At 73.2% G+C, this 44,866-nt stretch carries 39 protein-coding genes; 23 read left to right on the top strand and 16 right to left on the bottom strand.

Annotation, left to right across the window (positions count from 1 at the left end; all coding sequences use genetic code 11):
• From ACLU3S_RS15000 to ACLU3S_RS14990, 3 genes are all read left to right on the top strand, one after another.
• Nucleotides 1-1,504, top strand: a 1,504-nt coding sequence (locus ACLU3S_RS15000) for an FUSC family protein (RefSeq protein WP_413952328.1), incomplete at its 5' end; no start/stop codon positions are given.
• 306 nt (nucleotides 1,505-1,810) lie between these two features.
• Nucleotides 1,811-3,925, top strand: a complete 2,115-nt coding sequence (locus ACLU3S_RS14995; RefSeq protein WP_413952327.1) for a SpoIIE family protein phosphatase — start codon at nucleotides 1,811-1,813, stop codon at nucleotides 3,923-3,925.
• 32 nt (nucleotides 3,926-3,957) lie between these two features.
• A complete protein-coding gene (locus ACLU3S_RS14990) occupies nucleotides 3,958-4,893 on the top strand; it encodes a LysR family transcriptional regulator (RefSeq protein WP_413952326.1) in 936 nt (311 codons plus the stop codon).
• Nucleotides 4,894-5,132: 239 nt separating this feature from the next.
• On the opposite strand, the gene ACLU3S_RS14985 is transcribed toward ACLU3S_RS14990, so the two are convergent.
• On the bottom strand, nucleotides 5,133-5,885 hold the full coding sequence (locus ACLU3S_RS14985) for an SDR family NAD(P)-dependent oxidoreductase (RefSeq protein ID WP_413952325.1): 753 nt from the start codon (nucleotides 5,883-5,885) through the stop codon (nucleotides 5,133-5,135).
• Between the two features lie 671 nt (nucleotides 5,886-6,556).
• Between ACLU3S_RS14985 and ACLU3S_RS14980 the strand changes: the two genes are divergently transcribed.
• The 3 genes from ACLU3S_RS14980 (at nucleotide 6,557) to ACLU3S_RS14970 (ending at nucleotide 9,362) form a co-directional block, all read left to right on the top strand.
• The gene (locus tag ACLU3S_RS14980) at nucleotides 6,557-7,660 is read left to right on the top strand and encodes a lectin (RefSeq protein WP_413952324.1); all 1,104 of its coding nucleotides are present in this window, start codon (nucleotides 6,557-6,559) and stop codon (nucleotides 7,658-7,660) included.
• Nucleotides 7,661-7,828: 168 nt separating this feature from the next.
• On the top strand, nucleotides 7,829-8,530 hold the full coding sequence (locus ACLU3S_RS14975) for an NPP1 family protein (protein ID WP_413952330.1): 702 nt from the start codon (nucleotides 7,829-7,831) through the stop codon (nucleotides 8,528-8,530).
• Nucleotides 8,531-8,696: 166 nt separating this feature from the next.
• On the top strand, nucleotides 8,697-9,362 hold the full coding sequence (locus tag ACLU3S_RS14970; protein WP_413952323.1) for a hemerythrin domain-containing protein: 666 nt from the start codon (nucleotides 8,697-8,699) through the stop codon (nucleotides 9,360-9,362).
• Nucleotides 9,363-9,449: 87 nt separating this feature from the next.
• On the opposite strand, the gene ACLU3S_RS14965 is transcribed toward ACLU3S_RS14970, so the two are convergent.
• The 8 genes from ACLU3S_RS14965 to ACLU3S_RS14930 form a co-directional block, all read right to left on the bottom strand.
• On the bottom strand, nucleotides 9,450-10,094 hold the full coding sequence (locus tag ACLU3S_RS14965; RefSeq protein WP_413952322.1) for a nitroreductase family protein: 645 nt from the start codon (nucleotides 10,092-10,094) through the stop codon (nucleotides 9,450-9,452).
• Complete coding sequence (locus tag ACLU3S_RS14960) at nucleotides 10,091-10,990, bottom strand: hypothetical protein (RefSeq protein ID WP_413952321.1); 900 nt, start codon at nucleotides 10,988-10,990, stop codon at nucleotides 10,091-10,093. Before ACLU3S_RS14960 ends, ACLU3S_RS14965 begins: the two co-directional genes overlap by 4 nt.
• Before the next feature lie 35 nt (nucleotides 10,991-11,025).
• Complete coding sequence (locus ACLU3S_RS14955) at nucleotides 11,026-12,009, bottom strand: ScbA/BarX family gamma-butyrolactone biosynthesis protein (RefSeq protein WP_413952320.1); 984 nt, start codon at nucleotides 12,007-12,009, stop codon at nucleotides 11,026-11,028.
• A 10-nt stretch (nucleotides 12,010-12,019) separates the two neighbouring features.
• The gene (locus ACLU3S_RS14950; RefSeq protein WP_413952319.1) at nucleotides 12,020-12,955 is read right to left on the bottom strand and encodes a nucleoside-diphosphate kinase; all 936 of its coding nucleotides are present in this window, start codon (nucleotides 12,953-12,955) and stop codon (nucleotides 12,020-12,022) included.
• The gene (locus tag ACLU3S_RS14945) at nucleotides 12,952-14,043 is read right to left on the bottom strand and encodes an SDR family oxidoreductase (RefSeq protein ID WP_413952318.1); all 1,092 of its coding nucleotides are present in this window, start codon (nucleotides 14,041-14,043) and stop codon (nucleotides 12,952-12,954) included. Before ACLU3S_RS14945 ends, ACLU3S_RS14950 begins: the two co-directional genes overlap by 4 nt.
• A gap of 77 nt (nucleotides 14,044-14,120) precedes the next feature.
• The gene (locus ACLU3S_RS14940) at nucleotides 14,121-15,773 is read right to left on the bottom strand and encodes a hypothetical protein (RefSeq protein ID WP_413952317.1); all 1,653 of its coding nucleotides are present in this window, start codon (nucleotides 15,771-15,773) and stop codon (nucleotides 14,121-14,123) included.
• Complete coding sequence (locus ACLU3S_RS14935) at nucleotides 15,770-18,523, bottom strand: phosphoenolpyruvate synthase (protein ID WP_413952316.1); 2,754 nt, start codon at nucleotides 18,521-18,523, stop codon at nucleotides 15,770-15,772. The genes ACLU3S_RS14940 and ACLU3S_RS14935 overlap by 4 nt, the downstream gene beginning before the upstream one ends.
• A 124-nt stretch (nucleotides 18,524-18,647) precedes the next feature.
• The gene (locus tag ACLU3S_RS14930) at nucleotides 18,648-18,842 is read right to left on the bottom strand and encodes a hypothetical protein (protein WP_413952315.1); all 195 of its coding nucleotides are present in this window, start codon (nucleotides 18,840-18,842) and stop codon (nucleotides 18,648-18,650) included.
• 147 nt (nucleotides 18,843-18,989) lie between these two features.
• On the opposite strand from ACLU3S_RS14930, the gene ACLU3S_RS14925 reads away from it, so the two are divergent.
• A complete protein-coding gene (locus ACLU3S_RS14925) occupies nucleotides 18,990-19,520 on the top strand; it encodes a DUF488 family protein (protein WP_413952314.1) in 531 nt (176 codons plus the stop codon).
• 372 nt (nucleotides 19,521-19,892) lie between these two features.
• Here the strand turns inward: ACLU3S_RS14925 and ACLU3S_RS14920 are convergent, their stop codons facing one another.
• Nucleotides 19,893-20,423, bottom strand: coding sequence for a MarR family winged helix-turn-helix transcriptional regulator (locus tag ACLU3S_RS14920; protein ID WP_413952313.1), 531 nt, complete (start codon nucleotides 20,421-20,423; stop codon nucleotides 19,893-19,895).
• Nucleotides 20,424-20,860: 437 nt separating this feature from the next.
• On the opposite strand from ACLU3S_RS14920, the gene ACLU3S_RS14915 reads away from it, so the two are divergent.
• Both ACLU3S_RS14915 and ACLU3S_RS14910 read left to right on the top strand, forming a co-directional pair.
• On the top strand, nucleotides 20,861-21,172 hold the full coding sequence (locus ACLU3S_RS14915; protein ID WP_413952312.1) for a DUF6424 family protein: 312 nt from the start codon (nucleotides 20,861-20,863) through the stop codon (nucleotides 21,170-21,172).
• Nucleotides 21,169-21,420 (top strand): hypothetical protein, encoded by a 252-nt coding sequence (locus ACLU3S_RS14910; protein WP_413952311.1) that lies wholly within the window; start codon nucleotides 21,169-21,171, stop codon nucleotides 21,418-21,420. The genes ACLU3S_RS14915 and ACLU3S_RS14910 overlap by 4 nt, the downstream gene beginning before the upstream one ends.
• 13 nt (nucleotides 21,421-21,433) lie before the next feature.
• Here the strand turns inward: ACLU3S_RS14910 and ACLU3S_RS14905 are convergent, their stop codons facing one another.
• On the bottom strand, nucleotides 21,434-22,864 hold the full coding sequence (locus ACLU3S_RS14905) for a hypothetical protein (protein ID WP_413952310.1): 1,431 nt from the start codon (nucleotides 22,862-22,864) through the stop codon (nucleotides 21,434-21,436).
• Between the two features lie 437 nt (nucleotides 22,865-23,301).
• Between ACLU3S_RS14905 and ACLU3S_RS14900 the strand changes: the two genes are divergently transcribed.
• The 14 genes from ACLU3S_RS14900 (at nucleotide 23,302) to pqqE (ending at nucleotide 38,680) form a co-directional block, all read left to right on the top strand.
• Nucleotides 23,302-24,318 carry a GlxA family transcriptional regulator gene (locus tag ACLU3S_RS14900; RefSeq protein WP_413952309.1) on the top strand — a complete coding sequence of 339 codons (1,017 nt, stop codon included), beginning with the start codon at nucleotides 23,302-23,304 and terminating at the stop codon, nucleotides 24,316-24,318.
• Nucleotides 24,315-26,066, top strand: coding sequence for a thiamine pyrophosphate-binding protein (locus tag ACLU3S_RS14895; RefSeq protein ID WP_413952308.1), 1,752 nt, complete (start codon nucleotides 24,315-24,317; stop codon nucleotides 26,064-26,066). The genes ACLU3S_RS14900 and ACLU3S_RS14895 overlap by 4 nt, the downstream gene beginning before the upstream one ends.
• Nucleotides 26,038-26,691, top strand: coding sequence for an SRPBCC family protein (locus ACLU3S_RS14890; RefSeq protein ID WP_413952307.1), 654 nt, complete (start codon nucleotides 26,038-26,040; stop codon nucleotides 26,689-26,691). Before ACLU3S_RS14895 ends, ACLU3S_RS14890 begins: the two co-directional genes overlap by 29 nt.
• Nucleotides 26,688-27,707, top strand: a complete 1,020-nt coding sequence (locus ACLU3S_RS14885; RefSeq protein ID WP_413952306.1) for a 3-oxoacyl-ACP synthase III family protein — start codon at nucleotides 26,688-26,690, stop codon at nucleotides 27,705-27,707. Before ACLU3S_RS14890 ends, ACLU3S_RS14885 begins: the two co-directional genes overlap by 4 nt.
• Nucleotides 27,708-27,710: 3 nt before the next feature.
• Complete coding sequence (locus tag ACLU3S_RS14880; RefSeq protein ID WP_413952305.1) at nucleotides 27,711-28,730, top strand: histidinol-phosphate transaminase; 1,020 nt, start codon at nucleotides 27,711-27,713, stop codon at nucleotides 28,728-28,730.
• A gap of 421 nt (nucleotides 28,731-29,151) precedes the next feature.
• A complete protein-coding gene (locus ACLU3S_RS14875; protein WP_413952304.1) occupies nucleotides 29,152-30,546 on the top strand; it encodes a LytTR family transcriptional regulator DNA-binding domain-containing protein in 1,395 nt (464 codons plus the stop codon).
• 80 nt (nucleotides 30,547-30,626) lie between these two features.
• Nucleotides 30,627-32,825, top strand: a complete 2,199-nt coding sequence (gene katG, locus ACLU3S_RS14870; protein WP_413952329.1) for a catalase/peroxidase HPI — start codon at nucleotides 30,627-30,629, stop codon at nucleotides 32,823-32,825.
• A gap of 336 nt (nucleotides 32,826-33,161) precedes the next feature.
• Nucleotides 33,162-33,623, top strand: a complete 462-nt coding sequence (locus tag ACLU3S_RS14865; protein WP_413952303.1) for an MSMEG_3727 family PQQ-associated protein — start codon at nucleotides 33,162-33,164, stop codon at nucleotides 33,621-33,623.
• 13 nt (nucleotides 33,624-33,636) lie between these two features.
• Complete coding sequence (locus ACLU3S_RS14860) at nucleotides 33,637-35,337, top strand: PQQ-dependent dehydrogenase, methanol/ethanol family (RefSeq protein ID WP_413952302.1); 1,701 nt, start codon at nucleotides 33,637-33,639, stop codon at nucleotides 35,335-35,337.
• Between the two features lie 46 nt (nucleotides 35,338-35,383).
• Entirely contained in the window at nucleotides 35,384-35,479 is a 96-nt protein-coding gene (pqqA, locus tag ACLU3S_RS14855) for a pyrroloquinoline quinone precursor peptide PqqA (protein ID WP_413952301.1), read from the top strand.
• A gap of 110 nt (nucleotides 35,480-35,589) precedes the next feature.
• On the top strand, nucleotides 35,590-36,477 hold the full coding sequence (pqqB, locus tag ACLU3S_RS14850; RefSeq protein ID WP_413952300.1) for a pyrroloquinoline quinone biosynthesis protein PqqB: 888 nt from the start codon (nucleotides 35,590-35,592) through the stop codon (nucleotides 36,475-36,477).
• A 4-nt stretch (nucleotides 36,478-36,481) separates the two neighbouring features.
• Entirely contained in the window at nucleotides 36,482-37,216 is a 735-nt protein-coding gene (gene pqqC / locus ACLU3S_RS14845) for a pyrroloquinoline-quinone synthase PqqC (RefSeq protein WP_413952299.1), read from the top strand.
• 5 nt (nucleotides 37,217-37,221) lie between these two features.
• Complete coding sequence (pqqD, locus tag ACLU3S_RS14840) at nucleotides 37,222-37,551, top strand: pyrroloquinoline quinone biosynthesis peptide chaperone PqqD (RefSeq protein ID WP_413952298.1); 330 nt, start codon at nucleotides 37,222-37,224, stop codon at nucleotides 37,549-37,551.
• The gene (gene pqqE / locus ACLU3S_RS14835; protein ID WP_413952297.1) at nucleotides 37,544-38,680 is read left to right on the top strand and encodes a pyrroloquinoline quinone biosynthesis protein PqqE; all 1,137 of its coding nucleotides are present in this window, start codon (nucleotides 37,544-37,546) and stop codon (nucleotides 38,678-38,680) included. Before pqqD ends, pqqE begins: the two co-directional genes overlap by 8 nt.
• 6 nt (nucleotides 38,681-38,686) lie before the next feature.
• Here the strand turns inward: pqqE and ACLU3S_RS14830 are convergent, their stop codons facing one another.
• The 5 genes from ACLU3S_RS14830 to lnt form a co-directional block, all read right to left on the bottom strand.
• Complete coding sequence (locus tag ACLU3S_RS14830) at nucleotides 38,687-39,226, bottom strand: manganese efflux pump MntP family protein (RefSeq protein WP_413952296.1); 540 nt, start codon at nucleotides 39,224-39,226, stop codon at nucleotides 38,687-38,689.
• Nucleotides 39,227-39,328: 102 nt separating this feature from the next.
• On the bottom strand, nucleotides 39,329-41,284 hold the full coding sequence (locus ACLU3S_RS14825) for a helix-turn-helix domain-containing protein (RefSeq protein ID WP_413952295.1): 1,956 nt from the start codon (nucleotides 41,282-41,284) through the stop codon (nucleotides 39,329-39,331).
• Nucleotides 41,285-41,360: 76 nt separating this feature from the next.
• Nucleotides 41,361-42,188, bottom strand: a complete 828-nt coding sequence (locus ACLU3S_RS14820) for a 3-hydroxybutyrate dehydrogenase (RefSeq protein WP_413952294.1) — start codon at nucleotides 42,186-42,188, stop codon at nucleotides 41,361-41,363.
• Between the two features lie 54 nt (nucleotides 42,189-42,242).
• Nucleotides 42,243-42,722 carry an NUDIX hydrolase gene (locus ACLU3S_RS14815; protein ID WP_413952293.1) on the bottom strand — a complete coding sequence of 160 codons (480 nt, stop codon included), beginning with the start codon at nucleotides 42,720-42,722 and terminating at the stop codon, nucleotides 42,243-42,245.
• Between the two features lie 61 nt (nucleotides 42,723-42,783).
• Nucleotides 42,784-44,400, bottom strand: a complete 1,617-nt coding sequence (gene lnt / locus ACLU3S_RS14810; RefSeq protein WP_413952292.1) for an apolipoprotein N-acyltransferase — start codon at nucleotides 44,398-44,400, stop codon at nucleotides 42,784-42,786.
• Nucleotides 44,401-44,866: the final 466 nt, after the last annotated feature.

Genomic DNA, 44,866 nt, shown 5'->3' with positions numbered 1-44,866 from the left:
GGGCCTGGCCACCCGCGCCCTGCTCACCCGGCTGGCCGGGCTGCCGGCCGCACCCGGCGGCGGTCCGGGCATCGCCGTGACGGCCGTACTCCTCGCGGTGGCACGGCTGAGCGCGGCGACCGCGGCCTGCCTGAGAACGGGCGCGTCGCCCCAGGCGCGCTACGACGACCTCGTCGCGGCGCGCAAAGATCTGTCCACCCGCTCCACGGTCGCCGTCACCGGCTCGACGTCCACCCCCGAGACCGCCGGACGCGATCCGTGCCTCCCTCCGGCCGTCCTGCGCCGGTACGTGGCCGTGCTGGAGGTCGCCGATACCGCTCTCGCCATGTGCACGGCGGCCGCGTTGGCGGTGCACGGCCGGCGGGCCCCGGCGGGGCTGCCGACGGGCCGCTTCTGGTACGCGGCGAAGCGGACCCCGGCGCTGTGGTGGCACCGGTGGCGCGGACACGCCGGACGCCGGTCGGTGTGCTTCCAGAACGCGGTGCGCATCGCCATGGCCCTGACCGCGGCACGGCTCGTGGCCGGCGTGGACACGCTGCCCCACGGGTTCTGGGCCACACTGGCGGCGCTCACCCTCACCCGCACCACGATGGACGAGACGTGGAGCACCATTCGCAAGGCGCTCGCCGGCACACTGGCCGGCGCCCTGGTGACGGCCGGGACGCTGGCCCTGGCGGGACCCCACACCGCGGTCTACGCCGTCGTACTGCCCCTGTGGATGCTGTTCGCCTTCACGGTCGGACCGGTCAGGGGAGTCGGCTGGGCGCAGGGCCTGTTCACCGTGCTCGTGGCGCTCGTCTTCGCCCAGCTGGCGCCGCCGACGTGGTGGCTGGCGGAGGAGCGGCTCCTGGACGTGCTGGTCGGCAGCGCGATCGGGGCGGTGTTCGGGCTGGTGGCCTGGCCCCGCGGCGCCCACGACGAGATGCGCTTCGCGGCGGCCGAGCTGCTGCGCAGGGCGGCCGAGATCGTCGTGGCGACCAGTGCCCTGGTGGCCCGCGACGGCTCGGTGCCCACGCCTCCGGGGGTGTCCGTCCACCGCTCGCTGCGGCGCGCCGTCATGCTCGCGGAGTCCGCGTATGTCCAGTTCCAGAGCGAGCCCACACCGTTCGGCGGCCGGCGGCGCGGGGTGGCACTGCCCGCGGTGGACTGGCAGGCGACGCTGATGGCCGGTCACCACACCCTGTGGGGGTCGGACCGGCTGCTGGATCCGCCGCGCACCGGGCTGAGCGGGGCGGCGGCCGAGTGCGTCGGCGGGCTCGGGGACCGGGTCGCCGGGCGGATGCTGCTCGTCTCGGCAGCGCTGGACCCGGGCGGCGACACCCCGGCCGCGCCGGTTCCGCTGATCGACCGGGCCCTGCCGGGGCTCGCCGCGGAGCCGCCCTGCGCGCCGGCGCTGTACTACGCGACCGTGTCCTGGCTGGGCTCCCTCATGGCCGACCTGAGCCGGATCGCACGCGGCGGGCCCGAACCCGACGAGGGCGCACCGGCCACCACCGCGCACTGAGACGGCCGCCCGCGCCGTATCCCGGCACGGCGCCGGACGCACCGCCCCGGGCGTCACGCTGCGGTCCGTCGGCAGCGGGGACAGGGTAGTAGTGGAGTGACGACCGCACCCTCGACGCGAGCAGACCATGGATCTTGTCCTGGTTGACCCAGATGCGGGACCGGCGTCGGGCGGCGCCCACCACGGCGGTTCCACCGGCCGCCGGACGTCGCGTGCCGCACCGCGGACCGGCCCGCCGACCTGCCGGAGAACCGCCGCACCTGCCCGGCGTGCCGGCGGACTCGGCGGGTGGAAGGAGCGAGTGGGATGAGCCGAGGCAAGCAGCACCCGCAGCAGACGGATCCTTCCCAGGACCAGGCGGCGGGCCCGACCGGGCTGATGGATCTGCTGGGTGTCGCCGCGGTGCTCCTGGAGGCCGACGGCCGGGTCGACATGTGGAGTCCGCAGGCCGAGGCACTGTTCGGCTACTCCCGCGCCGAGGCGGTCGGGCAGTACGCGGCGCCGCTGCTCCTGCGCCCCGAACACCGGGACGCCGCGATCATGCTGTTCGCGCAGGTGATGGAGACCGGCCGGGGCTGGGCCGGGGCGTTCCCCATCCGACACAAGGACGGCAGCACGCGGATGGTCGAGTTCCGCAACATGCGGCTGACGGACAGCCTCGGCGACCACTACGCACTCGGGCTGGCCACCGACCGCGCCACCCTGCGCCAGGTCGAGCGCAACGTGGCCCTCTCCTCCCGGCTGGTCACCCAGGCCCCGATCGGGCTGTCCGTCCTGGACACCGACCTGCGGTTCGTGGCCGTCAACCCGGCCCTGGCGGCGATGCACGGCATCCCCGAGGCCGACCACGTCGGCCGGCGCTTCCGCGAGATCCTGCCGATGCTGCCGTACCTGACCGTCGAGTCCTCGATGCACAAGGTCCTCGCCTCCGGCGCCCCGTTGGTGAACAAGCAGGTGGTGGGCCGCACGTCGGCCGACCCGGACACCGACCACGCCTGGATGGTGTCGTTCTACCGGCTGGAGGACCACCAGGGGAGCGTGCTGGGCCTGGCCTGCGTGGTGGTCGACGTCACCGACCGGTACCGGGCCGCCCGAGCGGCGGACCAGGCCCAGCGGCGCCTGCGTCTGATGGCCGAGGGCTCCGCCCGCATCGGCACCACCCTGGGGGTGGAGCGGACCGCGCAGGAACTGGCCGACGTCCTCGTCCCGGACCTGGCCGACATGGCCGCGGTGGACCTCCTGGACTCCGTGCTGCGGACCGGCCGGACCGACGTCGGCGAGAGCCCGCCGCTGTTCCGTGCCCTGGCGGTGAAGACGGCGTACTCCACCGACGCCGCCCGGGCGCTCGTCCCGCCCGGCAGCCTCACCACCTACCACGAAGACCATCCGGCGGCCCACTGCATCCGCAGCCGCAGTCCCCTGCTCATGACCCACCTGGACCGCGGCGGCCTGACCCGCATCGCCGCCGACTCCGAGGCCGCCCGCCTGCTCGAAGAGGCCGGCGTGCACAGCGACATGGCCATCCCGCTCATCGCCCGCGAGCAGATCATCGGCGTCATGGGCCTGGCACGCGCACGCAACCCGGTGCCCTTCACCAGGGACGACCTCACCCTCGCCTGCGAGCTCGCCTCGCGCGCCGCCCTGAGCATCGACAACGCCGTCCTGCACCATCACGTCCGCCGCGCCGCCGAGACCCTCCAGCGCAGTCTGCTGCCGCAGCTCTCCCCCTGCCACCCCGGCCTCGAGGTCGCCGCCCGGTACCGGCCCTCGCAGGCGTTCAGCGAGGTCGGCGGCGACTGGTACGACGTCATCCCGCTCCCCGGCGACCGCACCGCGCTCGCGGTCGGCGACGTCATGGGCAGCGGCATCCCGGCCGCCACCACCATGGGGCGCCTGCGCACCGCCACGTCCACCCTCGCCGATCTCGACCTCGACCCGGCGCGGATCCTCACCCACCTCGACAAGATCACGCTCGGCCTGGACCCGTACATCGCGACCTGCGTCTACGCCATCCACGACCCGCACCGCGTCCGGCTGCAGGTGGCCTCCGCCGGTCATCTGCCGCCCGTGCTCATCCGCGACGGCAGACCACCCGAGCTCCTCGACCTGCCCACCGGCACCCCGCTGGGCGTCGGCGGCGTCCCCTTCGAGACCGTCACACTGGAGCTCCAGCTCGGGGACCAACTCGTCCTGTACACCGACGGACTGGTCGAAACGCGCAACGACCCCATCGACGAACGCCTGGACGACCTTCTGCGCATGCTGTCCCAGCCGTACCGCTCCGTGGACGACACCTGCGACCGGCTCCTGGGACAGCTCCGGGACCCGGCGGGCCACGACGACGTCGCCATCCTCATCGCCCGCGTGCAACCCCTGGTGCGGGGCTCCGGACGCGAGCCCCGTGGCCCGGCCCGCCCCTGACCGCGGCACCGCCCCGGCGGGGAGCGCCGGATGTGACACGCTCACGACGGGCGTGGTGGCATGAGGGCATGGAGTTGCGGGAGCTGCGGGCGTTCGTGGCGGTGGTGGAGGAAGGCGGGCTGTCCGCCGCGGCGCGGCGGCTGCACGTGAGCCAGCCGGCCCTGTCCCAGACGGTCGGCGGACTCGAGCGCCGGCTGGGCGTGAAGCTGCTGGTGCGCGGGAGCACCGGGGCACACGCCACCGAAGCGGGCACCGCCCTGCTGGCGGAGGCGCGGGCCGTGCTCGCCCGGCACGATCAGGCCCTGCGGGTGATGGCGCGCTACGCCGGCCCGGGTGGCGGGGCGCTGCGGATCGGGATCCCGCTCGAACTGCCGTCGGGACTGCTCGATCCGGCGCTGGCCGAGCTGTCCGAGGCGCACCCGGACACCCGGGTGCAGGCCCGGCACCTGTCCACGGCGGAGCAGCTGGCCGCGCTGCGCTCCGGTGACCTGGACCTCGGCTTCCTGCGCGAGCGTCCGCCGGGCCAGGAGTTCGACGCCTTGCTCGTCGTACGGGAGGAGCTGGGTGTGCTGCTGTCCGCGGAGCAGGCGGCGGAACTCGGCGGCCCCGGCGGCATCGCGCTGGACGCGCTCGGCGACCTGCAGTGGGTCGGATTCCCCCGCTCCGGGAGCCCCGCCTGGTACGACGAGCTGACCGCGGTCCTGCGCGGCCACGGCCTGGACCTCGGCCCGGAGGCCCCGCACGGGCAGGAGCTGATCGCCGACGTGAAGCTGGCGGCGGTCGCGTCCGGACGGGCCTTCGCCCTGGCCCCGCCCGACTGGCAGCAGCCCCTGCCCGACCACGTGACCTGGTCCCCGCTGGCCGGCCACCCGCTGGTGCGCCGCACCTGGGCGGTCTGGCCGGCCGACTCCCACCGTCGCGACCTCGCCCGGTTCGTCGCCGCGCTCGACCGACCACCGGGCACCTGACCCCGCCCTCACGGGCGGGGCACCGGGCACCTGCGGCAGCCGCCGAGAGTGCGGCCGACTCGTTCCGGCCGTTCGAGCCGCGTCGCGCACGCCCACCCGAGCGGACGCCGGACAGGCCGCACCCCGCCCACACGGCCCCGCGCCCGCAACAGCAGCCGGCGAACCAGGCACACCCGGCGTCTGCACGCGCTCCGGCAGAGAGTCGTACTCGCGGTGCGGCCTGCCGCAGGCCCGGCGGGTCAGACCGCCGTGCGGCCGCCGTCGACCGGCAGGATCGCGCCCTGGACGAAGCTTGCCTCGTCGCCGACCAGGTAGGCGATCGCCTCGGCGATCTCCCGGGGCTCCGCGGGCCGGCCGGCCGGGGCCTGGGCGGCGAGGCCGTCGAGGTTCTCGCCCATGACGGCCGTGCCCTCCGTGCGGGTGGGGCCCGGCTCGACGGCGTTCACGCGCACCCCGTGGGGACCGAACTCGGCGGCCCACGCCTTGGTCAGCAGGTTCACCGCCGCCTTGCTGGAGCCGTACAGCGCCATGCCGGCGACGCCGTACTCGGCGACCATGGTGCTGACGTTGACGATCGCACCCCGCCCCCGCTCGGCCATCGCCGGGGCGAGCTGCGCCACCAGGTGGAAGGGCGCCTTGACGTTGAGGTCGTAGACGGCGTCCACGTCGTCGGGCGACGTCTGTGCCGTCGGGCCGAACGGGAAGATGCCCGCGCTGTTGACCAGGATGTCCACCCGGCCTGCACCCAGGTCGGTGGCCTTCCGCGCCAACTGCCGGGCCGACGCCGCGTCGCGCAGGTCGGCCGCGAGGAAGTCCGCCTTGCCGCCGGCCGCCCGGATGCCGTCGACGACACGCTCGCCGCGGGAGACGCTGCGTCCCGCGACGAGCACGTGTGCGCCGCGCTCGGCGAGCAGCGCCGCGGTCGCGGCGCCGATGCCGCTGGTCGCTCCGGTCACCAGAGCCACGCGCCCGGCCAGATCAACAGAACCCATGAGGGCCGTCCTTCGTATCGAAAAAGGGAGGGCCGACCGGGGATGCGGCGGACCGCGTCCCGTCGCCCCGTCACCCCGTCCGTGAGGTGACGGGAGTCCAAAGCGCCCGGGCCGCGAGGGGATTCCACCCGTGCCATAGGCGAATCCGATGGCCGCCATCAGGGCGGGGCCCGCCTCGCCCATCCTGCCCGCCGCCCGCGCGTCCGTGCGGGGCCGCAGGCACCGGCCGGAGCCGGGTGCGAGGGTCATAGGGGGTGCTTATGGCCGCTCTCGGTGAGGCGTATGGCCGAGGGTCCGATGCCCCCGCGCCCGTCCCGGGTCGGGTGCCCCGCACGGCGCACGGGCGCACCCTTGGCCGCCTCCCACGCGTCCCGTCCCAGGCCTCGGTGGGTCGATCGCCCTGCTGACGGTGTCCGAAGCAGTCCCCGCACCCGCCGGACCCAGCGGTCGCGCCCTGAGCCCTGGCGGGGACCGAGGCACCAGCATCCCGCCCGAGCCGCCACAAACGGTGAAGTATATCAACTCCCGTTGACCATGGCTTACTTCACACCTTGACGGAACTGGTCTGGACCTTTAGGTTCACGGGTCAGCCGAGCACCGTCCGGCGCGCTCACCCTTCGCGAGGTGAACGCGCCGGATGCCACCCCCCACCTGAAAGGCCACGCCCCTTCATGGCGAGATCCGTCTCCGCAGCCGTCGTCACCGCCGCGCTGGGCATCTCCGCATGTCTGCTCACGGCCTCCCCCGCCCAGGCCGCGACCGGCGCCGTCACCGGCCTGGCCGGCAAGTGCCTCGACGTCGCCGGGGCCGACCCGGCCGACGGCACACCCGTCCAGCTCTACGACTGCAACGGCACCGGCGCCCAGCAGTGGACGGTCGGCAGCGACGGCACGATCCGCGCCCTGGGCAAGTGCCTGGACGTGACCGGCAATTCGACCACCGACGGCGCCAAGGTGCAGCTGTGGTCGTGCACCGGCGGCGCGAACCAGAAGTGGACCGTCACCGCCGCCCACGACATCGTCAACCCACAGGCGAACAAGTGCCTGGACGTCACCGACAACAACTCCGCCAACGGCAGCCGGATACAGATCTGGAGCTGCAGCGGCGGCGCCAACCAGAAGTGGAACGCCCCCACCGGCAACGACGGAACCCCGTCCGGATTCGTGGTGAGCGAGGCGCAGTTCAACCAGATGTTCCCGAACCGGAACCCGTTCTACACCTACAGCGGACTCACCGCGGCCCTCAGCGCCTACCCCGGCTTCGCCAACACCGGCAGCGACACGGTCAGGAAGCAGGAGGCCGCCGCCTTCCTCGCCAATGTCAGCCATGAGACCGGCGGGTTGGTGTACGTCGTCGAGCAGAACACCGCCAACTACCCCACCTACTGCGACTGGAGCCAGCCGTACGGCTGCCCCGCCGGACAGTCCGCGTACTACGGGCGCGGCCCGCTGCAGCTCAGCTGGAACTTCAACTACAAGGCCGCGGGCGACGCGCTCGGCATCGACCTGCTCGGCAATCCCTGGCAGGTGGAGAACAACGCCTCCGTCGCCTGGAAGACGGGCCTTTGGTACTGGAACACCCAGCGCGGCCCGGGCAGCATGACGGCGCACGCCGCGATGGTCAACGGCGCCGGGTTCGGCCAGACCATCCGCAGCATCAACGGATCCCTCGAATGCGACGGCAGGAACCCGGCTCAGGTGCAGAGCCGGGTCGACGCCTACCAGCGCTTCACGCAGATCCTCGGGGTCTCCCCCGGCAGCAACCTGTACTGCTGACCCGCCCTTTCACGTCCGCTCTTCCGCCCCCCCACACGAGGAGTCGAGGTGCGCCCTCCCCTGTCCCGCACAAGAGACCCCGGCGGCACGGCGTTCGCCGGCCGGCGTGCCCGGCGCCTGCGCCGGTCGGCCCCGGTCGCCGCCGTCGCCGCGCTGGCCCTGGCACTCATGCTGCCGGGCCGTGCCGACGCGGCGGTCCTGCGGCTCCTGCCGCAGAACGCCGACGGGCTGGAACAGACCTTCTCCCCCGCCTACGACTACGACGGGGACGGCTGCTACGCCACCGCCGCGATCGGCGCCGACGGCACCCTCAATCCGGGCCTGAAGCTGGGCGGAGACGTCAACGGCCACTGCCACGACTACGCACAGCTGGCGAACGCCAACACCTACTCGCGCGAGAAGTGCGACAACGGCTGGTGTGCCGTCGTGTACGCCAGCTACTTCGAGAAGGACCAGGCCACCCTGGGCCCGGCGGCCATCGGCCACACCCACGACTGGGAACACGTCGTGGTGTGGATCAACGACAACGAGGTCCAGTACGTCTCGGTGTCCCAGCACTCCGGCTACCAGGTCGCTCCCCGTTCCGCGGTCCGCTTCGACGGCACGCACCCGAAGGTCGTCTACCACAAGGACGGCGTCTCCACCCACGACTTCCGGTTCGCCAACGCCAACGACGAACCGCCGGAGAACGTGACCGGCGGCTGGTTCTACCCCCGCCTGGTGGGCTGGAACGGCTATCCGCCCGGCTTCCGCGAAAAGCTCATGAGCGCGGACTTCGGCGCCGCCACCATCAAGATCAAAGACGGTGATTTCGTGTACGCGCTGGCGCACTCCATGCCGTCGGGCATCCCCTTCGACCCCAACGGCTGACCTCGCGGGAGGCGCCGCCGCACCGGCCGTCGGCGCACCGGGGACGGCAGCAGCTTCCCCGGTGCGCCGGGCATTCCCGCCCCCTCCGCGACGCGCGCGTACGGGCGGCACGGCAGGGGTACCCGCGAGCGCGGAGAGCGATGTGAGCCGAAGTGAGGAGGGACCCATGGCCACCATGACCATGCCGACGGCGCTGAAAGCGGCGGCCAAGCCGCTGACGGCCGGAAAGTCCACGGCCAAGGCCGCGTCGACCGCTCCCACCTGGTCCCTGCGGGTGGTTCGCAAGCTCGGCGGCGAGAACGTCGTCGACGTGCTCACCCGCCAGCACCGGCAGATCAGGCTCGGCTTTCTGCGGGCCGCGCTGCCCGGCCCGTGGCGCCGCCGGAACTTCGACCGGCTGATGCGGCTGCTCGCCGTGCACGAGGCCGCCGAGGAGGCGCACGTCCACCCCGTCGCGCGCCGTGCGCTGCAGCACGGCCGCGAGCTGGCCGCCCGCCGCCGCAACGAGGAGAAGGAGGCCAAGGAGCTGCTGGTCGCGCTGTGGCACACCGGCCCGGACGGGACCGGATACCTACGACGTCTGAACGAGGTCCGGCGCGCGGTCACGCGGCACGCCGCCCGTGAGGAGCGGGAGGAGTTCAGGGCGCTGCGGCAGGCCGTCAGCGCGCCCCGGCTCCGCATGCTCGGGGCCGAGGTCAAGCTCACCCAGGCCTACGCGCCGACCCGGCCGCACCGCTGGGTCAACAACGAGGCCGCCAACAAGCTGGCCGCGCCGGTCCTGGGGCCCGTCGACCGTGCGCTGGACGCCGTACGCCGTCGCAGGGGCTCCTGACGGTGCTGGCTCGCTCGCCGCGGCGCGGCACATCCGGCCGTGTCCGCCGCCGCTCCGGGCGGCCCGGCGCCCTCGGCTCGGGCTGAGTCAGGCTCCCTGCCAGCCGTCGAGGTGCAGCACGTGCTCCAGCGGCAGCCGCGGTCCCGGGCGGAACGAGGCGCGCAGCGGGTAGGCCGTCGGCAGCAGTGCGCCCTGGCGGACGGTGGGCGGCAGGCCCAGCAGGTCGGCCACCTCCCGCTCACGGTCCAGATGGACGGCCGTCCACGCGGTGACCAGGCCACGGCTGCGGGCGGCCAGCGCATAGTTCCAGGCGGCGGGCAGCAGTGACCCCCACAGACCGGCCTGGTTGCCCGGGGGCAGCCGCCCGTCGGGCAGTTCGAGGCACGGGATGACCAGGACGGGCACCCGGTGCAGCCGGTCGGCCAGCGACCGTGCCGAGGCGAGCACGGCGCGGGCCGGTTCGGGCAGCTGCCCCGGCCGCTTCAGCGCGGCGGCGTTGCGGTCGTGGAAGGCCGCCCGGTACACCTCGGCGATCTGCGCGCGCCGGTGCGGGTCCGTGACCAGGATCCAACGCCAGTTCTGCCGGTTGTTGCCGTTCGGGGCCTGCAGCGCGATGCGCAGGCAGTCCTTGACGAGCTCCGGGTCCACCGCCCGGTCCAGGTCCAGGCCGCGCCGCACGCAGCGCGTCGTGGTCAGCAACTCCTCGCAGGTCAGCGTGGGTTCGTCGATCACGGCAGCAGCACCGCCCGGACGATGAGCGCGAGGTAGGTGGTCACGACGAAGCCCGTCGCGGCCGGCGTGGGCCAACCGTCGCGTCGCGCGCCGAGGAACCGCCGGGTGCCCCAGGCGGGCAGGGCCGCCGCCAGGCAGGGCAGCAGGCCGAGCGGGCCGTCCGGCGCGAACAGCAGCACCTCGCAGCCCACCGCGCCGGCGGCGAAGCCCGCGGTGACCGCCGCGCTGCGGCGCGGGCCGAGGTCCGCCGAGTACAGGCGAGCACCGGGCCGCGCCTCCCAGGCCGTCTTGCGGGCGAACTCGAAGTGCAGGAACACGCACGCGCTCAGGGCGAGCAGCGCCGCGCCGCGCCAGTCGGCCGTGACCGTTCCGGCGGCGACGAGGGAGCCGTACACGTAGGCGCCGAGCAGCACCTGGACCGGGTAGGTGACCGTCAGACCGAGCAGCTGCCGTTCGCGCACGGCGCGGGACAGGCGCTCCAGGACGGCGAGGGCCAGCGCGTACCCGTGGGCCGCGAGGAGCAGCAGGGCCGCCCCGACCGAGAGGACGGCGTTCAGGGCCGTCGTCACGACGGTGATCGCCGCCATCGCGCCGCGCAGTTCGGCAGCGGTGATCGCGCCGGTGACGAGCGGCCGGTCCGGGTGGTGCACGCGGTCGTGGGCGAGGTCCTTCTGCTCGTCCAGCATCCGCAGGAACAGCAGCGCCAGGACGACGCTCACGACCCGCAGCCAGGTGGCGCCGGTGGGCCGCCAGGCCGTGCCCGTGGCGGTGACCGCCGAACTCTCCAGGGCGAGAACCCACAGCAGTCCGTAGGTCACATAGACGTGCGGCGGGAACATGCGCAGCACGAAGCGGCCCAGTCTGGCGGCCACTTGGGCGGCGGGGACGGGGGTCACCGAGGGGCTCTCCGGGTGCGGGCGTGGGGCCGGCCTCATGCGGCCCCGTGGGCGGCCGGGGCCGCGAGAGCGCCCGCGAGGGCGTCCGGGTCCGGGTCGGCGAGCCTGATCCGGGCCTCGGCGGCGACCGCGCCGGCCTGGTGCAGGGTGCACTCGATGTCGGCGCCGGGCAGGACCTCGGCGGTGCTGCACCGCAGCGGGAGGTCCATCTCGGCGAAGCGGCGGAACCGCGCGGACAGCCCGACGGGCAGCGCCGTGGGGGCGCGGACGGTGCCGGCGGCCACGGCCGCGGTGAGCGCGAGCTGGCGGAAGGCCTCCAGCTCCAGCATGCCGGGCACGTGGTCGACCCAGTGGTCGTACAGGGCCGGGTGCGTGGTGTCGGCGACCACGTGCGCGGTGCGGGTGCCGTCGTCGGCGGTGCGCGGCGGGGAGATGACCGTGTTGGCCGGGTCGCGGCGGCCGACGAGGGCGGGGTCGACGCGGGCTCCGGGCAGGGCGACGGGCACGTCGGGCAGGCCGAACGCGCGGCGCAGGTCGGCCCGCAGCCGCTGCCAGTCGTCGGGGGGCATCCACGAGTAGGCGATGCGGGCCAGCAGGGCCTCCCGGGCGCCGATGGCCAGGGTGAAGCGCAGGCGCAGGCCGGTCACCGCGGCCCGCGAGCGGAACCGCTGCTCGACCCGCGTGGTGATCACGGCTTCGGTGGGACGGTCGCCGCAGCTCAGGGCCGCGGGGTCCGGCACCTCGAACTCGACCGCGCGCAGCAGGAACTTGTGTCCCTGCGGCACGTCCAGGTAGCGGTGGGCCACCACGAAGATGCCCTGCCTGCACGCCTCCAGCAGGAGCAGCGGATCGTGGCGGCCGCGGGGGCCGAGGGTGTCGTGGTAGAAGGCGTGGCGGCGCGGAAGCTGTGCGGCCAGCCGGAGTTCGTCCTCGCCGTGGCGCTCCGCGTCGGTCAGGAAGACCTCGGCGACGGCGGCGCGGTGCACCAGCTCCTTCGGGAGTGTACGGGTGAACTGCATGGGCCGCTCCTCAGCCGCGCCTCGCGCGGACGGTGTCCAGGTGGCGGCGCCAGGTGCCGGCGTCGGCCCCGTCGAGCACGGGGGCGCGGCCGGGGTGCCGCATGGGGAGCACGCTGGAGCCGACGATGACGGTGTCCCAGGGATCGAGGGCGATGCCCCGCGCCCACGCGGTCTCCAGCAGGGCGCGCGGGGTGGCCGCCGCTTCGGTGCCGGCGTGCCGGGACACGGCGTCGCGCACCCGGTCCACGGCAGGCTCGAAGTCGAGGTCGCGGGGCTTGGTCGCCGCGTACAGCCGGCCCGTCAGCTCCAGGGCCTGCGCGGTGCGGTCCTCGCCGGCCAGGGCGGAGCGCACCAGGCGCTCGCGTGCGGCGTCGTCGAAGTGGACGGCCAGTTCCCGGAGCACGTCGGCGGGTTCGTCGGGTGTGTGCACCAGGTTCAGCAGGTAGCTGTAGCGGCCGAGGGCGTGGCGCAGCTGTCCCGGCCGGCGGGCCTCGGGGTCCGTGGGTCCCTTGAGCCGGGTGAGTTCGACCGATGCGGGGATGTCGAGGTCGTGGTCGGGGCGGACGAGCAGCACGAGGGCGTCGGCGTCCTCCAGGAAGAGCGCGGCGAGCCTCCTGCGGTAGGGGGTGGCGAGGTTCCACTGGAAGTACCACAGTGCGCGGATCATGGTGCGGGTCAGCCGGGTGACGTCCGCCGCGACGATCCTGAAGCCCTGTCCGGCCAGCCAGTCCACGGCGGCGTCCAGCCGGCGGGCGACCACGGCGTCCGGCTTGAGCAGCAGCGCGGCGTGTTGCTGGGCGAAACCGGTGACGTCGCCGGTGAGGGCGGAGAGTTGTTCGTGGCTCTCCTGGAAGTAGGTGTCCGCGCCGTACAGCCGCTGTTTGCCGGGGTGGCAGGTCAGCAGGGGGGACACGGGTATGCCGTGCGGGGGGCGGGCGTGGGTCATCGGTGGGTGCTCCCGTCGGATCGGGCGGCGGCCGGCCCGCGGCTCGGTGCCGGGCCGAGATAGCCGGTGGTGAGGCAGTGGTCGAGGAGGCGGCGCAGGTACGGCCGTGCGCCCGCCGGCGCCGGACGGCGCGCGAAGGCGGCGGCCTCGGCGTCGTCGAAGTGGACGCGCCGCCGGAAGTAGGGGTCGTACAGGGAGACGACCCGCTCGTGGTACGGGCGTTCGCGGTCGGACAGGGCCGACGCGGAGAACGCGGACGGCGGGACGAACCGCGGTACGTGGAGGGAGGGGTACTCGGCGAGGACGTCGGAGAAGTCGCGCAGGGTCAGCTCGTGGCCGACGGCGTGCAGGGTGCGGCCCTCGGCGTCCCGGAAGCGGCCGGCGGCCTCGGTCACCAGGTCGGCGACGCGGTCGACCGGAACCAGGTCGAGGACGGCGTCGTAGTGGCCGGGCACGGTGCGCACCAGGCCTCTGGTGAGGACCCGGAGGACGGGATAGATGGTCTTGAAGTCGCGGACGCGGCCGGTGCGGGCGGCGCCGGTCACGATGCTCGGGCGCACCACGGTCACCGGCAGGCCGTCCGACGCCGCCTTGCGGACCAGGGTCTCGGCGGTGAGTTTGCTCTGCTCGTAGCCGTTGGCCAGGCGCTGGCCGACGTCGAGTTCGTCCTCGCGGGCGGTGCCGTCGCGCTCCCCGCACACGTAGGCGGTGCTGAGGTGCACCAGCGGGGTGCGGCGGGCGAGGGCGAGGCCCAGGACGTGCCGGGTGCCGGTGACGTTGATGCGCTCGTACCGCTCCTGCGGCAGTCCGAAGTCGGTGACGGCGGCGCAGTGCACGATCCGGTCGGCGGTTTCGGCGAGGCGCCGGTCGTCGTCGCTCAGACCGAGGCCGGGGCGGGTGACGTCGCCGTGCAGCCTGATCAACGTGCCCGGGCCGGGGCTGAGTTGTCGGCCGTTGTTGCGGACGATGTCGGGCGTGCGGTGCAGCAGCGCCAGCACGCTGTGGCCGGCGGCGGTGAGCCGGGCGGCCACCTCCGCGCCCACGAAGCCGCCGGCGCCGGTCATCAGCACCGTCATCGGGTCGGGCATCGGTGGGTCCTCCGGTCGGAAGGTCGGTCGGAAGGTGGGTCGGAAGGCCGGTCGCGGTGGGCGCGGGGCCCGGGCCGTCACAGGGCCCGGTGCGGCTCGGCGCCGTTGCCGGCCAGCAGGTCGCGAGCCTCCTCGATGGGCAGTTCCGCATCCAGGTGGGCGCCGATGCGCAGCCAGTCGTAGCCGAGCTGCAGCGTGGCCCGCCAGGTGTCCGCGGATTCGAAGGAGAGCGGGAAGGAGCCGGCGCCCATGGTGGTGCGCACCAGGGCGATGCACGCGCGCAGCTCGGTGAAGAGCGCCTCGCCGTCCGCCGCCGAGTCGACGGTGCGCCGCAGCAGCTCGCCGGCGCGCCGCCCGATCGGCCGGGTGGCGGGCGGCAGCAGGTCCAGGCGGCGCACGAGGTCGGGGTCGGCGGGCAGCGGATGGACGCCGTGGGCGCTGAACAGCCCGCGCAGCGCGGCCTGCACGGCCCGCCGCGCGGTGAGTTCGGCGACCCGCCACTGTTCGCGCCGCAGGGCGCCGGTCAGGTCCTCGACGGCGTTCTCGACGACCACGTTGGCCCACACCAGGGCCATGGCCGCGGCGGCGAACCGGTCGGCGGGCAGCGGTATCAGGTCGACGGCGCGCGGGCCGGTGACGGCGGCGCCGCGCACCGACAGCAGCGGTTGCGCGGTGGAGGGCGGCGGGGTGACGGGGCCGGGCGGGGCGGCGAGCGGCAGCGACGGGGTGACCGTGCCGCCGCCCTTCCACGCGAGGCGGATCAGCCCGTGGCGCAGGAAGGCGGCCAGCAGCGGGCCGGGGTCGGCGACGCCGGTGTCCGCGGCCGTCTCCAGGACGCGGGGCAGCGGCCGGCCCAGCACGAGGGAGCGCCAGACGGCACCCGCGTCGTCGCCCAGGGCGAACACCTCGCGCCGGCCGCGGATGACGTGGACCCGTTCGCCGGTCTGCCAGGTGGTCACCCCGGCCACCCGTTCGACGGTGAGCCGTTCGGGCCGCCGGGAGACGCCGGTGAGCCCGAGCTCTCCGGCGAAGGCGAGGCATGCGGTCACGTGGTCCCGGGCGGCGCCGGGGTCGCCCGCTGCCGGGTCGGCCGCCTCCAGCTCCCAGTAGCGGTCGCGTACGTCCGTGCGGCCGGCCCGGTCCAGTTGCAGGGACAGCCACTTGGGTTCGAGGTACGTCTCGCCCCGGTCCGCCGCCCAGGACTTGACGGTCTGCAGGAGCCCGGCACGGGCCCAGTCGACCGCCTCGTCGCTCTCGCCGAGGCACAGCAGCGCCGTCGCGTGGCGCAGGGACTGGCGGGCCCGGTGCGCCCACCAGTCGGCCATGATCCGGCGGAACCGCTCGACGGGCAGCAGCGCCCTGACCTCCTCCAGCAGGGCGTGGCCGCGCAGCGGATGGCCGTGCAGCAGCCGCTGGCAGCGGTTGAGGAGATCCTCCGAGAGCCGGCCGGGCCGCCGGGCTCCCCGCTCCACCGCGCGCAACTGGTCGGCGAGTTGCCGCACCGACCGGGTGCGGATCTCCACCCGGTGGCCGTCGACGAAGAGCAGTGACGGCATGGTCGGCAGGTCGTCGTCGCGGCGCCCGACGAGCAGGAAGTCGACGTCGGAGGAGGGGTTGCCGAACCCTTCCGCGATGGAGCCCTCGAGAGTCACGGCCCACTCGGTGCCGTGGGGCAGTTCGGCGAGGGACTTGTCGAGCAGGTCCTGCAGCTGCTCCTCGGTGAGGATCACGGTCGTACCTCCGTTCGGCGGCCGTCCCGGGTGGCGCTCGCGACGTCGCCGGGCGGATCGGCCAGCACGGTGACCGTGCCGGCGGCGCCGTCGACGCGCAGCACGGTGCCGGTGCGGATCTCGGTGGTGACGTCCTTGACCTGGACGACGGTCGGGATGCCCCACTCACGGGCCACGACGGCGACATGGGTGAGCGGGCTGCCGCGTTCGATGACGAGGGCGGCGGCCGAGGGCAGCGCGGCGGCCCAGCCGGGGTCGGTGCGGTAGGTGACCAGGATGCCGCCGCCGATGTCGCGGGGGGTGTCGGTGACGACGGCTGGCCCCACGGCGACTCCGGGGCCGCAGGGGGTGCCGCGCAGTTCACGGGCGCCGGTGCGGGCGGCCGGGCCGCGGGTCCAGCCGGCCCGCTCCAGGTTCCCCGACCAGTACGGGGCGCCGCGGGTGGTGAAGCGGGACGGGGCGTGCAGGGCGGCGTCGGCGGCCAGCCGCCTGCGGCGCAGCGCGGCCAGTTCCCGCAGCTCGGTGTGGGCGGCCATGCCCTCGTAGGCGCCGCTGATCTCCTCCAGGCGCAGCATGAAGACGTCGTCCCAGGCGTCGAGGGCGCCGGCCCGCTCCAGGTCGCGGCCCAGGGCACGCAGCATGCGCTTGGCGGCGCCGAAGGCCCTGGTGCGGCAGAACCGGAGCCGTTCCCGGTCGGCGAGCGCTGCCCTGGCCTTCTTCCGCACCAGCTCGTACACCAGGCGGCGCGGGCCGCGCAGATGCTCGTCGAGATGGGCGTCGGCCTCGCCGCCGCGGTCCGGAGCGCACGCGCCCGCGGTGTCCCCCAGCGCGTCGCGCAGCAAAGTGAACAGTCCGGCCGGGTTCTCGCGCAGGTCGGGGACCTCCAGCTTGAGTTCGTCGGGGCTGCGGTAGCCGTAGTCGGCGAGGTACGCGTCGACGGCGGACAGGAACCGGGTGTGACCGGCCTCCTGCAGGGCCCGGTAGGCCTCGGCGTCGGGGGTGCGCTCCAGCAGGCGCAGGACCTCGGCGTCGGCGCGCGCCCGGTCGGCCAGCTCGCGCAGTGCGCGCGCCGGTTCGGCGGACTCCACAAAGCCGCCGGGGGCGGCCGCGGCCCAGGTGAACCACTCGGGGGCGTCCGGCAGCCATCTGCGGGTGAGCAGGGCGAGTAATCCCACGGAGAGCAGGATGGTGGCGTCCAGAACCTGCATCGGGCCCCATTTCTCGATGAGGTCCCGCTGCAGCCGGCGGAAACGGCGGTGGGTTTCGTCGCCGGGGAGACTGTCGTAATCGACATTGTTGAAGATCGCGTAAGCCCGCTGGAAATCCCGGTGAAAGGTGTCCACGGATTTCCCGATGGTGAGGAATCTCCGCGTGAAGACGACCGTGCGCACCAGGCGTGAGAACCGGCCTCGCAGCCCGCGTCGCGGAGTGAACGGATGGAGGGTGTCGGCGACCTCGTCGGGAATGCTCTCGGCGACCCCGAGGGCTTTCTCCAGCACGCGCCGGTTGAGCGGGTACAGCGGGGCCAGGCGCACCATGCGGTACCAGTGGAGCAGGTTGTAGTAGACCCGTCCGTGGACGTAGCCGAGCAGGTGCGGGGTCCACTCCGCGACCTCGCGCAGCTGCTCGCCGCGGACGCCCAGCGCGCGGGCGTAGCCGTCGTACACCTTGGCGTAGGTGTCGGCCGCGAAGCTGAAGGTGAGCGGGGAGACGACGCCGCTGAAGCTCTCGATGATGTTGGAGTTGTCCCATATCCGCAGCTCTCCCCGGGGCTGCGGGGCGGGAGCCGGGGTGGTGACCGGCCGGCTCTGCAGGATCCACAGGGTGCCCTCGGCCAGGGCCCACTCGATGTCCTGCGGGGCGCCGAAGTGCCTGGTGACGCGGAGCCCGGTCTCGTGCAGCCCGGCCAGGTCGGCGCGGGTCAGAACCGGCGCGGCGCGGTCCTCGTCGGCCACGGGCGAGACCTGGCAGCCCGGCCCGGGCCCGGCGTCGTAACGCTCCCGCTTGTCGCCGATCACGGTGCTCAGCGGCTCGCCGGTGGCGGCGTCCAGGACGACGGTGTCCGCGTCGACCGCGCCCGAGACCAGCCCCTCCCCCAGTCCGTGCACCCCGCTGACCACGTGGCGGTCGGTACGACCGCTCGCCGGGTCGGCGGTGAACAGCACGCCGCTGCGCTCGGCCGGCACCATGCGCTGCACGACGACGGCGACGCCGGCCCCGCCGGGGGGCAGCCCGTGCCGGGCGCGGTAGCGCAGGGAGCGTTCGGAGAAGGCGGAGGCCCAGCAGCGGCGGACATGGGCGGTGACCTGGTCGAGGCCGCGGATGTTGAGGAAGCTGTCGAACTGTCCGGCGAAGGAGTGCCGGGCGCCGTCCTCCTCGGGGCCGGACGAGCGGACGGCGACCGCGCCGCCGCCGGCGTGATGGTAGGCCAGGGCGATGGCCTCGGTGATCCGCGCGGACAGCGGCGCGGCCTCGATCCGGTGCGCGATCTCCTCGGCCACCTGCCCGGCCCTCGACTCCCAGCCGGCGTCGAGCAGCCGTGCCAGGTGGTCGTCCAGCCCGCTGTCGTGGCAGAACTCCGCGAAGACGTCCAGGCCGAGGACGGACCAGTTCGGCACCTGGAAACCTGACGCGGTCAGCGCGTGCAGATTCTTCCCTTTTCCCCCGGCCCGTTCGGCCATCAGGGAATTGTCACTGGACGGCGTCAGAACGTGCAGTGACCGGTGTCCGGATGTCGTGGGGAGCGACAACTCGTTGCCCTTTCAAGGGAGTTACGCAACCATGTCGGACGATCTCGCCCGCCGGTTTCACAGCATGACCGGTCCAAACATGTGACGGGACCTACGGTGTCGTTTTTCGGACGTCGTAGTGATTTCAATTTCTCGCCGGGCCGCCGTCTCCGGCGGACGGCATTCGAAATGCGCCCACCTGCGGCACGGCCATGCCGCGGACGCGAACGCGTCCCTCGTGGACGGCCAGGGTGCCGGCGCGAGCGCAGGTCGCGTCCGCGAGCAGCGCCGACCGGGCCGGCGCACGCTTCAGCGCCTTGCCGACGTCGTGATCCAGCATCTCCGCCGCCCTTGCGCCGCACACCACCGAGGGGCCGCCGGTCCTGGCACCGGACCCGCGGGCGCCGCCGGCGCCGCTTCCCTCCCGGCTGTGCCCCTTCCGGGCATCCTCACGCCTGCCTTGCGGAAAAACGGTGACTCTGCCTTCATGGACGCACTTTTGCTGACTTTCGGGCACGGCACCGCCGATCGCGAGCGGATCATCTCTCTGCTGCAGGGCGCCCGCGTCGAGGCCGTCGTGGACGTGCGCATCGCGCCCGGGAGTCGCCGCGACCCCGAACTGTCCCGGCACCGGCTGGTGAAGTGGCTGCCGGACCACGGGATCGCCTACCGGTGGGAGCCCGGTCTCGGCGGGTTCCGCAGGCCGCCTCCCGACAGTCCCGACACGGTGTGGCGCAACTACTCGTTCCGCGGCTACGCGGCCTACACCCGCACCCGTCCGTTCGTCACCGCGATGGACGAGCTGCTGCGCCAGGCCGCCGAGATCCGTACCACCGTGATGTGCGGCGAAGCCCTCTGGTGGCGCTGCCACCGCCGTCTCATCGCGGACTTCTCGGTCCTCGCCCGCGGCGTGCCGGCCTCCCACCTCCTGCACGACGGCCGTATCAGCGCGCACACCGTGACGCCCGGCGCACGGCTGCGCGAGGACGGACTGCTCGTCTACGACGGCGCGGTGTAGCGGCCACCGGGTGGCGCCGCCGGTTCACGTCCGGCTCAAGCCCTACGACGTCGACGCGCGCGGCGCGCCCACCGGCGGACGCGGCGTGCCGGGGCCGGTCACCCCAGCCCGGAGGCCCCCCTCAGGCCTCGCGACCCGTCGCGGCATCCAGCCCCCGGCCAGGAACCGCTCCCCGTCGCAGCGGACGGCCCCAGCCGGGGACCGCTCACCTCGGCCGCAGACGGCCACCCGTCCACGACGGCGCCGCGTAGCAGCCGCCGGGCGCTGCCACCGGTCCGCGTCCGGATCAAGCCCTACGGCCTCGACAGGCGCGCGCCCACCGGAGGACGCGGCGTGCCGGGGCCGGTCACCCCGCCCCGGCAAGGCCGCCTCTCAGGCCTCGCGGCCTGTCGCGGCATTCAGTCCCCAGCCGAGCGCGAGTGACCCACCGCTGCCCCCGGGGGCGGACGGCTCGCCGCCGGCCTCGCTGAAGGCATTGAGCCCCTCCACGAGCGCCAGCCGCTGGGCCGGCCGCAGGCGCCGGACGATGGCGGCGATCTCCGACCGGCGACGGGCCATCACCGTCTCGACCGTTCGCCGCCCCTCCTCGGTGACCCGCAGCAGGGTCTCCCGGCGGCTCTCGGGATTGGGCTGCCGGTCCGCGAGCCCGGCCGCGATCAGCCGGTCCACCATGCGCATGGCCGTCGACGGAGCGACGTGCAGCGCATCGGCCAGGGCGACCAGCTTCGTGGGACCATCGTCGGCGAGCACGACCAGCATCCTGAACTGAGCCAGGGTGACCCGCTCCTCGACCTCGGCGAGCGAGCGGGCCGAGACCGCCACCAGCAGCCGGGAAGCGGTCAGCACGGCTCGCGTGACCGCGTCGACATCGTCCTGTTCTCCCGCCGTCCCGATCTCCGCCATACGTCCTTTCTACCGCGCTCGGCCACCTGCTCCCCCGTAGCACGAGCGCGACCGCGTCCTCGGAGCGGCGCCGTCGCGCACCGGCGGGCCGGAGACGGCCTCCGCGCCCAGAGTGGTACGCCCCTCGCCAAGGGTCTGCGCAGCCCCGTCCGGTCGGCAACCCGCGCGGGCGATGGGCGCGCGCACGCCGTTCGCGGCGGGGCCCGCGAGCGCCGGCCATGTCACGGGGGCCGGGCCGTCCCCGAGCCGTTCCGGGCTGCGCCGCCCTCTCGGCGGGAATAAGGTGGCTATGAAGGGGCATTCCCCTGCCTCGCCGGAGCCTGAGCGGGCGGATCGCCTCAAGTTCACGGCATCCGGGCTCACTTCGGGACCGGGGGACTCGGCGGCGCCGGGGCCGGCGCGTGCAGGCCCGTACGGCCGACGCGAGGAGAAGCAACATGACCACTACCGGTGTTGGGGCACGCCGCAGAGCTCCGGCCGAACTGAAGCCCGGCGGCGTGGAGTCGGAGAGCCACCCGTGGAAGATACGCCTGGTCGACCACCACGTTTCGGAGGAGAGCGAGGCGGCAGCGGCGTTCCTGGAAGCGCAGGAGCAGGGAAAGATGGCGGTGTTGCCGCCCAACAGTTCGGTCGCGCTGCAGGCCTTCGCGCGGCAGATCGAGCCGGGCCGGCGGAACGCGTCCGGCCCGCCGGCCGCCTCCTCTCGACCGGCACGCGCACCCCGGAGCCGGGAGCGGGCCGCCCCGTGAGCGAGGACCGTGACGATGGCCGGGAGCGCGCCGCCGAAGGCGGACGGAGCGGTGACGAAGGCGGACGGAGCGGTGACGCCGAACGCGGCGACACCGAACGCCGGGCGACCGAGAAATTCATCGCCGATCTGCTCGCGCGGGGTGAGGCGGTCTTCGAGGGGGAGGAGCCGACGCCGCGCACGACGCACGTCGTCAAGCGCGCGGACGACGGACGGCTCACCGTCCGCCGCCTGCGCTTCCTGCGCTGATGCCGCTACCCGCTCAGTCGAAACACCGCCGGGTGAGGGCGAGCCCCTCGCCGGTCGAACTGCGCGAGATTTCATGGGTCTTGAGCCGGGACGGATTGTCGTCGACGAACGCCGCATCGGAGCGGTGTTCCTCGGGTACGTACACGCGGCCGCGACGGAAGAGGTCCTCCAGGTACGACGTGGCGACCCGCTCGGGGTCGGCGGGCCGCAGAGAGCCGCCGGCCGGGGCGGAGCCGGCGATGCCGAACCGGCGTTCCTGCGCCGGTGCGGAGAGGGTGAGCGGCTGAGTGACGCCGTACGCCGCCCCGTGGATCGTGACGGGCGTCAGTCCCTCCTCGTCACCACCGCCCGGCTGCACGTCGGTCATTCCGGCGCCCCGGCGTGCCACCTCCGGCTCGGTGACGGACACGGCGGCCTCCAGCGAGAGAATGCCGTGCCGGACGAACGCCGAGCGCAGGGACTGACCGTACCTGCCGCCGTTGCGGCGCTGGTCCGCGGCGATCATGTGACCCGCGACCTGCGCGTAGTAGGCGGACACCACGGGCGCGGACACCACGGCGTCCACCAGCAGCTGTCCCGCGATCTCGGCCGCCGCGGCCAGACCGGCCTGGTCCTGCAGGTCCTGCTGCCGGAAGATGCCGGCCACGATCTTCAGGAAGGCCCCGCTGAACACCCTGGAGAACGAGTGCGGTTCGCTGCTGAGCGTGTTCGCGGGTCCGCTGGGCGGCAGCTCCACCGGGTCCCGGTAGAAGAAGCTGTTCGACAGGTTGCGCAGGCAGTCCCGGTCGACCCCGGTCGGGTGGCCCTGGCGGATCGCCCAGCCCAGTTGCTCGGCCATCCTCGACACCCTCGAGGACATTTCCAGGTCGCCCTGCGTCTCGGCCAGGACCGCGATCCGCAGCGACTCCAGCTGCAGGGAGCCCAGCAGGGCGCTGATGTCCCCGAAGGCCTCGTGCAGGGCAGCCGTCTCGGCGCTCGCCGCGTTGAACAACTGGGGCCGCAGGGCGTCGAGTACCGCGTGTCCCGCCTCGTGTTCGACGACCTCGTTGCTCTCGCACGCGGCGACGGTGACACCGGCCACCGTGCGGCGGAAGAACCACAGGCCTCGGCGGTCGTAGTAGGCGTTGAGGTCGATTCCCGCGTTGAGGTGGGCGGTGAGGGCGCGGCCGACCGTCGGATGCCACTGCGTTCCGGCCGGCACCAGTGAACCCCAGGTCTGGCCGGCCCTGCTGAGGGCATCGGCCGCCACCCAGTAGCGGAACGCCTCGGTGCCCGGCCCGGCGCTGTCCGGCTGCGGCGCGGTCTCCGCGATGGCCATGGGGAACGGCTGGGTGTCGAGTTGCGGCACGGGATGCGGTACGGGGACGTTGACCTGCGGCGGGTATCCGGGGTCGTCCTCGTACACCAGAACCGTCGGTGTGGTGACGTGTTGTTGCACCGTCATGGAGCCTCCCTGGTCGGAGGGATTGCGGATGGCGGAATCCCCCCACCGGGAGACCTTTCGGCAAGGTTCCCTCGGGACCAGTACGCGGCCCCGGCAGCACCGTGTCAATCCGAACAGGGGGCAGGCGACGCGCGCCCTGCGGCCGGTGGCGACGGCCCCACATGGGCGGCGCGGGCGTACGCACGTGCAGGTGCACGAAGCGCCGGGATTGGGCCGATCGGGTGTTGGCGGTGGGCGGGGTCCCCTGCGAACGGCGGGGCCGGGCCCGAGCGGTCGGGGGCCCGGGGCGAGCTGTGACCTCTCTCACCCGGCGCTGCCCGGGCGGCGCGCGAACTGCCTGGCCGGCGGCCTTCCGGCCCGTCCCGCCCCGCTCGTTGGCCGGATACGTCAGTGATCTGGCATTGCAGCCAGTGCGAGATCCGATACAGGCTGTGACCGTGTTGGAGCGACGTGTGGTTGTGGTGGTGTACGCGGGAGCGATGGCGCTGGACATCACCGGACCGATAGAAGTGTTCGATACGGCGAATCGGCTCCTGGGCGCCTCGGGCATCCCCTACCGGACCGACTTCGTCTCCGCCGACGCGCCGCTGGTGCGCATGAGTTCGGGGGTGGTGGTCGAGGCCGCACCGCTTCAGGCGGGGCAGGGCCCGATCGACACGCTCCTCGTGCCCGGCGGATGGAGTCTGCACGAGGCCCTCCGGGACGAGGCGCTCGTGTCGTGGATCGGCCGGGCGGCGGCCAGGTCGCGCAGGGTCGCCTCCGTGTGCGGAGGATCCTTCCTGCTGGCCGAGGCGGGCCTGCTCGACGGCAGACGCGCGACCACGCACTGGGCGTACAGCGAGGCGATGAAGTGCCGCTATCCCGATGTGACGGTGGACGCCGAGCGGATCTTCGTCTGGGACGGCCGCTTCGTGACCTCCGCGGGTGTGTCGACGGGCATCGACATGGCGCTGGCCCTGGTGGAGGCCGATCACGGATCGGCTCTCGCGCTGGAGACGGCACGCTATCTGGTGCTCTTCCTCAAGCGGCACGGAGGGCAGTCCCAGTACAGCGCCGTACTCGACGCCCAGTTGGCCGACCGTCCGCCGATCCGGGAGGCGCAGGAGTGGATTCTGGACCACCTGGACCGTCCGCTGCCCGTGGCCGAGATCGCGCGGCGGGCCAACATGAGCCAGCGCAACTTCGCCCGGGTCTTCCGGCGCGAGGTGGGCACGACACCCGCCCAGTACGTCGAGCGGACGCGCATCGCCCGTGCACGCGAACTGCTGGAGACCACGGACCTGACGATCAGCCAGATAGCCGGCCGCTGCGGATTCGCCACCACCGAGACGTTCTTCCGCTCGTTCGGACGGACCCTGGGGCTCACTCCCGGGGAATACCGGCACCGCTTCCAGGTGGTCTCGCCGTCCGGCCTCGTCGACCGGCACCACGAGAGGGAGGGCAGCCCCGCATGACCACCACGACCTCGGACTTACCCGAGCCGAGGACGGTACGCCTGGTCGACCATCTGGCCGCGGAACTCGCCAGGGCAGGCGTCACCCACATGTTCGGCGTCGGCGGAGCGAACATCGAGGACCTGTACGACGCGGTGCACCGCGGCGGCGCCGTCCGCGGCGTGGTCGCCAAGCACGAGTTCTCCGCCGTCACCATGGCCGACGGATACGCACGTACGACCGGGCGCCTCGGCGTCGTCGCCGCGACCTCGGGCGGCGGGGCGATGAATCTCGTACCGGGTCTGGCCGAGGCCTACGCCTCCCGGGTGCCCGTGCTGGCGCTGGTGGGCCAGCCGCCGACCGGCCAGGAGGGGCTGGGGGCGTTCCAGGACTCCAGCGGCAAGGCGGGCTCCTTCGACGCCCGGGAGGTCTTCGCACCCGTCTCGCGCTTCTGCGCCCGCGTCGACGACGCCGACTCGTTCGCGGCGCTGCTGCCCCGGGCCGTCGCTGCGGCGCAGGCCGATCCCCGCGGGCCGGCCGTGCTGCTGCTGCCCAAGGATGTGCAGCAGGCGCGGATCAGGGTGCCCGCCCGCGGCGCGGCCCCGGCACCGGGCGGCCCGGCGGCGGCCTCCGCGGCGCGGCTCGACACGGCTGCCCTCGGCGCCGTGTCGGACGCCCTGCGCCGGGCCGGGCGCGTCCTCGTGATCGCCGGTGAGGACGTCGCCGCCGCCGACGCGCGCGGGGATCTGGCGGAGCTGGCCCGGCGGCTCGGGGCATGGGTGGCGGTCACCCCGGACGCCAAGGACGTCTTCGACAACCGTGATCCACGGTTCGCGGGCGTGGCCGGGGTGATGGGTCACGCCAACGTCGCGGACTGTCTGCGGCGTGCCGACCTGTGCCTGCTGGTCGGTACCCGGCTGCCGCTCCTGGCCCGCGGCGGCCTCGACCGGGCCCTGGCCGCCACCGACGTCGTCTGCCTGGGCCCCGAGCCCCCGTTCGTGGCCGGCACCGCGCTGGGCGGGAACCTGCGGGACGCGCTGCGCGCGGTGACCGCCCGGCTGCCGTCGCGCCCGCGTCCCTGCCCGCCGCACGCCGGCCCCCTGCCCATGCCCCTGCCGGGTCCGCCGGTGCGGGCCGGCGAGCGCACCGTCCCCCACGCCCAGGCGGTCGCCGCGGTGGAGGCCGCGCTGCCCCAGGACGCGCACGTCTTCGTGGACGCCGGCAACGCGGGGGCCAGCGCGATCCATCTCCTCCCCGCGCCGCGCCACGGCCGCTTCGTGGTGGCGGTCGGCATGGGCGGCATGGGCTACACCTTCGGCGCCGGCATCGGCGCCGCGCTCGCCACCGGCCGGCGCACCTACGTGCTCGCCGGGGACGGGGCGTTCTTCATGCACGGGATGGAAGTGCACACCGCCGTCGAGTACGACGCACCCGTGACGTTCGTGATCTTCAACAACAACGCGCATGCCATGTGCGCGGTGCGCGAGCGGTTCCTCCAGGGCGGCGTCCGCAGCGACGACCTGTTCGCCCGAACCGACCTCGGCGCCGCGGTGGCCGCCGCGTTCCCGACCCTGCCGGCCACCGGAGCCACCGACGCGGCCCACCTGCGCACGGCACTGATGCGCAGCAACGCGCGCGGCGGTCCCGCGTTCGTCGCGGTGGCCTGCGACCCGCGGGAGATCCCCCCGTTTCTCCCCTTCCAGTCCTTCACCGAAGCCACCGAGAGCAAGGAGGGTTCAGATGAGCGAGGAGTCGTCCACGTTGGCTGACATTCCCGGCCTGGTCCGGATCGAGAACACCGGCAAGGAGGAACTGACCGCCCACTGCATGGAGCTCACCCACGCGGTGTACCCCCACCATCAGGTCTACGGGCAGTACTGCACCATCCACGAGTACGTCGACTGCCCCCCGGAGCAGGCCTACGACTACCTGCGCCAAGGGCACCATCTGGAGGAATGGACCTGCAGCCTGCGGGACTTCGCACCCACTGACACACCGGGGCTGTGGGTCGGTCACGACCGCCTGGAGGACGACACCAGGATCTACTGCAAGGTGCTCGCGAACCCCGAGGCCATGACCGTCGACTACCACTGCGCCTGGGACCAGGGCGAGAAGCTGTGGATGATCTACCTGATGCGTGTCGTCCCGGCCGGGCTGGTGCTCGACAGGCCGGGTTCGGTGATCACCTGGACCAACTGCCGGCACCCCTACTACGACGACAATCCGCACCCCGACCTGTCCCCGCGCCCGGAGCGGCCCTGGGTGGGCGACTACTGGGACCTCTTCTACGCGGGGCACACCGTGGAGATGCGCAACCTCAAGGCGATCCTGGAACACCGCCATCGGGGCGGCCTGCCCGTGAACTCGGCTCCGGCGCGGGCGGTGGCGCGGTGACCACGGTCAGCCTCACCGACGTCGCCTGCTACCTGCCCGGCGAACCGGTCCCCGCGGAGTTCTACACGGAATTCCCCGGTGCCGAGGACAAGCTCCGCCACCATCCCATGTTCAAGGTGCCGCCGTCGCGGCACCACGTGGCCAGGGACGAGACCAACGCGGACATGGTCGAGCGTGCCGTACAGCCCCTGATCGAACGGCACGGCGCGGCCGAGATCCGGGGTGTCGACGTGCTGCTGGTGCACAGCCAACTGCCGGACCTGCCGTTCGTGGGCGCCGGGACGGAGGTGGCGCGCCGGCTGGGCCTGAACCCGGAGTGGCTGGTCGACGTGGCCAACGCGGGCTGCGCGTCCTTTGTGTACATGCTGAAGCTGGCCCGGCAGATCCTCGTGTCCACCGACGCCAGGACCGCGCTGATCTGCAACGCGCAGAGCGCCGCGGGTCAGTGGTTCACCCAGTCCGAGGTGCGCAAGCTCGCCCAGGCGGCGATCCCGGGCGACGGGTGCGGTGTGGGGTACGTGACCACGTCGGCGAAGTCGCCGGTCCTGGACCTGGAGACGCGGCACATCGGGGAGTACGCCGGTGACATGACCGTGGCCGTGGACGACGGCCGCAAGTACTGGGAGCCGGGCGAGTCGCAGCTGCGGATCGGGTTCACCGACGCCAGTGTCGCCAAGGTCCTGGCACGCGGGAACCGCCTCGTCCCCGAGGTGGTCACCGAGCTGTGCCGGCGCATCGGCGTGGCGAGCAGCGACATCGACGTCCTCATCACCAACCAGCCCAACCGCACCTTCCTGCGGAACTGGCGTGAGGCGCTGCAGCTGCCGGCCGAGCGGCACCTGCACACCTTCGACCGGTACGGGAACCTGTTCGGGGCGGCGATCCCGGTCACCCTGGACCGCGCGATCGCCTCCGGGCAGGTGGCGGACGGCGACCTGATCGTGCTCGGGGGATTCGCCCACGCCGGCGACTTCGCCGGTGCCGCCGCCGTTCGCTGGCACGGCGGACGGGGCTGAGCCGTGGACGTCCCCGTGCTGCACCGGCTCGCGCTGAACGAGAGCCCCTATCCCCCGCTGCCCTCGGTGCGCGAGGCGATGCACCGGGTGGTCGCACAGGCCCACCGCTATCCGCAGTTCCGTCCCGACGACCTCACCGAGCGGATCGCCGCATGGTGCCGGGTGACCCCGGACCGCGTCGTGGTCGGCAGCGGATCTGTGGGCGTGGCCCTGCAGTTGCTCCGCGCCGTGGTCCGGCCCGGCGACTCGGTGGCCTACGCCTGGCGCACGTTCGACGCCTACCCGCTCCTGGCCGAGATGGTCGGCGCCCGGCCCGTCCCCGTCCCCCTGACCCCGGGAGGGGACCAGGATCTGGGCGCCCTGCTCGCGGCGCTCGACGACCGCAGCCGCGTCGTGGTGCTGTGCAGTCCCCACAACCCGACCGGAAGCCTTGTCACGGCCGACGCGCTGTCCGCGTTCCTGCGCCAGGTCCCCCGGCGCGTCACCGTGCTGCTCGACGAGGCGTACGTGGAGTTCGCCCGCGACACCGGCCTGCCGGACGCACGGACGCTGCTGGACGCCCATCCCAACCTGCTGGTCCTGCGGACGTTCTCCAAGGCCTACGGCCTCGCCGCCCTGCGGGTGGGCTACGGCCTCGGTTCTCCCCGCCTGGTGGAGCGGATCCGCCGGCAGCAGCTGCCCTTCGGGATCAACGCGGTGGCAGCGGCGGCGGTGCGGGCCTCGCTCGAGGCCGAGAGCGAGGTGCGGCTGCGCGTGGACAGCGTCGTCGCCGAACGCGAACGGCTCCGGGGTGAACTCGTCTCCCTCGGCTGGCAGGTACGCCCCGGTCACGCCAATTCCGTCTGGCTCGCCGCGCCCGACCCGGTCGACGCGGGCGCGGTGGCGCTCACCGTCGCGGGTGTCCAGGCGCGTCACTACCCGGGCGAGGGGCTCCGGCTCACGGTCGGCGACCGGAACGCCAACGACACCGTGCTGACCGCGCTGGCACAAATGCGCCTGCGCCGGGGCGTGTCGCGGGCGTGACACGGGGGCCGCGTCCTGGGGTCGCCCCCTCGCCGCCCCGATCGACGGCACGTGCGACGTGGCGCATCGCATGTCCTCGGGCATCGGGGCAGGGCGGGCCTGGGCGGGCCCGCCCTGCCGCCGAAATCGTCAACAATGTGCGCGACAATGCCATGATCGAACAGCACCGGGACGCGGCTGCCGTCCGGCCCGAGCCCGCCCCGCCGCCTCCACCTGGCGCCGCGCGGCGGCCGGCGGTACGGCGCTCGTGCGTACCCGCCGGCCGCCGCGTTCCGCGCCCGAGGTGCCCTTTCGCGCGCGCCCGGAAGAGGGACGTGCGCGGCCCGACGACGGTACCTAGTGTGGGAACTGCAGATCTGCGACACGGCCGGAAACGAGTGCCGGACCGGCATCGGGGATGGACCAAGGGCGGTTCTGAACCATGAGGGATGTACATCGGCTGGAGCCCGTCTCGACGACACCGGGCAGCGATGCCGTGCGCGCGGCGTGGGAACGGTACGTGCGGGGCGAGGACCGCATCCCGGGCGTACGGCCCCTCGTGGCGATCTCCTGGCACCGCTGCCGGGAGCAGTACCGGGTCGATCCGCACCTCACCGAGGCTCCGCTGGCCGCCGCGCAGCCCGGCCACCCGCCCGAGCACGACGTCGTCTTCGCCGAGCTGGGATTCCGTGCCGCCTCCGTGGCACACGAAGTGGGCAGCCTGGGCGGGGTCGTCACGGTCGCCGACGCCACCGGACGCATCCTGGCCGAGTGGGGTGACCAGGCCACGCTCGCGCGGGCCGGCGAGTCCCATCTGGCGCCCTGGTTCTGCTGGTCCGAGTGCGCGGTCGGCACCAACGGCATGGGTACGGCGCTCGAGGCACACGGCCCGGTACCGATCACCGGCGCGGAGCACTGGTGCGAGGCCTTCCACGACTGGGCCTGCGCGGGCATCGCGGTGCGCGACGTGGTGACCAGGGAGCCGATCGCGGTTCTGAACATCTCCTGCTGGCGCAGCCGGCTGCCCGCGTACGCGGAAAGCTGGCTGGCGCACGCGGCCACCATGACACAGCACCCGCTCAAGAGGCGCGCCCGGGACAGCGGTGCCGAGCTGGTCGCCGCCTACACCCAGGCCCGGGCGCGCTCGCGTGCGGCGCTCGCCGCGCTGGACACCGCGGGAAAGGTGGTGATCGCCGACGACATGGCGAGCGTGCTCCTGGGCGTCCCGGCGTTCGCCCCGGCGGTCGACCCGACGCTGCGGTGGAACCCGGGGCTGCCGGAACTGATCGCGGCCGCCCGGTACGCCACCGCGCAGGCGGCCCACAATCCCGACTGGGTCGGCTCGACGCAGATCTTCGCCCGGCTCGCCGACGAGCCGACCTCGATCAGCATCCGGCCCGTCTTCTCGTCCGGGCACCTGATCGGGAACCTGGTCTCGTTCGGCGCCTCCGACGGGGCGCAGTTGCCCCCGGCGGAGCGGACCGCGCAGCCCCGCATGCAGCCGCGCCGGCTGGTCGCGGTGCGCGACAACCGGATGGTGCTGCTGCGCCTTCCGGAGGTCTCCTTCGCCGAATCGCGGGGAAACGACGTGTGGCTCTCCACCGATCAGGGGCGGCTGCGGGCCGCCTCCCCCAGCCTGGACAAGCTCGAGGGTGAGCTGGCGGACGTCGGCTTCCTGCGGGTGCACCGCCGGTACGTGGTCAACCTCAGCCGCATCCGCGAGATCGAGCGCGGGCTCAAGGGCGAGCTGTCCCTGGTCATGGACGCCCCGACGAACGACATGGTGCCGGTCTCCCGGCGGAACGCGCCGGCCGTGCGCCGCGCGCTGGACATCTGAGCACCTCGGCAGGACCGCTGTTCCGGAAGGAAGATCCCGTGTCAGACAGCCCGGACGCCGTAACCGGCGAGAGGAACGATGTGGGTGGGGGCGGCCTCGGCCTCCCCGCCACCGCCGGGCACCGCACGCACCCGGCCGGGGGCACGAGCAACCGCGACTGGTGGCCGAACCGGCTCGACCTGACGATCCTCCGCAAGCACCAGGCCATGGCCGACCCCCTGGGTGAGGACTTCGACTACGCCGCGGAGTTCCGGACCCTCGACCTCGACGCCCTGGCGCGGGACGTCGACGAAGTGCTGACGACGTCGCAGCCGTGGTGGCCGGCCGACTTCGGTCACTACGGACCGCTCGTGATCCGGATGGTGTGGCACAGCGCCGGGACGTACCGCATCCACGACGGACGCGGTGGCGCGAGCGCCGGCATGCAGCGCTTCGCGCCGCTGAACAGCTGGCCGGACAATCGCAACCTCGACAAGGCGCGCCGGCTGCTCTGGCCGGTGAAGAAGAAGTACGGCCGCGCGATCTCGTGGGCTGACCTGATGGTCTTCGCGGGCAACCGCGCCCTGGAGACGATGGGCCTCAAGACCTTCGGCTTCGCCGGCGGCCGGGCGGACGTCTGGGAGTCCGACGAGGCCGCCTACTGGGGCCCCGAGCAGGCCTGGCTGGGCGACGAACGCCACCGCGGCGTCCGGGAACTGCAGAGCCCGCTGGCCGCCGACCAGATGGGCCTCATCTACGTCAACCCGGAGGGACCGAACACCGTCCCGGACCCGCTCATGGCGGCCCGGGACATCCGCGACACGTTCCGGCGTATGGGGATGAACGACGAGGAGACCGTCGCGCTGATCGCAGGCGGCCACACGTTCGGCAAGACCCACGGCGCGGCCGACCCGAACGCCTACCTCGGCCCCGAACCCGAGGGCGCCCCTCTCGAGGAGCAGGGGCTGGGCTGGAAGAGCGGCTACGGCACCGGAAGGGGCCCGGACGCGATCTCCAGCGGGCTGGAGGGTACGTGGACACCCACCCCGACGCGATGGGACAACAGCTATTTCGAGACCCTGTTCGGCTACGAGTGGGACCTGGAGCTGAGCCCCGCCGGCCTGTGGCAGTGGATCCCGCGCGACGGCGGCGGGGCCGGCACCGTGCCGGACGCCCACGACCCGTCCGCGACACACGCCCCGACCATGCTGACGACCGACCTCGCGCTGCGGCTCGACCCGGTCTACGAACCGATCGCGCGCCGCTTCCTGGAAAGCCCGGACCGGCTCGCGGACGCGTTCGCCCGGGTCTGGTTCAAGCTGACGCACCTCGACATGGGCCCCATCCAGCGCTACCTGGGCCCGCTGGTGCCCCGTGAGACGCTGCTCTGGCAGGACCCGGTCCCCGCCGTGGACCACGAGCTGGTCGGCGCGGCGGACATCGCCGCACTCAAGAGCCTGATCCTCGCCTCCGGGCTGCCGGTCGCCCGGCTCGTCTCGACGGCGTGGGCGTCGGCCTCGACGTTCCGCATCAGCGACAGGCGCGGCGGGGCGAACGGCGCGCGCATCCGCCTGGAGCCGCAGCGGAGCTGGGAGGTGAACGACCCGGGCACGCTGGCACAGGTGCTGCACACCCTGGAGGGGATCCAGAAGTCCTTCAACGGCTCCCGCGCCGGGGGCACGAAGATCTCGCTGGCCGACCTCATCGTGCTCGGCGGGGCGGCCGCCGTGGAGCAGGCCGCCAGGGCCGCCGGGTACGACGTCGAGGTCCCCTTCGCTCCGGGGCGCACCGACGCCACGCAGGAGTGGACCGATCCGGAGTCCTTCGCCGCGCTGGAGCCCACCGCGGACGGGTTCCGCAACTACTACGGCAAGGGCAACCGGCTGCCGCCGGAGCATCTGCTGGTCGACCGCGCGAACCTGCTGGACCTGAGCGTGCCCGAGATGACCGTCCTCGTGGGTGGCCTGCGGGTGCTGGGCGCGAACCACCGGCAGTCGCCGCTGGGTGTCCTCACCTCGGCGCCCGGGTCGCTGACCAACGACTTCTTCGTGAATCTGCTCGACCCCGCCACGCAGTGGCAGCCGACGTCCCCGAGCGCGGACGCCTTCGAGGGCCGCGACCGCGCCACCGGCGAGGTCGAGTGGACCGCCGGCCGCGTCGACCTCGTGTTCGGCTCGAACTCCGAGCTGCGCGCCGTCGCGGAGGTCTACGCGAGCGACGACGCGCGGGAGAAGTTCGTGCGGGACTTCGTCGCCGCGTGGGACAAGGTCATGAATCTCGACCGGTACGACCTTGCCTGACCCGCCGTCGGGGAGCGGATGGCCGCCCGCTCGTGCCGGCGGTGGCATATCGGGTGCGAACGGCGGCTGGTCGCGGCTGGACGGCATGCGCCGCCCGAACCGGTACCCCTGGTTGTCGGTGTGATCCGTCCGGCGTAGCGTGCGTACTGGATGGTAATTCCTTCACCCTTTCCGGTGCGATTCTTCCGGCGCACGCTTCTCGACCACCGATTGCCGCCGGACGCCCCCATCACGGCCGATTTACGGCCGGGCGCCCGGCGACGGGAAAAAGGAAATGTCGAGGTCAGTTCCGGGAAAGTGGGCGCAGGGATTCGAGACGAGGGGAGTGAAACCCCTATGACGACCACGAAGGAGCGGACCGACCTGCTGGACAAGCTCGGGTTGGCCGCACAGAACAAAGCAGCATTGGGCCAGGTGCTGGGAACCGGAACCATCGGGCATGCCGACGAGAAGCCGGACGGCCACATGGAGGCCACGATTCGCATTCACCCCGACGAACTGACCTGGGATCCCTCCATTCTGGTCATGCCCCATGGAGGCGATGTCGAGATCGAACTCGTCAATGACGACGACAACACGCACTGCGCACTCCTGCCGAGCAACGGCGACCGGAAGTTCATCTGGCTGGTGAACCATTCGCGAGGACGAGCGACCCTCAACCTCGACGGGCCGGGTTACTACTGGTTCAGCTCGCCCACGGGCAATGACGAGGGCCGGGGGCTGACCGGGGCCATCGTCGTCCTGGGAGACGCTCCGCCGGAGGCTCGCCTCGACCGTCCCGCACAGCCGCGGCCGTAGAAGGGAGAAGGCCATGACCGTCGACTACGTGGACGCGGGTGTGGCTGTCGACCAGGGGACCCTGAACTACAAGACCCCCGGAGGAGACGTCGCGCCGCCGGTGGTGGCCGACGTCACCTACGAGCGCATCCTCAACGCCCGCCAGGAGCCCCACAACTGGCTCACCTACTACGGCGCCTACAACGGCCAGCGCTACAGCCCGCTGGACCAGCTCAACACGGAGAGCGTCAAACGCCTCGTCCCCGCGTGGGTCTTCCAGGCGGGCACCACCGGCCTGATCGCGGGCGCGTCGACCTACTCGTTCGAGGCCGCCCCGGTGGTCGTCGACGGGGTCATGTTCCTGTCCGGCTGGGACGGCTGGGTCTGGGCCCTCAACGCCAAGACCGGCGTGGAGATCTGGCGGTACAAGCACGCGGTGCCCTTCGACGTGTCCCTGTGCTGCGGGAACGTCAACCGCGGGGTCGCCGTGGCCCAGGGGAAGGTCTTCTTCGTCACGGCCAACGCCCGGGTGATCGCGCTCGACGCCACCAACGGCAAACGGGTCTGGGACAAGACCTACGGAGACGTCCGGGCCGGGGAGAGCGCCACGGTCGCCCCGCTGGTCGTGAAGAACATGGTCATCGTCGGCAGTTCCGGCGGCGAGTTCGGCGTGCGCGGCCACCTCGACGCGTTCGACCTGGAGACTGGCGACCACCAGTGGCGCTGCTACACGGTGCCGAAGCCCGGGGAACCCGGCTCGGAGACCTGGCCCGCCGAGGGCGAGGCCTGGGCGCGGGGCGGGGCGAACTGCTGGGTGACCGGCACCTTCGACCCGGAGACGAATCTGCTGTACGTCGGCACCGGCAACCCGGCGCCCGACTTCGACGGAGAGGTACGCCCGGGCGACAACCTGTTCACCGACAGCATCATCGCCGTCGACGTGGACAGCGGCCAGATCTGCTGGCACTACCAGTGCACCCCGCACGACGTGTGGGACTACGACAGCATCGCCGAGTGCATCCTGTTCGAGCACGGGGGGCGAAAGCTGCTCGGGCACTTCGACAAGAACGGCTACTTCTTCGTCCTCGACCGCACGAACGGCGAAAGGGTGGGGATCACCCCCTTCGTGGACCGCATCACCTGGGGTGCGATCACCAGGGACGGCCAGGTGACGGCCAAGGTGTACCCCGAAAGGGAGGGAGAACCGGTCCACTTCTACCCGGGCCCGGCCGGTGCCAAGGAATGGACGCACGCGGCCTACAGCCCGAGGACCGAGCTCTTCTACGTCCCGGTCCAGGACACCGGTGCCACGGCGACCCGGCGGCGGCGGGAGTTCAAGGAGAGCATTCCGTACTGGGGCGCGGGCGTTCAGGTGGACATCGGCGACATGGCGGGATGCATCGGCGCCTTCGACGCCCGCGGCGAGGAGAAGTGGCGCTGGCGCAACGAGCTGCCCATGTGCGCCTCGGTGCTGGCCACCGGCGGTGACCTGGTGTTCGCCGGTGAACCCTCCGGCGAGTTCAACGCGCTCGACGCGCGCACCGGGCAGCAGCTGTGGCAGTTCCAGTGCGGCAGCGGCCACCACAGCAGCCCGACCACGTACATGGTCGACGGCAGGCAGTACGTCGCCGTGCCGGTCGGCTGGGGCGGATGGGCCGAGGGATTCCTCCCCGGCATGCTCGGCGCGGGGCACGGGAGCGCCCTGCTGGTCTTCGCCCTTCCGGAGCCGTCGTAGCGCGTGACCGCGGCCTGCCGCGTCCGGCCGGAGAGGAGGTGAATCCATGGAGACTCAGCTCGCTGAGTGGGAGACGCCCGAGTTCGACGAGATCGCAGTCGCGGCCGAGGTGACCATGTACCTCGCCCGGATGGAGGACTAGCGGACGCGGGGCGGCGCCGGACCCGGTCCGGCGCCCTCCCACCGGCTTGGGACAGCCCAGGACGGCCGGGCCGGCGACCGACCCGGCCTTCGGCGGAACGGAGGGCCGGCGTGTTGCTGCGAGTGCTGGGTTCGGCGGCGGGAGGCGGTTCCCCGCAGTGGAACTGCGCCTGTCCGGTGTGCGCCGCTGTCCGCTCCGGGGCCGGCCCCGCGCGCACCCAGTCGTCGGTCGCGGTCAGCGCCGACGGCCGCCGGTGGTTCCTCGTCAACGCCTCGCCCGACGTGCGCGCCCAGATCGAGGCCTTCCCCGATCTGCACCCGTGCGAGGACCGGACGACGCCCCTGGAGGCGGTGCTGCTCACCGACGCCGAGCTGGACCACACGCTGGGCCTGCTGCTGCTGCGCGAGGCCCGCGCCCTGCGGCTGTACGCCACGCCCGCGGTGCGCAAGGCCCTGTGCGACGGCTCACGGATTCTGGGCACGCTCGAGCGCTACTGCCCGGTCGAGTGGCGGGCCGTGGTCCCCGGCACCGATTTCGCCCTGGCGGACGGGCTGTCCTGCCGGGCGTTCGACGTACCCACCACCAAGCGCGACCGATTCGGGGCCGGGGTGGACCACGGCCGCGTCGTGGGCTACCGGCTGAACGACGGGCGCAGCGGCGGCACGCTGGTGTACCTGCCGGGGGTGCAGTCGCTGACGCCGGCGCTGTGCGCGGAGATCGAGGGCTGTGCCTGCCTGCTGATCGACGGGACCTGCTGGCGCGACGACGAGCTGGTGCGGCTCGGCCTGGCGGGAAAGACCTCCCGGGAGATGGGCCACCTGCCCGTCGACGGTCCGGACGGCAGCCTGACGCAGCTCGCTTCGCTGGGCCTGCAACGGACGATCTTCGTCCATATGAACAACACCAACCCGATCCTCCTGGCGGACGCACCCGAGCGGCACATCGTGGAGGAGAGCGGCATGGAGGTGGCCATGGACGGCCTGGAGGTCGAGGTGTAGGGCCGTGACGACGACAACCACGTCAACCACGTCAACCACGTCAACCGGGACGACCACCGCAACCGGCGCCGACGGCTTCGTCGAGGCGTTGCGGGCCCACTCGCGGCGCTACCACGACCAGCACCCGTTCCACGTCCGGATGAACGCCGGCCGGCTCAGCCGCCGGCAGGTCCGGGGCTGGGTGGCCAACCGCTTCTACTACCAGGAGAACATCCCCCGCAAGGACGCCGCGATCCTTTCCAACTGCCCCGACTTGGAGGTCCGCCGCCGCTGGATCCGGCGGATCGTCGACCACGACGGCACCGCGGCCGGTGAGGGCGGCATCGAGGCGTGGCTGCGCCTCGGCGAGGCCGCCGGGCTCACCCGGGAGGAGGTCCTGGACCACCGGCACCTGGTCCCCGGGGTGCGGTTCGCCGTCGACGCCTACGTGCACTTCGCCCGGACCCGCCCGTGGGTGGAGGCGGTGGCGTCCTCCCTCACGGAGCTGTTCGCGCCGGACCTGATGGCGGCGCGGCTGGCCGCGTTCGAGCGGTGGTACCCCTGGATCGATCCCGAGGGCCTCGCCTACTTCCGGGCCCGCCTGGAGCAGGCCCCCCGCGACTGCGAGCACGCCCTGGAGGTGGTCACCGCGCACTGCGTCACCGTCGAGTCCCAGGCGCGCGCCGTCGAGGCGCTGTCGTTCAAGTGCGACGTCCTGTGGAGCGTGATGGACGCCATCGACCAGGCCTGTCCGGAGTGACCGCCATGGACCGGACCCCCATCGGAACGACCCGGACCGGGAGCGCGACCCGGCCCGCCGTCGAGGTACGCGGCTCGGACCGGCCCCGCCTGGCGCGCCACGTCCGGCTGAGCTTCTGCCGGACCCGGCAGCGCACGGTGCTGCTGCACCCCGAGACGGTGGTGGTGCTGAACGGCAGCGGCGCGGCGGTCCTCGAACTGTGCGACGGGCGGCGGACCGTGGCCGAGATCGTGACCGAGCTGGGCGCGCGCTACGAAACCGTCCCCGACGACGAGGTGCGGCAGTTCCTGACCCGGCTCGTCGCCCGGCGCTGGGTGGAGCTCGACCATGGATAGCCCGTTCGGACTGCTCGCCGAGCTGACCTACCGCTGCCCGCTGGCCTGCCCGTACTGCTCCAACCCGCTGAACATGGCCGGCTACGGGGACGAGCTGACCACCGAGGAGTGGCGGCGGGTGCTGGGCGAGGCCGCCGGCCTCGGGGTTCTGCAGTGCCACCTGTCCGGCGGGGAACCGCTGCTGCGGCGCGACCTGGTGGACATCGTGGCGGGCGCCCACGGCCTGGGCCTCTACACCAACCTCGTGACCAGCGCCCTCGGGCTCTCGCGTCCGAAGGCGCAGCAGCTGCGGGCCGCCGGCCTGGACCATGTGCAGATCAGCATCCAGGCCGACCGGCCGGCGGTGTCCGACCGCATCGCCGGGACCCCGTCCTTCCAGCGCAAGATCGAGGCGATGGGCGTGGTCAAGGAGCTGGGCTGGCCGCTCACCGTGAACGTGGTGCTGCACCGGTACAACATCGGCCGCGTCGCCGAGGTGCTCGCTCTGGCCGAGAGGGTGGGCGCCGACCGGCTGGAGCTGGCCAACACCCAGTACTACGGCTGGGCCTGGCGCAACCGTGACGCGCTGCTGCCGAGCCGGGCCCAGCTGGAGGCGGCCGAGGTCGTGGTGCGGGCCGCCCGCGAGCGGCTGCGGGACCGCATGGACATCCTCTACGTCATCCCCGACTACTACAGCCGCTACCCGAAGCCGTGCATGGGCGGCTGGGCCTCCCGGCAGCTGACGGTGACGCCGAACGGCGACGTCCTGCCCTGCCCGGCCGCCCACTCCCTGCCGTTGCCGCGGGCCAGCGTGCGGGAGGACTCGCTGGAGCGGATCTGGGCCGAGTCCCCGGTGATGACCGCGTTCCGGGGGACCGACTGGATGCCGGAGCCCTGCCGCAGCTGCCCCCGGCGGGAGGTGGACTTCGGCGGGTGCCGTTGCCAGGCGTTCCTGCTCACCGGCGACGCCGCCCGCACCGACCCGGTCTGCCATCTGTCGCCCGACCACGACCTGGTCGCCCGGGCGGTTCAGGCCGCCAACGCCGGCACTCGGGCGGACGACGCTCCGCTGATCCCCCGCCCGCACCAGGTCCGCCGGCCGGCCCCTGGCCCGGGCGGGACGAGCCGGCCCGTCTCCGGCGCCCAGTGAGCGGCCCTAGCCGCCGAACACCAACGGCAGTGCCACGGCGGCCATGATCAGGGTGACCCCGCTCAGCAGGTCCGAGCGGATCCGGATGAGGCGCGCCGCGGCCCGCCCGACCTGCAGCCCGATCAGCGACATCACCGCCGTGATGACGCCGAAGACGGCGGCCGAGAACCACGGCGACACCCCGAGAACCCCGAGGCTCGCCCCGGCGAACAGGTTGTCCAGGCTCAGTGTCAACGGAATGCCGAACAACGCCCACGGGTGGTCCAGCTCGTCCGGCTCGGGATTTCGCAGGGCCGAGACGACGAGATAGAGACCGTACGTGCCCAGCGCGGCCGCGCCCACCCAGTCCGCGAAGTCCCCGATCGACTCACCGATCCGCCGACCGACCAACAAGCCGACCAGCGGCATAATCGAGTCCCACAGACCGAAGGTCAGCGCCACCTGCACCGCGCGCTTCAGCCCGAATGGGACGGTGCCGAGTGCGATCGATACCCGAAAATTGTCGAGACTGAGTACAAAACCCAGGACGAGTATTTCCCAGATCATGGGACGGCTTCTTCTCGGCTGGTACCCGCCATACTTCCCCATGATATTTTGGATGGCCCGTGGAATAAAGCCGGGGAGCGCATTTCCGGAAGATTTTCGGCCCTAACGGCGCCGTCCCGGCGCGGACAACCGGTGCAGGCGCAGAGCCAGTTGTATCTCCAGGGCGCGGGCGGGGCTCTGCCAGTCCTCGCCGAGCAGGCGGCCCACGCGCTCCAGCCGCTGGGCGACCGTGTTCACGTGCACGTGCAACGCGTCCTTGGTGCGCGCCGGGCTCATCCCGCAGGAGAAGTAGGCGTCCAGGGTGTGCAGCAGTTCCGTGCCGCGTCGCTCGTCGTACGACACCACGGGTCCGACCGTGCGCTCGACGAAGCCGGCGACGTCCCGGTCGCCCGCCAGGAGCAGCCCGAGGAACCCGAAGTCCTCGGCCGCCGCGCCGTCTCCGGTCCGGCCCAGCAGCTCCAGCGCGTCCAGACAGCGGCGGCCCTCCGCGTACCCGGCGGCCGCTGTGTCCGGGAGCGCGGCGAGATCGGTCACGGGGGCGGAGGCGCCGACCGTGACCGGCTGGTGGACGGCCGTGCCCAGGTCGCGGGCGGTGCGGCGGGCCACGTCCGTGGCGGTGTCGCCGGGACCGAGCGGCAGCAGCAGGACGGTGCCGCCGTCCCGCGCGGAGGCCAGGCCGTGCCGCGTGGCGGCGAGGTGGGACGCGGCGGCCCACAGCCGGCGGCGGGCCGCGGCCTCCTCGTCGGCGTCGGCGGCCGGGCCGTCCAGGCGTGCGGCGAGTACGACGTGGGTGGCGTCCAGGTCTGCGTGCAGCCGGGCGGCGCGCTCGCGCAGCAGGCGCGGGTCGCGGTCGCGGGCGTCCAGGAGGTCGTCCAGCAGTTCGCCCCGTACGCGCTGTTCGGCCTCGGCGGCTGACCTGCGGGCGAGCAGGAGCAGCGAGGTGACCGTCGCCGCACGCTCCAGGGTGCGCTGGTCCACCGGGTCGAGGCCGGGGTGCCCGCGCAGGACCAGGGCCCCGAGGAGTTCGCCACCCGCCGCGACCGCGGCGATCCAGTCGCCGCCGTGGCGCACGGCGTGCCCCTCCACGCGCGACGCCTCCAGCGCGCCGGCGGGCGTCGCGGCGGCCTCCGCGAACTCGACGGTGCCGTCCAGGACCCGGGAGACGGCGGCCGCGACGTCGTGGACTCCGCCGCCGCGCAGCACCAGTTCGGCGAGCCGGTCGTGGACCTCGGAGGCGCGTTCGATGGCGGCGCTGCGGTCCCGGATGATCTCGTTGGCCTGCTCCAGGTCGGCCAGCGCCGAGCGGGTCTCGGTGAGCAGGTTGGCCGTGTCGATGGCGGCCGCGGCCAGGGCGGCGAAGGAGCCGAGGAGGGCGATCTGCTCGCGTTCGAAGACCCGTGCCCTGCGGTCGGCGGCGAAGAGGACACCGATGACGTGCGGGCCGAGCATCAGGGGGACGCCGAGGATGGCCACCAGACCCTCGTCGCGGACGCCGGCGTCGATGCTGTGCGTGTGCTGGAAGCGGGGGTCCTTGAAGTAGTCGTCCGTCACGTACGGCCGTGTGGTCTGCGCGACCAGTCCGCCGAGCCCCTCCCCCATGCCCAGGCGCAGTTGCTGGAAGCGGGCGGAGACGGAGCCCTCGGTCACCCGCATGTAGGTGTCGCCGCGGGCCGGGTCGTTCAGGGTGAGGTAGGCGACGTCCGTGCCGAGCAGGGAGCGGGCGCGCTGGACGATCGCCTGCAGCACGGCGTCCAGATCGCGCAGGCCGGCCAGGTCGTGGGCGGTCGCGAACAGCGCCGACAGCTCGGCCTCGCGGCGCCGGCGCCCCTCCAGCTCCGCGCGGACGCGCAGCGCGAGCAGCTTGGCGTGTTCCAGCGCGGCGACCCGGCCGGCCGGCCTGCCCTCCGCGCGGGCGAGGAGCACCGGCCGCTCGAAGGCCTCGGCAGAGGCGTCACGGGAGAGCAGCTCCAGGTACGGAACCTCTGCGCCGGTGTCGGGCATTCCGGTGGCCTTTGAGGCGGGGAGAGGCCCGGCCGGCTGGACGTGATCGCGAGACATGGTCACAGGATCGCGCATCGGCGGCCCGGGCGGCCGGGCCTGTGGACAACTCCCCGGCGCGCGGGCCGCAGGGGGTTCAGTGGGCGGTCCACCCGCCGTCCAGCACGAGCGATGTGCCGGTCACGAAGGCCGCCTGCGGACTGCACAGGTACGTCACGGCCTCGGCGACCTCCGCCGGTTCGATCAGCCGCTGCACCGCGCTGTCCCTGAGCAGCACCTCGGACAGCACCCGTTCCTCGGGGATGCCGTGTGCCCGGGCCTGGTCGGCGATCTGCTTCTCCACCAGGGGGGTCCGCACATAGGCCGGGTTCACACAGTTGGAGGTCACACCGTGTGCGGCGCCTTCGAGCGCGGCCGTCTTGGACAGCCCTTCGAGACCGTGTTTGGCGGCCACATAGGCGGACTTGTAGGCCGAGGCGCGCAGGCCGTGGACGGAGGACACGTTGACGATCCGGCCCCAGCCCTGCGCGTACATGTGCGGGAGGGCGCCGCGGATGAGGCGGAAGGGTGCCTCCAGCATCACGGTCAGCACCGTGTGGAAGACCTCCGGCGGGAAGTCCTCGATGCGGCGCACCAGTTGCAGCCCGGCGCTGTTGACCAGCACATCGGTCCCGGCGGCCGCGCCCTCGGCGGCGTCGAGGTCGGTCAGGTCCACGACCTGCGGGACGACGGTCCCCGTGAGGTGCCCGGACCGCTCGGCGTCTTCGGCGAGTTCGGCGAGTTCGGCCAGACCGGCGTGGTCCCGGTCGACGGCTCTGACCTCGGCCCCCGCGGCCGCGAGCCGCAGCACGCAGGCGCGGCCGATGCCGCCGGCGGCTCCGGTGACGAGCGCGGTGCGGCCGGCGAGGTCGAGGGCCAGGGGCTGGACGAGGGGGCCCGATCCGGGCGGGCTGGACGAGGTCATGCGCCGACCCTAAGCGGAGGCCACCCGCCGCCACATGGAGTGAGCGTCCATGTGTCAGCCGGCGGTCGCAGGGTCGAACCACGTGGGTGCCTCGGACATGGCCTGCTTGACCCGGAAGCGCCCGAACTCGTTCAGGTCGGGCAGGGCGTCCACCGTGAACCAGCCCACTTCCAGCGACTCGTCGTCGTTGACCCGGGCCTCGCCGCCCACGGCGCGGCAGCGGAAGGTGATGTCCATGTACTGGCAGATGTCTCCGTTGCCGTAGGTGACCGGCTCCAGCGCCTGGACGAGGACCACCCGCTCGGCGACGCACTGCACCGCGGTCTCCTCGAAAACCTCCCGCACGGCGCAGGCCGCCGGCTGCTCACCCGGCTCCGGGATGCCGCCGATCACCGACCACCTGCGGGTGTCGGAGCGCCGTCCGAGCAGCACTCTGCCCTCGCCGTCGAAGACGATCGCGGTGACCCCGGGGAGCCAGAGCAGCTGCCGGCCCGCCGAGGCCCTGAGCGTGCGGATGAAATCAGGAGTAGCCATGGACCGACCCTAACCGGCCGGTCCGCCGCTCTCCTGTCAGTACGGGGCCTGTGCCGCGGTCCTACGGCTGTGCGCCGACGGCGCGGCGCGCGCGCAGGCCGGACCCGATCGCCCAGCCGATGCCGCCCGCCGCGACCAGCACGAGCGCGATCTCCGGCAGGATGCCCAGTTCCGTGGCGGGTGTCGTGGCGGTGCGCAGCGGCACCTTCTGGACGAGGTAGGCGGGCACGAACATGCCGGTCTTCTGGGTGACCTTCCCGTCCGGCATGATGATCGCGCTCACGCCGCTGGTGACCGGCACGGTCACCGTCCGGCTGTGCTCGACGGCGCGGACGCGGGACATGGCGAGCTGCTGGTAGGTCATCTCGCTGCGGTCGAAGGTCGCGTTGTTGCTCGGCACGGAGATCATCTCCGCGCCGTGCGTCACGGTGTCCCGCACGGCCCAGTCGAAGGCGGCCTCGTAGCAGGTGGCGAGCCCCACCTTGGCGCCGTCGATGTCGAAGACGCCGGGCTTGCTGCCGCGGCTGAAGTCCTGGCGGACCATGCCGGTCCAGGTCTTGTTGATCGCGCCGACGAGACCGCGCAGCGGAAGGTACTCACCGAAGGGCTGCACCTGCCGCTTGTCATAGGTCTGCGTCGGCCCCTTGGCCGGGTCCCACAGGATCTGCTCGTTGAGCAGCTTGCCGTCCCTCTCGACGACGGCGCCGACCGAGACGGGCACGCCCACCGCCTTGGCGGCGTCCTCGATGACGGCCGCCGCGTCGGGGTTGGCGTAGGGATCGATGTCGGAGGAGTTCTCCGGCCACAGCACGAAGTCGGGCTTGGCGACCTTGCCCGCCTTGATGTCGGCGGCGAGCTTGAGCGTCTCGCGCACGTGGTGGTCGAGCACGGCCCGGCGCTGGGCGCTGAACTCCAGGCCCGCGCGGGGCACATTGCCCTGGATGACCGCGACGGTCGCGGTGCCGGCCTGCGCCTTGTCACTCACCAGGTCGCGGGCGGCGAGGGCGCCCGCCACCGGCACGGCCACGCTCAGCAGGGCGGCGGCCGCCGCCGCGCGGCGCAGGGTCCGGCTACGGCGCCGTTCGGCGATCAGTCGTCCCGTCTCGTACAGGCCGAAGCCGCACAGCACGACGCCGAAGCCCAGCACCGGCGTGCCGCCCACCGCGGCGAGCGGCAGGAAGACGCCGTCCGCCTGCCCGAACGCGATCTTGCCCCAGGGGAAGCCGCGGAAGGGCACGCGCGCGCGTACCGCTTCGCCCGCGATCCAGACCGCCGCGGCCCACACCGGCCAGGCCGGCAGCTTGGACACGGCGGCGACGCCCACGCCGACCAGTGCGACGAAGACCGCCTCGACGGCGACCAGGGCCAGCCAGGGGCCGGGACCGACCTCCACGCCGGTCCACACCAGCAGCGGCAGCAGGAAGCCGAGCCCGAAGAGGTAGCCGAGGCCGAGCGCCGCCTTCCAGCCGCGGCCGCGCAGCACCCAGCCGAAGCCGGCGAAGGCGGGCAGGGCCAGCCACCACAGGGGGCGCGGCGGGAAGCTGACGTAGAGCAGCACTCCGCAGAGGGCTGAGGCGGTGGCCGGGACCAGGCGCAGCAGGCGGCCGCCGAGCGCTCCGGGCGCGGGGGACGGCCGGAGCTGATCCGGCTGGTCCACGGAAGTTGCGGTGACGGTCACCCGGGTGAGTGTACGGCGGGTGACCTCGCCGTCGACACCGCGGTCCGCGGCCGGCACCGGCGCGGATTCGAGCGGCCCGCCCGTGGTCGGAGCCGCTGCGGCGCTGCAGCGGGCGGCTCCGGCGCGCGGCCTCCGTGCCGTGCCGGCACCCGCTCGGCGCGCCCGGCTGAAATAACGACGTTCGCCGCACCTCATCCCCAAACCGGTCATGAGCCGTTACGGTGAGCCCAGCCTCGGCAGTGCCGCCGGATCCGGCGCGCGGCCGTGGCGTGCCACAGGGTGGGGGTACGAGGGGTGGCGGTGGGGTCGACGGAAGCCAGATCCGTGGCAGGCGTGCGCGGCGCGGACGACGACAGCGGCAGACGAAACGTTTCTGACGGGGCGGGCATGGTCCTGCTGGGGGCCTGCGCCGGATGGTCGCTGATCAGCGCGGCGGTTCAGGACGGGCGGCCCGAGGGCATGCTGC

Source organism: Streptomyces sp. AF1A, assembly GCF_047340315.1.
GTDB lineage: Bacteria > Actinomycetota > Actinomycetes > Streptomycetales > Streptomycetaceae > Streptomyces.
The sequence above is the reverse complement of the archived record's forward strand: the minus strand, read 5'-3'. Positions and strand labels throughout refer to the sequence as shown.

Excerpts from the sequence above, each read along its gene's own strand:
- ACLU3S_RS14995 (WP_413952327.1), top strand. The coding sequence starts at position 1,811 with ATGAGCCGAGGCAAGCAGCACCCGCAGCAGACGGATCCTTCCCAGGAC.
- ACLU3S_RS14830 (WP_413952296.1), bottom strand. The coding sequence starts at position 39,226 with ATGATCTGGGAAATACTCGTCCTGGGTTTTGTACTCAGTCTCGACAAT.
- ACLU3S_RS14825 (WP_413952295.1), bottom strand. The coding sequence starts at position 41,284 with ATGTCTCGCGATCACGTCCAGCCGGCCGGGCCTCTCCCCGCCTCAAAG.
- ACLU3S_RS14930 (WP_413952315.1), bottom strand. The coding sequence starts at position 18,842 with ATGCTGGATCACGACGTCGGCAAGGCGCTGAAGCGTGCGCCGGCCCGG.
- ACLU3S_RS14815 (WP_413952293.1), bottom strand. The coding sequence starts at position 42,722 with ATGGCTACTCCTGATTTCATCCGCACGCTCAGGGCCTCGGCGGGCCGG.
- pqqA (WP_413952301.1), top strand. The coding sequence starts at position 35,384 with ATGGAGACTCAGCTCGCTGAGTGGGAGACGCCCGAGTTCGACGAGATC.
- ACLU3S_RS14945 (WP_413952318.1), bottom strand. The coding sequence starts at position 14,043 with ATGCCCGACCCGATGACGGTGCTGATGACCGGCGCCGGCGGCTTCGTG.
- ACLU3S_RS14905 (WP_413952310.1), bottom strand. The coding sequence starts at position 22,864 with ATGACGGTGCAACAACACGTCACCACACCGACGGTTCTGGTGTACGAG.
- ACLU3S_RS14975 (WP_413952330.1), top strand. The coding sequence starts at position 7,829 with ATGCTGCCGGGCCGTGCCGACGCGGCGGTCCTGCGGCTCCTGCCGCAG.
- ACLU3S_RS14970 (WP_413952323.1), top strand. The coding sequence starts at position 8,697 with ATGGCCACCATGACCATGCCGACGGCGCTGAAAGCGGCGGCCAAGCCG.
- ACLU3S_RS14920 (WP_413952313.1), bottom strand. The coding sequence starts at position 20,423 with ATGGCGGAGATCGGGACGGCGGGAGAACAGGACGATGTCGACGCGGTC.
- pqqD (WP_413952298.1), top strand. The coding sequence starts at position 37,222 with ATGGACCGGACCCCCATCGGAACGACCCGGACCGGGAGCGCGACCCGG.
- ACLU3S_RS14865 (WP_413952303.1), top strand. The coding sequence starts at position 33,162 with ATGACGACCACGAAGGAGCGGACCGACCTGCTGGACAAGCTCGGGTTG.
- ACLU3S_RS14915 (WP_413952312.1), top strand. The coding sequence starts at position 20,861 with ATGACCACTACCGGTGTTGGGGCACGCCGCAGAGCTCCGGCCGAACTG.
- ACLU3S_RS14925 (WP_413952314.1), top strand. The coding sequence starts at position 18,990 with ATGGACGCACTTTTGCTGACTTTCGGGCACGGCACCGCCGATCGCGAG.
- ACLU3S_RS14890 (WP_413952307.1), top strand. The coding sequence starts at position 26,038 with ATGAGCGAGGAGTCGTCCACGTTGGCTGACATTCCCGGCCTGGTCCGG.
- ACLU3S_RS14955 (WP_413952320.1), bottom strand. The coding sequence starts at position 12,009 with ATGCAGTTCACCCGTACACTCCCGAAGGAGCTGGTGCACCGCGCCGCC.
- pqqE (WP_413952297.1), top strand. The coding sequence starts at position 37,544 with ATGGATAGCCCGTTCGGACTGCTCGCCGAGCTGACCTACCGCTGCCCG.
- ACLU3S_RS14860 (WP_413952302.1), top strand. The coding sequence starts at position 33,637 with ATGACCGTCGACTACGTGGACGCGGGTGTGGCTGTCGACCAGGGGACC.
- ACLU3S_RS14950 (WP_413952319.1), bottom strand. The coding sequence starts at position 12,955 with ATGACCCACGCCCGCCCCCCGCACGGCATACCCGTGTCCCCCCTGCTG.
- ACLU3S_RS14875 (WP_413952304.1), top strand. The coding sequence starts at position 29,152 with ATGAGGGATGTACATCGGCTGGAGCCCGTCTCGACGACACCGGGCAGC.
- ACLU3S_RS14980 (WP_413952324.1), top strand. The coding sequence starts at position 6,557 with ATGGCGAGATCCGTCTCCGCAGCCGTCGTCACCGCCGCGCTGGGCATC.
- ACLU3S_RS14985 (WP_413952325.1), bottom strand. The coding sequence starts at position 5,885 with ATGGGTTCTGTTGATCTGGCCGGGCGCGTGGCTCTGGTGACCGGAGCG.
- ACLU3S_RS14820 (WP_413952294.1), bottom strand. The coding sequence starts at position 42,188 with ATGACCTCGTCCAGCCCGCCCGGATCGGGCCCCCTCGTCCAGCCCCTG.
- ACLU3S_RS14895 (WP_413952308.1), top strand. The coding sequence starts at position 24,315 with ATGACCACCACGACCTCGGACTTACCCGAGCCGAGGACGGTACGCCTG.